Below are 51,774 nucleotides of genomic sequence, written 5' to 3'. Positions count from 1 at the left end.
CCCGCCCGGCGGGCGGGGCCCGCCGGGGGGGGGGCGCGCGGGGGGCCCCGGCAGCCGTCGTCGTCAGCTGGTAGGACGGACCTTGCCGGCCTGCGGCCCCTTCTGTCCCTGCTCGACGTCGAACTCGACGCGCTGTCCCTCGTCGAGGGATCTGAAGCCGTCGGTCTCGATCGACGAGTAGTGGACGAAGACGTCCGGGCCACCACCGTCCACCGCGATGAACCCGAAGCCCTTTTCGGAGTTGAACCACTTCACGGTGCCCGAAGCCATGTCGACCTCCATGCCGATATTCGTGGGTGGGCTGCGCACCACCCCGCTCGACGACGCCGGCGTAGCCCGCCACGGGCAGCCGGCGACGGTTCCCCCAGCCTGTCGCGCTGTCCCCGTCCACACCCGGCGGCGCGACAACGGCCAGTTCGGGGGGGCGGTGACGTCGTCACTCTATCCGCACCGACCGACAACTGGATCATTGACCGCGCTCCGGCGGCGGAGAGCCCGCGCCAGCTCCGAGTGGGCACCGTCGTCACTAATGGCGGTACCTTCACTACCAACGGTTATCGCGTGGACGGCGATCAGCAACTCGCCACCCCGGCCGAGGCCACCGGCGGTGTGGCCCGGTCGCGACGGGGGAGGACGTCGGCCACACGACCACGCACGATCAGGCAGGCGGGTGGCGGCGATGCGGATCCAGGACGACTCCGGCGGCGTCGGCGTCCCCGGTGACGGCCGCGTGCCCGGTGACGACCGCCGCGGCAGGGTCGTCGACCGGGTGACCGACCTGATCGGGAACACCCCGCTCGTCCGGCTCACCGAGGCCGTCACGGCCGCCGCGCGCCTCTGGCCCGCCGACGGCGCACCGGGAGCGGGCCCCCGCGGCGAGGCCCCGCTGCTCGGCAAGCTGGAGTACGTCAACCCGGGCGGCTCGGTGAAGGACCGGATCGCGGTGGCGATGGTGGACGCGGCCGAGCGGGACGGCCGGCTGCGCCCCGGCGGGACGATCGTGGAGCCGACGAGCGGCAACACCGGCGTGGGTCTCGCCATGGTCGCGGCACTGCGCGGCTACCACTGCGTGTTCACCATGCCCGACAAGATCAGCGAAGAGAAGCGCGCGGTGCTGCGTGCCTACGGCGCCGAGGTTCTCGTGTGCCCCACAGCGGTCGACCCGGACGACCCGCGCTCCTATTACTCTGTCGCCCGCGACGTCACGCGCCGGACCCCCGGAGCCTGGAGCCCCGACCAGTACTCCAACCCGGACAACCCGGCCGCGCACCGGGCCAGCACCGGGCCGGAGATCTGGCGGGACACCGACGGGCGGGTGACGCATTTCGTCGCCGGCATCGGCACCGGCGGGACGATCAGCGGGGCCGGGCAGTACCTCAAGGAGGTCAGCGGCGGCCGGGTGCAGGTGATCGGCGCCGACCCGGAGGGCTCGGTCTACTCCGGTGGCAGCGGCCGGCCTTACCTGGTCGAGGGTGTCGGCGAGGACATCTGGCCGACCACGTTCGACAAGACGGTCGTCGACCGCGTCGAGGCGGTCAGCGACCGGGACTCGTTCCTGATGACGCGGCTGCTGGCCCGGGAGGCCGGGCTGCTGGTCGGCGGCTCGTGCGGCCTCGCCGTGGTCGCCGCGACCAGGGTCGCCCGCGCGCTCGGGCCGGAGGACCTGGTCGTCGTGCTGCTGCCCGACTCCGGGCGCGGCTACCTTTCGAAGATCTTCAACGACGAGTGGATGTACGACTACGGCTTCCTGGACCCACCGTCCGACGAACCGGTCGTCGGGGCGGTCCTGGCCAGCAAGCACGCGGCGCAGGAGCTGGTGCACGTTCATCCCGACGAGACCGTCGGCGCGGCCATCTCCTACCTGCGTGAGTACAACGTCTCCCAGATGCCGGTGGTCCGGCACGAGCCACCGCTGCGGGCCGCCGAGGTAGCCGGCGCGGTGCTCGAACGCGAGCTGCTCGCGGCCGTCTTCGCCGATCGGGCCGTGATCGACGCGCCGGTCGCCGCGCACATGTCGGCGCCACTGCCGACGATCGGCGCGGGCGAGCCGCTCTCGACCCTCGTCGAGGCGCTCGGCGGCGACGATCCGGCCGTTCTCGTGCTCGACAGCGGCAACCCGGTCGGCATCCTCACCCGCGCCGATCTCCTCAGCTTCCTGGCCGCCCGGTGACCACCGACCACGACTACACCGACCACGAGCACACCGGGCGGGGCTTCGAGACGGTCGCGGTGCACGCCGGCCAGGAGCCGGACCCGGCGACCGGTGCCGTCGTCGTGCCGATCCATCTGGCCTCGACCTTCGCGCAGGACGGGATCGGCGGCCTGCGAGCCGGCTTCGAGTACGCCCGCTCCGGCAATCCGACGCGTGCCGCGCTCGAGACGTCGCTCGCCGCGCTCGAAGGCGGCCGGGTCGGGCTCGCGTTCTCGTCCGGCCTGGCCGCGGAGGACGCGGTGCTGCGCGCGGTCTGCCGCCCGGGCGACCACGCGCTCATCCCGGCCGACGCGTACGGCGGCACCTACCGGCTGTTCCACCGCGTCTACGCCGACTGGGGCCTGGAGTACACGCCCGTCGACCTGGCCGACCCGGCCGCCGTGCGCGCGGCGCTGCGCACCGGGCGGACGCGGCTGATCTGGTGCGAGACCCCGACGAACCCGCTGCTGTCGATCGCGGACATCGCGGTGCTCGCCGAGCTGGCGCACGAGGCCGGTGCGCTGCTCGTCGTCGACAACACGTTCGCCTCGCCCTACCTGCAGCGCCCGCTCGCGCTCGGCGCGGACGCCGTCGTGCACTCGACCACCAAGTACCTCGGTGGGCACAGCGATGTCGTCGGCGGGGCCGTCGTCGTCGCGGACCCCGAGCTGGGCGGGCGGATCGCGTTCATCCAGAACGCCGCCGGCGCGGTGCCCGGACCGTTCGACGCCTGGCTGGTGCTCCGGGGGATCAAGACGCTGCCCGTCCGGATGGACCGGCACTGCGCGAACGCCACCCGCGTCGCCGCGCTGCTGGACGGCCATCCCGGCGTCGCGGAGGTCCGCTACCCGGGCCTGCCGACGCACCCGGGGCACGCGGTCGCGGCGCGGCAGATGTCCGGGTTCGGCGGCATGGTGTCGTTCCGGGTCCGGGCCGGGGCCGACGCGGCGGCCGAGGTCTGCCGCCAGGCCAGGCTGTTCACGCTCGCCGAGTCGCTGGGCGGGGTGGAGTCGCTGATCGAGCATCCGGGCCGGATGACGCACGCCTCCGCGGCCGGCTCGCCGCTGGCGGTGCCCGACGACCTGGTTCGACTCTCGGTCGGGATCGAGTCAGCCGACGACCTTCTCGCCGATCTGCGCCAGGCCCTGGACGCGGCCTGCGCCTGACAGAACAGACAGGGATCGTCAAAACGCAAACCGTCGGCCGACGGTGCGGGGCGGGCCGGCCTGCAACCTGCACGGGCACCACCGAGCGACGGTGTTCGAAAATCGGTGACTCTCTGCTACGAATACGCGAAATGTTGTGCGGCGTTGCGATGCCGGAGTCGCAATTTACAGTAACCATCCATCGGTGCCGAGACTCAAATCGCTAACCGAAGGTAAGCGGAGAGGCCGTTCCGATCCAGCCCGCGGCCCGCGGCCCGACCGAAGAAACACTTGACCGACTGCGAGCAAAGGCGATAGGCCCGCCCGCCAGCAAAGATTGGCCTCCGCAGCGCCTCCGACCCGCTGTGGCACGTAGACGGCTCAAGTATGTCTCGGATACGACGTTCCGTCGCCGACTGGGCCCAATTCCGTCCACGATGGCCATGCCGACGAAGCCGCAGATCGCGGGGGCATTACTGTCCTCTGAGGTTGTCTTAGCGGCGGTGCCCGCCACGGCCCGTAAGGATGGCTCGTTACGCAGAGCCACCAACGCCGGGCCGCGTCGGTTCGCCTCACCGGTGGACGACCGGACCATGACCACGCAGCGCTATCGGGAGGGGTGGGGCGTGGCAAGAGGAAACCCGACGTTGGCGGGCGGCGCGGCCTGGCCGGCGGCGCCGCCGGAACAGCACAGCGATGACATCCCGGGCCTGTATCTGGCCTCGGACAACACCGGCCCGCACGTGGCCTCAAACGACACAGGCCCGCACGTGGCCTCAAACGACACAGGCCCGCACCAGGCCTCACATGACGCAGGCCCGCACCAGGCCTCAAACGACACAGGCCTGTATGTGGCCTCAGACAGCACAGGCACAGATATGAACATCGACGGCCCGGCTGGTCGGTCCGACCAGTCCCTGACCGGTCCTGCCGGCACCGGGGAAAGCCCGCCCACTGGCGACGACGCGCTCTCCACCGGGGAACGCGCCGGACGGCTACTTCGTGAGCTGCTCACGGGGACGCCGGAGTATCGCCGGATGTGGGAGTCGCGGGTCCGCCGGGCGAGCGCCCAGGAACCGAGCTTCGCGGCGGTGGCTCGCGTCATTGCCGAATACCTCTGGAACGCCGGCATCGTCGCCGAGGAGGACCAGGAGCTCGACCGAGCCCTCAAGGACCGGGTCAGCCGGGCGCTCGGCGGCGGGCGAATCTCGGCCCAGACGATGGAATGGTTCATCGAGGCGTTCGGGATGCGCGAACACGAGGCCGGGCTGTGGGCGGCGTTCGCCGGCCTCACCGACCCCGGCGTCGAGGCGAGCCCTGGAACCAGGCGTGGCGCGCCGGCGCTGATCCTGCCGCAACGCCACCGCACTCTCGCGTTGTTCGAGCGGTACCGGTTCGACCACACCGGGTCGCTCGTCGAGCAGCACACCCATCAGGTGATCTCCGCTCAGGAGGACGGGGTCGCCGTGTACCCGTGGGTGCTGCGCTCGGACGCGACCGAGAGCACGGTGCTGGTCGGTGGGCAGCCGGGCTCCCAGCACGCCTACAGCTCCCGGCTGACGCTCACCGAGGTCGGGCTCGACCGAACCCTCGGCCGGGGCGCCCGGCACGCGCTGGAGCTGCGGGCCCGGTTCCCGTCGGGCCAGCCGGTCCAGGAGATCCGGCGGGCGGTGCGGGCCAAGACGGAAAGCGTCGACCTCGCGATCGCCTTCGACCCGGACCACCTGCCGCGCGACCCGCGGTGGACGGTGTGGAGCACCCACGAGGGCGGCCTGATCGTCGACGACGAGCCGGTGGACCTGTCGGAGAACAACACCCTGCACCGGTTCCTGCCAGCGATCCATCACGCCGTCGTCGGCTTCCGCTGGTCCTGGTAACCGCCTCCCGGGAGAGGCCGCCGGCCGAGGCTGGCGCCTTCGACCCGCGGTCTCTCCCGGCCGAGAACGGTCAGTGTTACCGCAACATGACAGCCTCGACTCAACCGCCCCTGGGACGCTTGGTGCCGCGGCAGGCCGGCGCATAGCGTGCAACCGTCCGAGATCGCGGCCTCAGGTGCCGCCCAGGAGGTTGGCGATGGCTGGTTGGCGTGTGCTGAGCGTCGTGGGCAACCCGAAGCCTCAGTCGAGGACCCGGCAGGTGGCCGAGGCGGTCGCCGAGCGGGTCGTCCGCGGGCTGACGGCTGGTGGCGAGCCGGGAGACGGCTCGGCCGGGAACGGCGCGGCCGCCACGGCCGAGGTGATCGAGGTGTCCGAGCTGGGCGCCGGGCTGCTCGGCTGGGGTGATCCGGCCGTCAAGGCCGCGACCACGGCGATGGCCGCGGCCGACGTCCTCATCGTCGCGACGCCGACCTACAAGGCCACCTACACGGGCCTGCTCAAACTGCTGCTCGACCAGATCGGCGCCGGCGAGCTCGGCGGCGTGCCGACGATCCCGGTCCAGGTCGCCGCGGCGCCGCAGCACGCGCTCGCCGTCGAGGTCCATCTGCGTCCGGTGCTGGTCGAGATCGGCGCTTCGCTGCCGACGACGGGGCTGTTCGTCCTCGACAGCACCCTCGACACCCTGGATCAGACGCTCGACCAGTGGTCGACGCCCAACCTCGATGCGGTGATCGCGCTCGCCACGGCACGCGCGGCGCGCGTCCGGGCCTGAACCGGCGGGCGCGTCAGCCGCGGGTCACCGGAGGGACGCGGGCGAGGATGGCGGCGACGTCGGTGCCACGCGGCAGCGTGCCGTAGGCCCGGCCGCCGCCGCCGGCCAGCCGGGTGGCGCAGAAGGCGTCGGCGACAGCGGGCGGCGCGTGCCGGACCAGCAGCGCGCCCTGCAACACCAGCGCCATCCGTTCCACCAGGGCCCGGGCGCCGAACTCCAGCTCGCCCGGGTCCGCCGTCGGCAGCCCGGCGAGATCCGCGCGCAGCGCGGCGACGGCCGCGTCGAGCCGCTCGTCACCGCCGGCGGACCGAGCGACCTCCGCGTCGAACGCCGCGACGGCGGCCGGCTCCCGGCCGAGCGCGCGCAGCACATCCAGGGCGTTCACGTTGCCCGCGCCCTCCCAGATGCTGTTCAGCGGCGCCTCGCGGTAGAGCCGCGGCATCCCAGACTCCTCGGCGTAGCCGTTGCCGCCCAGGCACTCCAGCGCCTCGGCGACGAACCCGGGCTGCCGCTTGCAGATCCAGAACTTCGCCAGCGCGGTCGCCAGCCGCAGGAAGGCGCGCTCACCCGCGTCGCCACGCACGCCCCGGTCGATCGCGCCGGCCAGCCGGAGCACGAGCGTCGTCGCCGCCTCCGACTCGACAGCGAGATCCGCCAGGACGTTGCGCATCAGCGGCTTGTCGACGAGCAGGGCGCCGAACGCCGACCGGTGCCGCGTGTGGTGCAGCGCCTGGACGAGCGCGGCCCTAGTTCCGGCCGCCGAGCCGAGCGCCGAGTCGAACCGCGTCATCGCGACCATCTCGATGATGGTCCGGACGCCGCGCCCCTCCGGGCCGACCAGCCAGCCGACGGTGTCGTCGAACTCCGGCTCGGCCGAGGCGTTGGAGCGGTTACCGAGCTTGTCCTTCAGCCGCTGGATGCGGAACGTGTTGCGTGACCCGTCCGGGAGGATTCGCGGCACCAGGAAGCAGGACAGCCCGCTCGGCGCCTGCGCGAGCACGAGGAAGAGGTCGCTCATCGGTGCCGAGGTGAACCATTTGTGCCCATGAAGCCGGTAGCCACCGTCTGGGTGGGCGACCGCGACCGTGGTGTTGGCGCGGACGTCCGAGCCGCCCTGCTTCTCGGTCATCCCCATGCCGGCGATCAGGCCGAGCTTGCCGGTCGGTGGGCACATCGCGCGGTCATAGACCCGGCTGGTCAGCAGCTTCTCGTAGACGGCGGCGAGCTCTGGTTCGGCGCGTAGCGCCGGGATGACGGCGTAGGTCATCGAGACCGGGCAGGTATGGCCCTGTTCGACCGTGCTCCAGACGTGCAGTCCGGCGGCCCTGGCGACGTGCGCACCCGGGCGGCGGCTGCCCCACGCGGCGCCGGCCAGGCCCTCCCGCACGGCGACGTCCATCAGCGCGTGCCAGGACGGGTGGAAGTCGACCTCGTCGATCCGGTTGCCGTAGCGGTCGTGGGTGCGTAACTCGGGGACGTGCCGGTTCGCCAGGTCCCCCCAGCGGGCGGCCTGTTCGCTGCCGGCCAGCCAGCCCAGGCGGTGCAGGTCGTCGACGTAGAAGGCTGCGCCCTCGCGCCGCAGACCCTCTTCCAGCACCGGGTCGTCTGCCACGTCGTAGTCGACCAGCGGCGGCGGCTGGTTCGTCACCACGTGTGTCACGGTCGGCCGCGACCGCACAGGCTCGCTGCCGACACGCTTCGGCCCCCTGGACGATCGTTGCGTCGACCCAGCTGTCGTCGACCCAGCTGTCGTCAATCCAGCTGTCGTCGAACCGGCTGTCATCGAGCCAGGTGCCACCGTCATGGCGCCGCACCTCCTCAGCCGGACGTCACCGGCCGTCGCGGTCATCCTGCTCCCGTATCCGCTTCGCATCCAGTACCCAGCCGCAATCCGGCCCGCACCCGCGCACGGGTCTGGCCCGCGCGGGCGGATCGGTGCGCGGGTGCGGCGGGCGGGGAACGCGGGCCGTCAGCGGTAGCTGAGCAGCTCGCGGCCCGCGGCGTCGATGTGGCTGTGCTCGTTGACCGAGATGAGGCTGGTGCCGGAGCGGCCGGACACGATCTTGGTGATGCCGCCATTGATCATGGTCCGGTTCAGCGAGACGAGACCCTCGACGCCGACGCCGAGCAGCCGGCCGCACAGCGCGGCGATCGGGCCGGCCGACGAGAAGACCACCGCGGTGCCACCGGAGCCGAGCCGGCCGGACAGCTCGTCGAGCGCGCCGGCGACGCCGTCGCTGAACGCTCGGAAGCTGCCCGGCCCGGTGTCACCACGGCCCATCCAGTCGGCCAGCGCGTTGTCCAGCAGGCCCTGGAACGACCGCGACGAGATGCCGCTGGAGGTCGAGACCCGCTGCGCGGGCGGGCGGCCGTCGCTGACCATCGTGTCCTGGTCGTACTCGTTCCACCGGGCGTCGGCCTCGGTCTCGCCGGCCCAGCCGCCGTGGCCGAAGGCGACCGTCAGGCCAGCGTCGCCGAGGGCGACCGCGGAGCCCGCGCCGGTGACGGGCTGGCTCGCCGGGGCGCCGGCGTAGACGGCGAGCGCGGCGGCGGCGGTCTCGCGCTGGCGGCGCAGGGTGCCGCTGGCCGCGAGATCGATCCGCACGCCCCGGGCCCGCAGCTCGGCCCCGGCCAGCGCCGCCTGCCGGTGGCCGAGCTCGGACAGGACGTCGTAGTCGGCGGCGCCGAACGACGCCTGGCCATGCCGCACCAGGTAGATGACGCTCACGCCGGCCTCCGATCTGCCCGCCCGCTGTCCGGGCACCGAGTTCGAAGCTATCCAGAACCGGCGCGCGAGGCGGGGGTCAGGGCGCGGGAACCAGCTCGGCCACCAGCTCGCCGACGGCGTACTGCTGGCGCAGCCGCCGCTTGTCGAACTTGCCGACGGAGGTCTTGGGCACCTCCGCGATCACCTGCCAGCGCTCCGGCACCTGCCAGCGCGCGACCTTGCCGGAGAGGAACTCCCGCAGCTCGGGGAACGTCGCCTCGACGCCCGGCCGCAGCACGACCAGCGCGAACGGCCGCTCGCCCCACCGGTCGTCCGGCACGCCGATGACGCTGGCCTCGGCGACCGCCGGGTGCGCCATCAGCAGGTTCTCCAGCTCGACGGACGAGATCCACTCGCCGCCGGACTTGATCACGTCCTTGGCCCGGTCGGTCAGCGTCAGGTAGCCGTTCGGGCTGATGTGCCCGACGTCTCCGGTCCGCAACCAGCCGTCGTGGAACTTCTCCGGGTCGCCGCCCCCGGCCCCGTCGCCGGTCAGCACGCCGCCGGAGTAGTAGGAGCCGGCGATCCAGGGGCCGCGCAGCTCCAGCTCGCCGGCACTCGCGTCGTCCCACGGCAGGATCTCGCCGCCGGCACCGACCAGCCGGGCCGCGACGTTGGCGACGAAACGCCCCTGGGTAAGCCGGTACGGCCAGGCCTCCTCGGGGGTCAGACCGGCCGGCGCACGGGCGACGGTGACCAGCGGAGAGGTCTCCGTCATGCCGTACGCGTGGATCAGGGTGATCCCGAGCCGGTCGTAGGCCTCCATCAGCGACGGCGGGCAGGCCGAACCGCCGACGACGGCCTCCTTCAGCGACGAGACGTCGGCTGCGCCCGGGTTCGCCTCCAGATAGGCGAGCAGGCCCTGCCAGATCGTCGGCACACCGGCGGCCTTGTTCACCCGGGTCTTCTCGATCATCTTCGCCAGCGGCTGGGCCTGCAGGAACGGCCCGGGCAGCACCAGCTCGGTACCGCCGAGGAACGCGATGTACGGCAGCCCCCAGGACAGCACGTGGAACTGCGGCACGATCGCGAGCACCCGGTCGGCCGAAGAGATGCCCATCATCGACGGCAGGGCGGAGCCCATCGCGTTGAGGAAGATCGACCGGTGGCTGTAGACGACGCCCTTGGGGTCGCCGGTCGTGCCGGACGTGTAGCACATCGCGGCCGCCGTCGTCTCCGGCACCTCCGGCCAGTCGAACGTGTCCGGGCGCCCGGCGATCAGGCCGGCGTAGTCGTGCACCTCGACCGGGCGGCCCGCGGCGGTCGCGATCGCGGCCAGGTCCGTGCCGACCGCGGCGGCGTCGAGGGCGCCGTGATTGACGACGACGTGCTCGACCGTCTTCATCGCCGGCAGCAGCGCGACCAGGGCCGGGACCAGCGTGTGGTCGACGAGGAGCACCCGGTCCTCGGCGTGGTTGGCGATGAAGGCGATCTGCTCGCCGGGCAGCCGCAGGTTCAGCGGGTGCAGGACCGCGCCCATCGCGGGGACGGCGAAGTACGCCTCGATGTGCTCCTCGTTGTTCCACATCAGGGTGGCCACCCGGTCGCCGGCCGTGACGCCCAGCTCGGTGAGCCCGTGCGCGAGCCGGGCCGCGTTGGCGCCGGCCTCGGCGAACGTGGCGACCGTCAGGCTGCCGTCCCCCTGCGCGGTGAACAGCTTCTGGTCGGGATACACCGTGACGGCATGCTCCAGCAGCCGCCTGATGCCCAGCGGCACGTCCTGCATCGTGCTGATCATGATTGCTGCCACCGTGTCCTCTCGGCGCCGAGAGCCAGGACCGCGCGCGGCCGGGCCGGTCAGTGCGCGAAACCGTAAGGCCCGGCCATCGGGCGCGCAACCCACCAGATCTCCGCGTGGCTCGCGACCGGCACCGTCGATCCGGCCCGTTCGAGCCAGCATGGATGTGATACAGGTCACCGACAGTTTGCCGCATCCGGGACACCGCGGCCAGATTCACGGGCACAGATGGACCGAATGTCTCTATTGACGTGACCCCCAAATGTCCCCTCCGGGGGATGTCCGCGACGGGGCGCCTGCCGTATGGTGTAGCCGGCTCGTTACCCCCGTCGACCGAGGTCCTGGTCAGACGGGTGACGGGTCACCGGCCGTCAGCTACTCGGGCCGACCGGTCGCTCGGACCGGGCGGCCGGACGCGACCGGGCTTGGCGGAGTGCTCCTGGCTGGGTGGCGCTGGCGCCGGGCGGACGACGTCCGCGCGGAACGAGTGGTCCGGGCCCGGAACGCGGCGCGAAGATGACGGAGATGCGTTCGAGCGGAACCCCCCACGCTCGAGCGAGGCCACGGCGAGCGAGGTGTTCCTGTGCGAGCCATCGGGACGCGGCCCTACAGCCCAGGGCGCGCGCTGATCGTCGACGACAACGACATGATCCGGACGCTGGTCAGCCGGCTGCTTAGCCACGATGGGCACGAGGTCGACGCGGCGGCGTCGGTCGAGGACGCGCTCGCCTTCCCCGTGGCCGACTACCACACGCTGATCATCGACGTGCGCCTCGGCGCCGAACGCGGGACCGACCTGATCGAGCGGCTGCGCTCCCAGGACCCGTCGATGCCGGCCCGCTGCCTGCTGCTGACCGGCGGCATCGACGACGACCTGCCGCCGGACGTCGCCGTGCTGTACAAGCCGTTCACCGCCGACGACCTGTCGGCCGCCGTACGTGCGTTGGGTGACATTCAGCCCAGCGGTGCGTCACCGAGGTGACCCTTCACACCGCCACCGGCACCGGTCGGGCCACCGCCGTGGGCCCAGTGGGCCGCCCGGCGGTCGCCGTCGCCCCGGTCCAGGCACAGGCACAGGCCCACGATCCGGTCAGCGACACCACCCGGCTGCTGCTGCGGCTGATCGCCGCCGGTCAGGAGCGCGAGCGCCAGCACCTGTGCGACGCCTTCCACGACGGCCCGATCCAGGACCTCACCGCCGTCCTGCTGACCTGCGCCGCGGTGCGCCGGACGCTTGACGGGGCCGCGGCTGAGAAGCTCGCCGCCGTCGAGACCCAGCTGCGCGACGCGATCACCACCCTGCAGCTGCCGGCGCCGGCGTTCCGCGCCGGCAGTGACGCATCCAAGATCCTCACGACGGCCCTCACGAACCGGGTGCGCGGGACGCTCGCCCGCGAGCTGGAGACCGTCCTCGACGTCGACGACGCGCCGCCGAGCCGGGCCGAGGTCGCCGAGGTCCTGTCCGCGGTGCAGTTGCTGCTGCTGGAGAGCGACCCGTGGCGGCCGGCCCGGCGCGCCAGCGTGACCGTCCGGTCCGGCCCTGACGGCGTCACCCTGACGCTCTGGGCCGCCCCGGATCCGTGCTCGGCGACCAGCCTCGACGCGGCTCACGACGCCGTCGCCCGCACCGGCCGGCTGCGCCGGGTCGCGGCGATCGTCGGCGCCCGGATCACCGAGGAGCAGCCCGGCGGCCCCTGGCGGGCGTCGCTCAGCTGGCCACGGCGGACCCCGTCGCCGGTTGCCCAGGGCCGCCTGGACGCCCCGCGCCGGATTTAGGGCGTCCGTTCTCGAGCGGCCCGGCCACCGCCGGCCGAGATCAGGGCGCCGCGGGCGGATGCACGAGCCCCGGGACCTGCAGCGTGCTGAACAGGTCAAGGAAGGCGGCCGCGGCCGGCGGGAAGGCCGTGCGCGCGTAACCCACGACGGCGACGACCGGCGCGTCCGCCAGCCGCACCCGATGGGCCGCGAGATCCGCGCGCACCGCGGCGTCGGGCACCAGCGCCACGCCGAGCCCGGCGGCCGCGAGCCGCGCGGCGGCGTCGACCGTGCGGGTCTCGACGGCGGTCCGCGGGGTGAAACCGGCGGCCCCGCAGGCTTCCAGTACCAGCGTCCGTAGGCCATGCCCTGGCGCGTACAGCACCCAGTCGACGGCGGCGAACGCGCGAAGCGGCACCCCGGCCGTCCCGGCCCGCGGGTCGCTCGCGGGCACGACCAGCGCGTAGCGCTCGTCCCCGAGAAAGCGCACCGGCCCGGCCCAGTCCGGCGGTCGGGCGCCGATCGCGAGGTCGGCCCGGCCCTCGGCCATGAACTCCTCCAGGCCGAGCCGGTCCGGGAACTCGGTCAGCCGCGGCGGCACGTCCGGGAAGCGATCCCGGAAGCGCGCGATCGCGTCCGGCAGCACCCAGGTCGCGAGCGAGGTCAGCGTGGCGATGTGCAGCGTGCCGCCGTCCAGGCCGGCGGCCGCGCGCGCTCGGATGACCGCGGTGCCGGCGTCGGCGAGCAGGCCGCGGGCGGCGTCGAGGAAGGCCCGGCCGGCCGGCGTGAGCCGCGCGCCCCGGCTGGAGCGCTCCAGCAGCTCGGCGCCGAGCTGCCGTTCCAGGGCCCGGATCTGCTGGGACAGCGACGGTTGGGCGACCAGCAGCCGGGCCGCCGCCGCGGTGAAGGACCGCTCCTCGGCGACGGCGACGAAGTAGGCCACCTGCCGTAGATCCAGCCACGGCTGCCGGGGCCCCGGGCCGGTCGGCTTCGGGGCCGCGGCCGGACCGGTGGGCCCAGGACCGCCCGCCTTTGAGTCCCGTGGGGCATCCATAGGAGTTTTCTATAGCTCCAGGTGGGTTTGCGTCTTGGACCTCGGGTCAGGAAGAAGAGACGATGACCGTGGTGACTCGCGACGAAGCGAGCGCCCACGATCACCGGTCTGACAGCTCACCGGTCTGGCAACTCACCGGCCTGACAGATCACCCGCCTGGCAACGACGCCGTGGCTCGCCACACAACCGGTGTTCCCGCCAGCCTCCGCCTGTCCCGGTCGGCCATGGGCACCAGCACCTCGTTCGCAGTCCAGGGCTGTCCGGCCGTGCCGAGACCCGGCCAGGCCAGCCCCGCGGGTTTGATCGGAGACAGATGCGCGACCCGAACCTCCCGGCCGGATCCCCTCAGTCCGCCCCCGGCGACGCGACGGGCGTCACCGTCCTCGCCGGCGGCCGAGTGATCGACCCGGCGAGCCGCTTCGACGGGATCGCGGACGTGGTCTGCGCGAACGGCAGGATCGTCGCGGTCGGACCGGGCGCGGGAGCCGCCTATGCGGCGCCGGGCGCCACGGCCGCCCCCGGTGTCATGGCCGCACCCGCCACCACAGCGGCCTCGGCGGTGTCCCGACCCCCCGCGGGGCCCGTCGAGGTCATCGACTGCACCGGCCTGGTCGTCACCCCGGGCCTCATCGACCTCCATGTGCACGTGTACCCCGGCCTCGGCGACTTCTGCGTCCACCCGGACCGGGCCGGCGTCGAGGTCGGCGTCCCGGTCGTCGTCGACGGCGGCACCTCGGGCGTGCGGACGCTGGGCATCTCCCGGGCGTTCGCGCAGGGCCCGGGGGTGCGGACCAGGGTGCTCGCCTTCATGGACCCGTGCCTGCTCTACCTGGCGACGAAGGACTTCATCGCGCACCGCCTGGAGATCGCCAACGACCCGCGCAACCTCGACCTGGACGCCGCAGCGGCGGCCGTCGAGGAGAACCGGGACTACGTCATCGGCTTCAAGGTCCGCGCGACGACCACCGAGGACGACCGGGTCTCGCCGTTCCTGGAAGGCGCCAAGTCCATCGCGGGCGACCTGCCGATCATGATCCATCTTGGCAAGTATCCGTACACGAAGAGCCTGACGAACCTGGACGCGCTGGCGGCGCTGCGCCCCGGCGACATCGTCACGCACGCCTTCCGCGGCCACTCGGGCGCGCTGGTGAACGGCGCGCCCGGCGGCGACTCCGGCGGGGCCGGGCGTCCCGCGGCCGACCAGGTCGCCGTGCACCCGGTGTTCGCCGACGCGGTCGCCCGGGGGGTCCGGCTCGACCTGGGCCACTCCGGCTCGGACTTCCGGTTCGCCGCCGCCCGGGCACTGCTGGACCTCGGCTACGCACCGGACACGATCAGCACCGACCTGAACCTCTTCAACGAGGACGGCCCGGTCTACTCGCTGCCGGAGACACTGTCGAAGATCTGGGCCCTCGGCGTCCCACTCGCCGACGTGATCGCGATGGCGACGGTCAACTCCGCCGCGTCGATCCGCCGCTCGGACGTGCTGGGGACCCTCGGCGTCGGCCGGGCCGCCGAGGTGAGCGTGCTGCGGGTCGACGAGGGGCCGGCCGCGTTCTCCGACGGCTTCGAGACGGTGGCCGGCAATCGCCGGCTTGCCCCCGTCGGCTGCGTGCGCGGTGGCACCTGGATCGAGGCGACCGGACCGTTCAGCCGGGCGGCGGTAGCGGCCGCCGAGGCGCGCGCCGGGGCCGAGGCGGACGCGGCGGGGCTGCCCCGCCGCCGGGCCGGCAGCGCCGCGGCCGAGGCCGCCGCCGAGTCCGCCCGCTTCGGGATGCCCGCCGGAGCCGGCCCGGCGCTGACCTCCCAGGCCCGGTAGGCGCGCCGGTTATGGCCTACGTGATCGGGGCCGCGTGCGTCGACATCATGGACCAGTCCTGCGTGGAGGACTGTCCGATCGACTGCATCTACACCGGCGCGCGCAAGCTCTACATCCACCCGGAGGAGTGCATCGACTGCGGTGCCTGCGCCCGCAGCTGCCCGGTCGACGCGATCAGCTGGGACCGCGACCTCGACCCGGCCGACCCGGACACCGCCCACATCCAGGACGCGGCGTCGTTCTTCTACCAGCCGCTGCCCGGGCAGCCGGCGCCGCTGCGGGAGCCGGGCGGCGCGGCCGGCCTCGGCCCGGTCGGCGTCGACACGGCGCTCATCATGGCCATTCCGGCGCAGGGCGAGCGATGAGGCGCCCCGCCACGAGGTTGGCCCCTGACCTTCCCCACGGTTCCGCCGTCGCGGCGACCGTGGGAACGGACCCGACGGCAGCGAGGACGCAACGGTGAGCGCGGTACGGACGAGCGGCGAGAACGGACGGCCGCCGGGCTCGACGGCGCCGAACAGGTTCTACGACGCCCTGGTGACCACCATCGAGCAGGCCCGCGCGGCACTGCCCGACGAGGAGGCCACGTTCTTCAACCGCCCGATGAGCGAGCCCGAGCTGATCGAGTGGCTGTGCTTCCAGGCCTACTACGAGAAGCGCGCGGCCGAGTTCATCGGGCGATGGCTGGCCGACACCCCGGAACTCGACGCGTTCACACTGCTCGCCCGGCAGGTGCGCGACGAGGCGCGGCACTACCAGCTGCTGATGCGGGCGCTCGACCGGCGCGGCGTCTCCTCCCTGGACCGGTGGAAGCCGGAGCCCGAGTGGGAGGAGTGGATCGACGGCTGGTACCCGTCCGGGGCGGACACGATCGAACGGGTCGCGGCGCACAATGTCACCGGCGAGATCGGCGCGGCGAACGCCATGCTCGCGGTGAAGCCCCGGCTGCCGGCCGATGTCGCCGCGGCGATCGACAAGATCCTTCCGGACGAGCAGTTCCACATGAGGCTCGGCCGGACGGTGCTCGCCCGGTACTGCGTCAGCGACGAGGCCCGGGAACGCGTCCGCCACCGCGCGCGGCGCACCTTCGAGCTGGAGCAGGCCGGTCGCGCGGCCTACAACCGGCGGATGTCCACCCTCGGCCTGGCCGACCTCGACGCCGCCACCCCACCCCTGGCCTGACCCGGCCCAGCCCCGCCCGGCCCGCCGGGATCCGGCCTGGCCTCGTCCCGAGACGGCCCAGCCTCGTCCCGAGATCAGCAAGATCGCTGTTTTAGCCCTCGTGTGGCTGTAACAGCAGCGGTTTTGCGACCATGGGAGGGCCGAAACAGCGATCAAGCCACCGGGCAGGCGTCGCCGGGCCCCGCGCTAGGAGCGGGTCGTCCGCGAGATCGCGGGCGGTGGCAGACCGTGCGGCCGGCGGACCGCGGACGGCCTCGTGGTGGCACCACCGTCAGGACAGAGCGCTTCCGGACGAAGCCCGTCCGAACGCAGCCCTTCCGTACGCGAGCCGTCCGAACGGTGGTGGTAGGCCCACGGGCCGTCCGGGCCGGAGATCTCGGGACTGGCAGCCGGAGCCGGGGTGGGCTGGTCGACGGCGGGCAGCAGCAGGCTGACGGTGGTGCCGACGCCGACGGTCGAGCAGAGCTGGACCTCACCGCCGGCCTCGGTGACGACCTCCCGCACGACCGCGAGGCCGAGGCCGGTGCCGCGGTCCGCGGGCTTGGTGGTGAAGAACGGCTCGAAGGCGCGGGCTCTGGTCGCCGGGGTCATCCCGTCACCGGTGTCGGAGATCCAGACGCCGACGTGGCGCCGACCGGGCCGCTCCACCTCGGCGGGTGGGCCTCCGGCGGGGTGGCGATGCGGGTGGGGGTACCAGACGGGCGCGCCGGCGCCGAACCCGGCCGCCGCGGCAGGGATGGCGGGGGCCGGGAAGCCTGCGGGGGCCGGGAAGCCTGCGGGGGTCGGGCTGTGCTCGTCGCACAGCATGACGTTGCCCGTGGTCACGGTCAGCGTGCCACCGCGCGGCATCGCGTCCCGGGCGTTCATCGCCAGGTTGACGATCGCCTGCTCCAGCCGCGCCGGATCGGCACGCACCCGCCAGAGGGTGTCGTCGAGCTCGATCCGCAGTTCGATCCGCGCGCCGAGCGGGCGGCGCAACATCGCCACGGTCTCGCGCAGGACCGTGTTCACGTCGATCGGCCCGACCAGGAGGGGCTGGCGCCGTACCGCGGCCAGCAACTCCGCCGCGAGCTCGGCGGCCCGCTCGCCGGCGCGCTGGATCTGGGCCACGTCCCGCCGCACCGCGTCCCAGCCACCGGGGACCCCGCGGGCGTCCACCCGTGGCGACGCGGCCCCACCCCCATCGGCCGACCCGCCGGCACCGTCTGAACCGACGACACCGTCTGAACCGACGACACCGACCGAACCGCCGACACCGACCGAACCGCCGACACCTGCCGAGCCGATGCCGTTACCGCCACCGGCCGAGCCGACGCCGTCACCGGCACCCGCCGGACCGGCCGGGTCGACGCCGTGCCCCCGTCCGTCGTCGAGCGCGTCGGCGACGAAGTCGGCGTAGTTCCTGATGACCGAGAGCAGGTTGTTGATGTCGTGCGCGACGGTGCCGGTCAGCTGCCGCAGGCTCTCGAACCGCTCGAGCGCACTCAGCTCGCCGGCCCGGGCCGCCACCGCGGCGGCTGGCGCCACGCCGCGCTGCCGAGGGCCCGTGGACGGTGCCCCGCCGGCCCGCGGGACGGTCCCCAGCTGGACGGTCGCCGCCTGGACCGTCGCGGACCGGGCGACGGTCCCCGGCACGGCCGAGGTCGTCATGACCGCGGCCGGCGGCGCCACCGGCGGCCAGACGTTCGACGGGTCCGGATAGGACGGATGGTCGACGGGAAGGCCGAGATGCCACTCGGCGGCCGGGCGGCCCTCGGGTGGGTGCATGGCCCGCGGCCGCGGGGCCGTCGGAAGGGACGCGGCGGTGGCGTCCGGCTCGCTGCTCATGTCACCCCCCATGCGGTGTCGGTCCGCGCGAGCCAACCGGCAACGCTCAACTCGCGGTCCAAGCCCTGGACGATCTCCCGATGCGCGTGCCTCCGCTGCCTGGACAAAGCCCCCGCGTCGGAGAGGATCACGCCCCCGGCACCGCGATGCGTGCCGGAGCGTACCGCGCTCGCTACGCCGAAGCGTGGCCACGCGAACAGCTACCCAGCCGATCCCGAGCCACCATGGCGACCAGCGGCCGCCTGGCCACGCGGCGCACGGCGCACCCGTCCACCCGACCGCACGGCCGAGCGGGGCCGCACCCAATAAACCCGAACCGACTCACCTCGTCCAGATCATCCGAGCGGTGGTGGCGGGCCATCGGCGGCCAACCAGGAGCGTCACCGAATGCCCGGTCTCGCCCGATTCGCCGGAACAGCAAGGCCTCCGGGGCTACGCGGCGACCAAAAACGGGCGCCACGCCGATGGTCCTATGGACGCAAAGCCCGAGAAGGTGGTACTGGCACCACCGTGCCTGTGGGACCAGCCCCCTGTGCAGAGGGTCACCTCCCAGGCTGAACTAGCACCATGGAGCAGATCGGGGTTCTGCTGGCGGACGACAACCTGATCGTTCGTGCCGGGGTGCGGGCCTTGCTCGCCCGGGTGCCCGGGGTGTCCGTGGTCGGCGTCGCCGCCGACCGCGACGAGCTCGTCCGTCTTGCCCGCGAGCACCGACCACAGGTCGTGGTCACCGACATCCGGATGCCGCCGACCTTTTCCGACGAGGGCATCGAGGCCGCGCGGGAGATCCGGCGGCGCGCGCCTGGGACCGGCGTCGTGCTGCTGTCCCAGTACGACGAGCCGGAGTACGGGATCAGCCTGCTGGCCGGCGCCGACGCGGGTGGCTGCGCCTACCTGCTCAAGGAGCGGCTGGCCGACCCGGAGATCCTCGTTCGGGCGATCCGGGAGGTCGCGGCCGGCGCGGCGATGCTCGACCCGCGGATCGTGGCCGCGGTGCTCAGCCCGGTCCGGGACGCCGCCGACCTGACCGACGACCAGGAGCGACTGCTGCGCGAGGTCGCCGAGGGCCGTTCGATCCGGGCGATCGCCGACGGCCAGGGCGACACCCCGGCCGCCGTGAACGCCGCCATCGACGCTCTGCTGCTGCGGCTCGCCCATGGCGCCAGTGCCGGCCGGGCCGGCGCGCTGCGCCAGCTGCGGATGCTGCACGCCGCGATCGTGCGCCGCGACGAGCAGGGCGAGGCGCTGTCCCGGCTGCTGCCCGGGGGCCTGGCCGAGAAGCTGCGGGAGGACGCCAGCGCCGGGCAGGCCGCCGAACGGCTGACGGTCACCGTCCTGATGTCGGACATCCGGGGCTACACGACCATCGCCGAGCGCACCGACCCGATCGTGCTGGCGGGCCTGCTCGACGCGCACCGCCGCGAGATGAACGCGGCGATCCTCGCAGAGGAGGGAACGGTCCTGCAGTACGCCGGTGACGCCGTCATCGCCGTCTTCGGAGCGCCCTACCCGCAGGACGACCATCAGACCCGGGCGACGCGGGCCGCGACCGCGATGCAGGCCCGCCAGCGCGCGCTGAACGCCCACTGGCGGCAGGAGGGCCTGACGCCTTTCGGGCTCGGGATCGGCATCAGCACTGGCGAGGTGGCCGCCGCGCTGCTCGGCTCGGAGGCCCGCCGCGAGTACACGCTCGTCGGCGACACGATGAACCTCGCTGCCCGGCTGCAGGCCTTTGCCCATGCGGGTCAGATCGTGCTCTCCGAGCCGACGGTCACCGCGCTGCGCGGCCCGCTGGCCGCCATGCTCGCGCCGCTGCCCCCGATGACCGTGAAGGGCCGCGCCGGGTCCGTCCACGCGTACCTGCTGGACGCGCCGGCCGTGGTTCCCGTCGCGTCGGCCGGGATACGGGGTGTGACGGCACCGGTGGGTCAGCGGCCGCCGCTGAGGTCGAGAAGGGCCGCGGTGGCGTAGGAAGAGGACTCGGGCAGGCAGAACCAGAGGATCGCCGCGGCGACCTCGGCGGGGGTGCCGGCCCGGCCGAGCGGGGCGTTCGGGCCGACCAGGGCGGCGCGATCGGGCTGGCCGCCGCTGGCGTGGATCTCGGTGTCGATGATCCCGGGCCGGACCGCGTTGACCCGGATGCCCTCGGCGGCGACCTCCTTGGCCAGACCGATCGTCATCGTGTCGACGGCCCCCTTGGACGCGGCGTAGTCGACGTACTCGCCGGGGCTGCCGAGCCGGGCGGCCACGGAGGACACGTTGACGATCGCGCCACCCGTCCCGCCGTAGCGCGTCGACATCCGGCGCACGGCGGCGCCCGCGCACAGGAAGGCGCCGACGACGTTGACCGCCAGCATCCGTTCCAGCCGCTCGGGCGACATCTCGTCGACGCGGGCGCGCCGGTCGACGATGCCGGCGTTGTTGACCAGGACCGAGACCGGGCCAAGCCGGTCGGCCGCGGCGAACAGGGCGGTGACGTCGGCGCTGGACGACACGTCGGCCCGCACGGCGACCGCCCGGGCACTCGCGGCCTCGCAGCGAGCCAGCACGCCGGCCGCGGCCTCGTCGTCGGTCCGGTAGCTCAGGCACAGGTCCCAGCCGTTCCTGGCCAGCTCGACCGCGATCGCCGCGCCGATCCCCCGGCTTCCGCCGGTCACCACCGCCACACCCCGCTGCGCCGGCATCGACTCGGCTCCGACCGTCACGCCGGCCTCCGTTCCGTCCGTCACGTCCCCGTCTGGCTCCCACGGCGGCGCGGGTCCGCCAGCAGCCTCCCATCTTTGGTGGCCGTCGCCGGGATGGTCCGGCCAGCGGCTTCACGATCGGGCCACGCGCCGTGCTCCGAGGCCGCCGGACGGGGCCTTCCGGCCCGGCGGGCATGAGACTTTCTGCCGTCGTATCAGTGGAAGCCGCGCGTCTGACGCCTTTCGGTGCGGGTATGGACCCACGAGGGATGCGGAACTACCTCCCCCGGGCCCCGCTAGGAGGCACGGAAGCAGGTTCTTTCACGCTTCCTTCGACATAGGGCTTCCCCTTACCTATGAGGCACGTCACAATCGGCCAAAGCAGGTCGGACGGCGCAACCCGAGGAGGAGGCCGTGGAGCAGGCCCAGGACCGGTCCGTCGCGACCACGGTCGCGACCGGCAGCAGTGTGATTGTGGGTCTGCGTGTGGGCGACCCAGGCGAGCTCGCCGATGTCCTGCTCGCCGCCGAGCTCGCGGTGAGCACGGGCGCCAGGCTCGTGGTGGTCGCCGAGCGCGACCGCTGGGCGCGGTTCGCCCGCTGGACGTCCGGCATGTACTGCGCGTTCGGGATGGACGGGGTCGCCCAGGCGTCGCAGACCGCGGAACGGGCCGTCCAGGACGACCTCTACGAGCGGGTGGCCGGCGTGGTCGGGCTGGTGCCGGTGGACTGGACGCTGGTGTGGGCGTCGGGCTCCGCCACCCGGGCGGCGGTCCGCTATGCCCGACGCAACCCCACCGTCCTGGTCATGTTCCGGCCGCCCTGCCGGTAGCCGCCGAACCACGTCCGACGGCCCGGCCCGGCGGTCTCAGACCTGTGGCAGGACCTCGGCGGCGAGCAGCGCGATCTGGTCCAGGTCGTCCATGTCCAGGAGCTGCAGGTACAGGCGGTTGGCGCCGATCTTGGCGTACTCGCCGATGCGGGCGGTGATCTCCGCCGGCGTGCCGGCGAGGGCGTTCTCCTTCAGTTCCGGCACCTCGCGGCCGATCGTCGCGGCCCGCCGGGCGACCTCGGCGTCGTCCCGGCCGCAGCAGACCGTCAGCGCGACCGAGCGGGTGAGGCTGCCCGGGTCGCGGCCGATCTCCTCGCAGGACCGGCGTGTCCCGTCGAACAGCCGGGCCGCCTCCGCGACCGGCTGGAACGCTGCGTTGTACTCGTCGGCGAAGCGGGCGGCCAGTCGCGGCGTACGCACCGGGCCGAACCCGCCGACGATCACCGGCGGGCGTGGGGACTGGACCGGCTTCGGCAGCGCGGGGCTGTCGGTCACCGTGTAGTACCGGCCCTCGAAGCTGAACGTCTCCGTCGCGGTCCACAGGCCGGTGATGATCTCAAGCTGCTCGGCGAGCCGGTCGAACCGCTCGGCCAGCGGCGGGAACGGGATCGCGTAGGCCTTGTGCTCCGCCTCGTACCAGCCGGCGCCGAGGCCGAGCTCCACGCGTCCGCCGCTCATCTCGTCGACCTGAGCGACGGAGATCGCCAGCGGGCCCGGATAGCGGAACGTCGCGCTGGTCAGCATCGTGCCCAGCCGGATCCGGCTGGTCTCCCGGGCGAGGCCGGCGAGTGTCACCCAGGAGTCGGTCGGCCCGACGCCCGGGTCGCCGCCACCGATCCGCGCGTAGTGGTCGGAGCGGAAGAACGCGTCGAATCCGCCCTCCTCGGCGGCACGAGCGACGCCCAGCTGCTGGGCGTAGGTGTTGCCCTGCTGCGGCTCGACAAAGATCCGAAGGTCCATACTCCCTGCCTACCAGCAACCCGGCGGTTCGCGAAGCGGGCACATCCACCAGGTCTGCCCGCCAACAGCTTGCTCACACTAGGTTGGCAATCTGTCACTACAGGTTCGCGGCGGCGCCGCGGAGGGCAGGAAGCCTCCGCGCCGAGCGGGCCGCGCTCGGATGGCCAGACGGCGCCACTCCGGCGAAGGACCACGGCGAGCACCGGACCCCGGCGCGCCATGGCCAGACCTGCCCTGAGAGGCTCCCCGGCAAGAATCACGGCACTGGCGCTGCACGGAGGATGTGTTCCGCGTGAGATCCACGAGCTCAGCCCGCCTCGGCGGGCATCGCCGCGCGGCGGCCGCCGGCCCCGCGCCGACGCGCGCTGGGCGGCCCGGCCGTCGGATCCGGCCCGTCCCGGTGGCCGCGCTGCTGGCTGCCGTGCTGCTCGCGGCCGGATGCTCCAGCACCAGCGCGAACGCCGGCGGGGCCGCGACGTCCGACCCGATGGCCGGCATGAACATGACGACGACGATGCCGGCGCAGCTTCCGCCGGCCGCGACGCCGACCAGCGTCAACGTCTACTCCCACGACGGCGCGAACGCCCTGAGCCCGAACGTCGCCGGGCAGCGGCAGCTGGTGTACGTGCCGAACAGCGACCAGAACTCGGTGGACGTCATCGACCCGACGACGTTCAAGGTCATCGACCACTACGTCACCGGGAAGAACCCGCAGCACGTCGTGCCGGCCTGGGATCTGAAGACGCTGTACGTGACGAACGACCTGGCCAACAGCCTGACCCCGGTCGACCCGACGACCGGCAAGCCCAAGGGCCCGAACATCCCGGTCGACGACCCGTACAACATGTACTTCACCCCGGACGGAAAGTACGCGATCGTCGTCGCCGAGGCCCGCGAGCGGCTCGACTTCTACGACGCGCAGACCTGGCAGCTCGTCCACCAGGTGCACGTGGACTGCCCCGGGGTCGACCACATCGACTACTCAGCCGACGAGAGCTTCCTGGTCGCCACCTGCGAGTTCTCCGGGAAACTCGTCAAGATCGACTGGAAGACCTTCCAGGTGCTCGGCTACCTGACCATCGGCGGGATGCCGCAGGACATCAAGCTCGACCCGCAGGGTGAGGTCTTCTACGTCGCCGACATGCAGTCGAACGGCGTTCACCTGATCGACGCGAAGACCTTCACCAAGATCGGCTTCATGCCGACCGGCAAGGGGGCCCACGGCCTCTACCCGAGCCGGGACGCGAAGGTCCTCTACGTCTCCAACCGGGGCGAGGGCTCGATCTCACTGATCGACTTCGCGACCCGCAGGATCGTCGGTCGCTGGCAGATCCCCGGCGGCGGCAGCCCCGACATGGGCGGCGTCTCGGCCGACGGCAGCGTGCTGTGGCTGTCCGGCCGCTACAACCGCGAGGTCTACGCCATCTCGACGGCGGACGGGCATCTGCTCGCGCGCATCCCGGTCGGCGCCGGCCCGCACGGCATGTCTGTCTGGCCACAGCCCGGCCGCTACTCCCTCGGCCACACCGGCATCCTGCGCTGATCCAGGTTCGTCCAGCTGACCCGGGTTCGTCCACCCGAGCGCGGGGCCGGCCGTCGGCACTAGCCTGATGTCCGGCCCCGCGTCCGTTGTGTGCTGAGGGAGAACCTGTGTCCGTGCTCGACCGTTTCCGCCTGGACGGCAAGGTGGCCGTCGTGACCGGCGCGTCCGCCGGGCTGGGTGTCGCGTTCGCGAAGGCGCTGGCCGAGGCGGGCGCCGACGTGGCCCTGGGCGCCCGCCGGGTGGAGCGGCTCGAGGACACGAAGGCGGTCGTCGAGGCCGCCGGGCGCAAGGCGGTGGCCGTCCGAGCGGACGTCGCGGAGCCGGCCGACTGCCAGGCGCTCGTCGACGCGGCCCTCGCGGCCTTCGGCCGGGTCGACGTGCTGGTCAACAACGCCGGCGTCGGCACCGCCTACCCGGCGACCAGGGAGACCCCCGAGCAGTTCCGTCAGGTGATCGACGTCAACCTGAACGGCTGCTACTGGATGGCCCAGGCCTGCGGTCGGGTGATGAAGCCCGGCAGCAGCATCATCAACATCTCCAGCGTCCTGGGCCTGACCACCGCGGGCCTGCCGCAGGCGGCGTACTCGGCCAGCAAGGCGGGCCTGATCGGCCTGACCCGGGACCTGGCGCAGCAGTGGGGGGCGCGCCGCGGCATCCGGGTGAACGCCCTGGCCCCCGGCTTCTTCGCCTCGGAGATGACCGACCAGTACAAGCCCGGCTATCTGGAGGCCCAGATCCCGCGCGTCCTGCTGGGCCGCTCCGGCGACCCCGAGGAGCTCGCCGCCGCTCTGATCTTCCTGGCCAGCGACGCCGGCTCCTACACCACCGGCCAGGTCCTGACCGTCGACGGCGGCTTCACCGCCACCTAGCCCGACCCGCCCCGACGGGGCCTCAGGTCTCCAGTGGCTTGAGCTCGGTGGTGAAGGCGTCGAGGAAGGGCGGGAGGTCCTCGGGGCGGACGGCCGGGTAGAGGACGAACTTGCTGAACCCGACGGCGACGAACTCCTCGACCTTCGCCCGGATGGCGGCCCACCCGACCGGGAGGTACTCGGCCGGGTCGACCTCCGGCCGGCGCGCCCGCAGGGCCTTCAGGTCCGGCGCTGGCCCGTCGAGGGCGACCCGGATGCTGACGCCGAAATGCTCCGGGTCGACCGTGCGGCCCGCCTCGGCGGCCGCGGCGTTGACGGCGGCCAGCCCCGCGGCCGCCTCGGCCGGGGTGATGAAGCTCGGCAGCCAGCCGTCGCCGAGCCGGCCGACCCGGCGCAGCGCCTTCGGGCCGGAACCGCCGAGCCAGAGATCCAGCGGACGTTCCGGACGGTCGCCGAGCGCGAAGCCGTCCAGGTGGAAGAACTCGCCGTGGTGGGTGACGGAGGGCTCGGACAGCAGGCGGCGCACGACGACGAGCGACTCGTCGAAGACGTCGCCCCGCCGGCCGGCCGGGACCGGGAACGCCTCCCGCTCGGCCGGGCGGGCCGGGCCGAGGCCGACGACGGGTAGCACCCGCCGCGGGGCGAGCGCCGCCAGCGACGCGAGCTGCTTGGCGTAGACGACCGGATTGCGGCCCGGCAGCACGTTGACGGCGGTGCCAACCTTGAGCCGGTTCGTCCGGGCCAGCGCCCAGGCCATCCCCATCATCGGGTCGACCGCCCGGCTGGACAGCTGCTCGGACAGCCACAGCGAGTCCACGTCGACCTGGGCGATCTTCTTCACCAGCGCCGACAGCTCCGTGCCGGAGACCCCACCCAGTCCGATCCCGATCCTGACCTTCACAGCGCCCACCCTCCCGGTCGACCTCGACAGTGGTCAACCCGGCCCGGCCCCAGTCCATGCCGGCCCGGCCCGGTTCGATCGGCTCAACCCGGCTCGATCGGGTCGCTCGGCCCGGCTCGATCGGGTCGGCTCGAGCGGCGGGCGCTCGACGGTTTCCGTCGACCGGTTCATCGATCCGGGTTGACCACTACGGCCGCGCCACGGACCCTGGACGCATGGGTGACATCGGCAAGCCCGAGCGCATCGTCGAGGACGAGCCCATCTCGTGGCCGGACGAGGAGCCGTTGACGGTGCCGGCGTTGCCCGAGCGTGAGCCCGAGCCGGCGGTGGCGCCCGGGCGATGAGCCTGCTCGGGTGGCGGCAGTGGGCGGTGGACCGGGATGGTCTGCTGCGGCCCGCCTGGACGCCCTGGACGCCGTTCCCGGCCGGCCTGCTGCTGTGGCGCCCGGACGGGCTGACCCGGGCGTACTGCCTGCGTGACGCACATGCCCCCGGCGAGCCACCCGGCGCCGCCGTCGGTCCCATCACCGCGGTCTCGCGGCCGGACGACGGCACGCGCCAGCCGGACGACGGCGCACAGGGCGTGATCCCGGCCGACGGCTGCGTCTGCGGCCTCTACGCCTGGCGCGACCCGGAGACCCTCGCCGCGGCCCCGGTCCCGCGCTGGACCAGGCGTCCGATCGTCACGGGCGCGGTTCGACTGGGCGGGCGGGTCATCGTCGGCGAGCGCGGTTACCGCGCCGAGGTCGGGTACCCCGTCGCGATCCACGACCCGAACGGCGTCATCGCGCCCGCCTACCAGGTGGCCCGCTACCGCGACTGGCGCGCGCTGGTCGCCGAATGGCGACCGGAAGCACCGCCCACGGCGGCCTGACGCCCCTCCTGCGCGACACCGGGCGCAACAACAACCACGGATCTCCGGCCAGCGGCGCGTCCGCTCGGTTCCCACGCCTACCTGGCGAAACTCCGCCCATGCCGACAGTGGACCGATCTATGGCAGTGTGGGTGTTCGCATACCCAAAGCGACGATTACTCCAATACGGGTAAAGTGCCGGGCGGCGCGTCGACTTGACGACGCAGGGTGAAGCCGGATCTTCCGGCCGGCTCCGCCGGCGGCCCGGCTCCGTCAGGAGGACTCGTGTCGGCCACCGAGCAAGGCTCCGGCGTCGTCGCCCCCTTCCGGCTCGGCCGCGTCGGCTCGGACGATGCGCTGGGCGCTCCGGAGACCGGCGAGACCAGGCTCGGACGGGGTACCGACGGCGGGCTCCCGATAAGTGCCCGACACCGCCGGCACGCGCGGCGCCGGCTGCCACGCTGGCCACTCGTCTTCGCCGGCTACCTCGTGCTCGCCGCGGTGCTGCTGCGCTCCCTGTGGGCCGACCCGGGCGCCCGTGGCTACGGAGTGTCCGACGCGACGCTGTTCACCTGGTTCATCGGCTGGGTTCCGCACGCCGTGCTGCACGGGTCCAACCCCTTCGTCACGCACCTGCTGAACGCGCCGGACGGCGTCAACATCATGTGGAGCACCCCCGTGGTGCTGCTCGCCTTGTTGATCACGCCGGTGACGATGCTCGCCGGGCCCGTCGTCGCCCTCAACACGCTGCTGACGCTCGCGCCGGCCGTCTCGGCCATCGCGGCGTACGGCGCGGCCCGCCGGTGGGCCTCGACCTGGCCGGCGGCCGTCGCCGGGCTGCTCTACGGGTTCAGCCCGTACATGATCGGCGCGACCCGCGGCCACCTGCACCTGACGTTCGCACCGTTCCCGCCGCTGTTGCTGATGCTGCTCCACGACCTGTTCACCGGCCGCCGGTCGCCGCGGCGCACCGGGCTGTGGCTCGGGCTGCTGGTGGCCGCGCAGGCCCTCGTCAGTGAGGAGCTGCTGGCGACCGGGGCACTGATCGGCGGGCTGGGCGTGCTGATCGCCGCGGCGCGGAACCGGACCGCGGTTCGGGCCCAGGTCGGCCCGCTCGCGCGATCACTCGGCTGGTGCGCACTCGTCGCGGCGGTGCTGCTGGCCTGGCCGCTGTGGATCCAGTTCCGCGGGCCATACCGCGTCAGCGGCTCGATCCAGCCTCATGATGTGGCGGTCTCCGACCTGCTGACGTTCGCCGTCCCCACCTGGGCTCAGTGGCTGGCACCGAACCAGGCGCTGGCCCGCAGCCACCGGTTCACCGGCAACCCGGTGGAGGTCAGCGCGTACTTCGGCGTGCCGCTTCTCCTGCTGCTGGCCGCCCTGTCAGTGCGGCTGCGACGGGATCCGGTGGTGCGGGTGCTCACCCCGCTGTTCGCGATCGTCGTGGTGCTCTCGCTCGGCGGCCATCTGCACGTCGACGGCCGGATCACCAGGATCGTGCTGCCCTGGCTGCTCGCCGAGAAGCTACCGGTGATCGGCAACGCGTTGCCGTCCCGGCTGGCGCTCTACCTGACGCTGTTCGCCGGGCTGGCGCTGGCGATCTGGCTGGAGCAGGTCCGCCAGCGACCCGCGCCGCGGCGCGCGGGCGCCGCGGTACTCATCGCCGCCGTGCTGGTACCGCTGTTCCCCGCCCCGCTGCACGCCCACGAGATGCGCGCACCGACCTTCTTCACGACGGCCGCCGTACGCGTCATCCCGAACGGCGCGCGGGTGCTCGTCGCGCCCTACCCACGCCCGGACATCCCGGACGCGATGCTGTGGCAGGCCCAGGCGGGCTACCGGTTCGCCGTGGCGGGCTGCTACTGCACGGTGCCGGGCCCGGACGGGCGCTCCCAGTTCCACGGCAACGCCAGCCCGCTGACCACCGCGCTGCTGACGGTGGAGGCCGGCACGATGACGCCACGAGCCGCGCTCGCGCTGCCCGGGCTGCGCGAGGCCTACCGGAGGCTGCACCCGGACGCGGTGATCGTCGGTCCGGCCGACCACCACGCCGAGCTCATCGAGCTGGTCACAGGCCTGACCGGGCGTAGCCCGGTGGACGAGCCGGGTGGCGTCGCGCTGTGGCCGGAGTCCTTCCGGGTCTGATCGGTGCGTCGAGACCCGTTCAGGCCGACGACCGATCACGGGTCCGGCGACGCTGGGTAGCGACTCTGATTCACAAGGTATCGACGGTCCGGTCCGGTCGGCCGGTACACCGGGTGCTGACGACCCGGCGAGGCGCACACGAGAAGCTGTTCGGGGTGCCACTCCGGATTGCCGTCCGGGATGATGGAATGGCCGCGGGAAACTCCCGCCGAAGCCGGGGAAGAGCCGAAATGCTCAACCGTCCGGACGTCGGCGGCGCGCGTCCCGCATGTTGGGTGGGGGTGACGTGACAGCCGGGCCAAACCGAGTGGTGGCGGGTCGCTACCGGCTGCTCGCGCCGTTGGGCGCGGGCGCGATGGGCACCGTCTGGCGCGCCTTCGATCAGCTGCTCGATGCCGAGGTCGCGCTCAAGGAGATCGAGTTCGCCGGCGGCGTTCCCGACGAGGAGCGCGCCGACCGGGTCGAGCGCGCGCTGCGCGAGGCCCGGCACGCGACCAAGCTGCGCGCCCACCCGAACGTGGTGACGATTCTTGACGTCGTCCTCGAGAGCGGGCTGCCCTGGATCGTGATGGAACTGGTGCCCTCACGGTCGCTGTTCGACGTCGTGCGCCAGGACGGCCCGCTACCACCGGTCGAGGTGGCCAGGATCGGGCTGGCGATGGTCGACGCACTGGCCGCCGCGGCCGAGTTCGGCATCATCCACCGGGACGTCAAACCATCCAACGTGCTGATGGCGAACGACGGCCGGATCGTGCTCACCGACTTCGGCATCGCGACCGGCGACGGAGATCCGACGCTGACCGTGACCGGCGTTATCGGAACTCCGCTTTACATGGCCCCGGAACGGCTGAACAGCCTGCCGGCCACGCTGGAGTCGGATCTCTTCAGTCTCGGTGGCACTCTTTATTTCGCGGTAGAAGGACAGGCGCCGTTCGCGCGGGACAGTTTCAGCGCGATGCTGGCGGCGATCGTGCTCGCCCCGGTCGCCTACCCACGGCAGGCCGGACCGATCGCCGACGCGCTGATCGGCCTGCTGGAGAAGGACCCGGCGGTCCGGATGCGGGTCGCCGTCGCGCGCCGGATCTTCATCGACAGCATCCGCGCGGTCGACGTCGCGTTCCTCGACCCGGAGGCGACCGCGTCCGCCCCGCGCCGGACCCGCGCCCAGCCCGCCGGAACGACCCAGCCACAGGACGCCCCGGTCGCCGTCCCGGTCACGACCGCGCCTCCGGTGCTGGCCGCCGCTCGGCCGGCGCCGCGGGCCGAGCCCGCGGGCGGACGGCCGGCGCCGCCGAGCGAGCTGACCGCGACCGAGGAGGACGGCGCGATCGCGCTGAGCTGGGAGCCCTCGCCGACCCCCGGCGTCGTCTACCGGGTGTTCCGGCTGGTCGCGGACCCGGCGGCGCCGAACGGCTGGCGCGCCCGGGGTCTCGGCACGACCGGCGTCACCGGGCTGGTCGACGCCGGAGTCCCCAAGGGTGTGCCGTTCCGGCACGAGGTCGTCGCAGTGCTGCGCGACCCGTCTGGCCACACGATGACCGTCGGGCCGGACTCGCCGTCCGCGTCAGCGCCGGTCGGCACCGCGCCCCGAACCATGTCGCCCCGGATCCACGGGCTGCGCGCCGACCTGCTCGGCGACGCGATCGCGCTGTCCTGGCGGCCGATGCCCGGCCAGAACGAGGTCGTCATCGAGCGGGTCTTCGACCCGTCCTCGTCGTTCCAGGGCGCGATGCGCCGGTTCCGCGGCACCGGCGGGCAGTACCTCGACCACGACGTCCAGCCGGGGGCGACCTACCGCTACCGGGTCTGGGTGGCTCCGGCCGTCCACGGCACCCTCGCGCTCGACCTGGCGGAGGGCGCCGAGGTGGCCGCCACCGCGGTCCCCCGCCCGCGCGCCGTCACCGACCTGGAGAGCCAGCGGACCCCGGGCGGCACCGTGCTGCGCTGGACGAGCGTGCCCGGTGCCGTCGTCCGGGTCTACGCGACCCCGGTCGCGACCGGGTCAGGGCTGTCCGGGACGGGGCCGTTCGGGCCGGCGGGGCACGAGGTGCGGGTCGGGTCGCTGGAAGGCAGGGCCCGGCTGGTCGGCGAGAGCCGCCGTGGCCGCCTGCTCGACCCCGAGGGGGGCGCCGACGTCGTCTACTCCCCGGTCAGCGTGGCCGGCGACCGCGCCATCATCGGTGCCGCCGTCATGCCAGGATGACCGCTGCGCCGCGGCGCCTGGGCGCCGTTCGGGGGCGGAGAACCGATCCCCTTCTGTAGAGGATGCACGATGAGCGAGGCGGGGTCCGTCCGGTACGAGGACGTCGACGAGACGACGGCCAGGACCGCGAGCCGGCGGTACTGGGAGGACGAGGCGGCCGCCTACCAGAAGGAGCACGGGGCGTTCCTCGGCGACGTCGACTTCTGCTGGTGCCCGGAGGGGCTGCGCGAGTCCGAGGCCCGGCTGCTCGGTGACGTCTACGGCAAGCGGGTACTGGAGGTCGGCTGCGGCGCGGCGCAGTGCGCCCGCTGGCTGACCGCGCGCGGCGCGCGGGTCGTCGGCGTGGACCTGTCCGCGGGCCAGCTCGCACACGGCGCCGCGCTCGGGCGCCGGACCGGGATCGAGGTCGGGCTCGCGCAGGCGGACGCGACCGCGCTGCCGATCGCGTCGGAGTCGGTGGACCTGGCCTGCTCGGCGTTCGGGGCGGTGCCGTTCGTCGCGGACAGCGGCGCGGTGATGCGCGAGGTCGCCCGCGTGCTGCGCCCGGGCGGGCGGTGGGTGTTCTCGACGAACCATCCGATGATCTGGTGCCTGCCGGACGAGCCGGACGAGACCGGGCTGCGCGTCATCCAGAGCTACTTCGACCGGCGCGCCTACCTGGAGCGCGACGGTGGAGGTCGGCCGGCGTACGTCGAGACGCACCGCACGATGGGCGACCGGGTCCGCGAGATCGTGGCCGCCGGCCTGGTGCTGCTCGATGTCGTGGAGCCCGAGTGGCCCGAGGAGAACACCGAGATCTGGGGCCAGTGGGGGCCGGTGCGCGGCTACTACGTGCCTTCCACCGCGATCTTCGTGACCGCCCGACCGGAGTGATCCGACCCGGCCGGGACCGGCCGGAGGCAACGAGAGGCGCACCGTCTCGGTAACGATGCGTTATCGAGACCTCAACAATCTACGGACAAGTCCCACTTGAGACACAACGACCTGGCCTGGTCGCAGTCCACCCGGCTTGCCCCGTTATGTTTGGCCCCGCATTCGCCGTTAGGGGCTGTCTGTGTATCACGCCAACCACCCCACCGGGGATGTATCGCCCGAGAGGCGACACATCCCCGTGGTTCGCACGCGCGCTGGAGCTGTCCTCGCGGCCTGCGCGCTCGCCGTCGTGGCGGCTGGGTGTACCTCTACCAGCAGCGATACAAAGTTCACCCCGGCCGCACCCGGCAGCAGAACGCTGCCGAGCGTCGCGCCGTTCGAGCTGCCGGACCTGAACAGCTTCATCAGGCTGCCCGACGGGAGCCTGATGTCGTCGGTCAACTCGGACTACCTGTTCGACGTCGGCAGCGACAAGCTGGTGCCCGACGCGACCGCCGAGATCGAGAAGATCGTCCCGGCGATCCAGACCCACGACGGTCCGGTCCAGATCCTCGGTTTCACTGACGGTGTCGGAACGGACTCCTACAACCAGGACCTGTCGCAGCGCCGCGCTGACGCGGTGAAGGCCATCCTCGTGGGGGCCGGCGTCAAGGCGTCGCTCCTGCAGGCCATCGGGAAGGGCTCGGACGGCGCGCCCGCTGGCGTGCCCGACTCGACCCGTCGCAAGGTGGAGATCGTCCTCAAGTGAGCACCCTGACCGCCGCGCGCCCGATCCGCCGCCTCGCGCTCGCCCTGGCCGGCGTGCTGATCCTCGTCCCCGTGCTGGCCGGCTGCGACCTGAACAGCGTCCTGGGCAAGAAGGCCGACTGTTCCCTCTACCAGGCCAAGACGAAGAGCAAGAACGCCACGCCGCTGCTGCTCGTACTCCTCGACCTGTCGAACAACTCGGCCGACACGGGGCAGCAGGTCGCGACCGCGCTGAAGCCCTACCTCGACGACGCCCTGTCCGACGGCGCCTACGTCAAGCTCGTCGCCAGCGGCGGGTCGGCCGCCGGGCTCAAGACGTTCTCCTGCTTCTCCGGCTCGACGCCCTACCTCGTCAAGCGGAACAACTCCAACCGCCAGAACAAGGACCGGGCCGCCGGCTCCGTGCAGCTCCAGACGCAGATCACGAACGACGTCCAGGAGACGCCGATCAGCCAGACCGGCAGCGTCACCAGCCTGCTCGGCGGCGTTCCGGACGACATCCAGGCAGTCAAGGCGGTCCCCGGTGTGAAGATCGGCACCGTCACCGTGCTGGTGTGGAGCGACCTGCTCGGCAACGGCGGAGACCAGGACTGCATGAACGTCGAGAACAAGCAGGCCTCCGTACAGGTGGCCGAGGCCGTGGTGTCCCGCTGCTTCGCCGCCCAGCAGATCAGCCCCGTGAAGGACGCGAAGATCCGCTTCATCGACGTCAGCCAGGGGAACCTGACACCTCCCCAGCAGAACCTCTCCCGGTATCTGCGCGGCGAGCTATGCCGGCGGCTGAGCAGTGACTGCAGCTAGCCGCGCCGCGGCCACCGTGCGCCGCGTGGAGTCGCCCACCCGGGTGGCACCACGCGGCCTTGCCGTCAACGGGATCAACCCGGTCACCACCGGAAGCGCACCAATCAGGGCCACCCAGCCAGAAGTCGGCGCGACGCCACGCCACCTTCGCGCCACCGGCGGCCTCATCACCGAGGGTCATCGACCGGAGGCAGCGGCATGAGCATCTACGATCAGAACTCCCGACCTACGGAAGTGACGACGGCTCCGCAGGAGTCCTTCGTCGCGTCCACGCAGTCGATGGCGCGGGCGAAGAAGCGTCCGGGCGGCTCCTTCAGCGAGCACCGGGACCAGCACTATGCGCCGGCGCTGATGCGCTCCGGAGCCGTGATCTCCGTCTGCGTCCTCGCGATGCTGGTCGTCGTCGGCTTCCTGTGGCTCACGCTGCCACCCAAGTCGTCCGTGCGGGTCTCCGTGAGCGGCTCGATCTTCGTCACGGCGATCGGCTTCTTCCTGTCCGGCAACACGTTCCGGCTGCGCGACGTGCGGCGCCGGGTCGGGAACCGGGCCAGGGCCGGGCTGATCGCGCCGATCGACGCCCTCTCCGAGCTGCCGCCGCGGGACACCATCCACCGCCGGTTCATCATCGGCGCGGTGTCGGCTGGCGTCGGCCTGACCGCGCTCGTCATCGTCGCGGTGCTCGCCCGCGGCGAGGACGACAACAACGCGACGATCATCGCCCCGATCATCGGCGCGATCTTCGCGATGCTCTGCTTCCTCGCCGGCAGCTACTCCCGCCCGATCGACTGACGGCGACCGATCTGATGGCGTCACCCAGGCCGATGCCCCCCGCCGGCCCAGCACACCGGCCACGAATCATCGCCGTGGCCCTGAACACCACCGAAACAGGCACGAAGAGATACGGAAAGCGAGACCCAGGTGCTGCGCAGGGGTAACCAGCCAGGGAAACTGGCCAAGCAGCTGATTCGCCGGGTCGGGGACGCCGACGTGGCCTTGGCGGGCGCCGAAACCCGTCCCAAGGTGCTCAAGACCCTCGAGGACGCCGAGGTGCAGGAGGTCCGGGCTGCCACCCGGGCCGACGCACGCTCCCTCGAGGAGCAGATCGCCGAGCTTCGCACGGAGATCGACGCCCGGGCGGAGCGGCGCGAGCGGCAGACCGAGCTGATGCGGCACAAGGTCGAGCAGGCCCGGCTGTGGCGCAGCGTCGGCGTGCAGGAGCGCATTCCCCAACTGCACCTGGGGAAGGCCGCGCGCAGCGCCGTGCTCATCGTGCTGGCCGCGCTGGACTTCTATGTCTTCGCGAGCGCGTACGCCAGCGTGGACGACGTCGGCCAGTTCACCGTGAGCTGGTGGCTGGGCGGTCTGCTGGGTATCGCGGTCTTCTTCGCGGGCTTCGCGCTGTCGCACGCCATCAAGGGCTCGATCCTCGCCCGCGCCCAGCGGCAGTTCCTGCACGCGGCCGACAACGGCCGGCTCAACATCGACCAGGACGTCCGTCCGCAGCTGGTCGACTCGAAGTCCTCGCCGCTCGCCCTGTGGCTCACCGCGGTCATCTTCTTCATCCTGATGATCGCCGGCGTCCTGGTCCGGGTCCAGGGCAGCGCGGCCAACGCGTCCCTCGCGCTGATCCTCTTCCAGGGCCTGATCCCGCTGGTCGCCGTCGTCGTCGAGCTCTACCTGCACGACCCGATGGAGCGCGACGACCCCCTGCCGACGTGGCGGGACCGGCGCCTGGAGCGCAAGCTGGCCCGGGCCGAGCGGCGGCTGCGGGTCGTCGCGGCACAGGTCGAGGCCCGAGTCGCCAAGATCGAGAAGCTGTACCGGGTCGAGGAGGCCATCCTCGACGTCGAGCAGAAGGACATGGGCCTGCGGCACACCACGGACCTGGTCCTCAACGGCGGCCACATCCCGACCGTCTCGTCCAACGGACGGGTGGCCGAGGTCGACCGCGACCAGCTCGAGAAGACCATCAAGATGGCTCGCAGCAGCCGTTCGTAACGGCACCTGATCCCAGCGAGGGCTGGGGTGGCCGCCTGACTCCTGGGCCGGCCGCCCCAGCCCTCGTCGTTTGCCGCGACCGGCCACCAACTGGTCAGCCGCCTGTGGGGAGCCGGTTACGGCGGGCACCGGAGCGGTCGCAAGAATGGGGCATGCTCACCGAGGACGACGTTGACGACATCGTGATCAAGGCGGCCGGGGACGGGCGGCACGATGCCGCTGCGACCCGGTTCGAAGAGCTGGCCGGGCGGCCTGAGCTGCACGGCGAGGAGATCAACCGAGCATCGCTGCTGGTCGACGCCGGTGGGCAGCACGGGCTCGCCGGCGACTGGGACGCGGCGATCCGCTGCTACCGGGAGGCTGTCGCCGACGGCGGCGCCCAGACGATCGACCCCCGGGTCTGGCTGCACGACGCGCTGCTGCGCCGCGGCCAGCTGGAGGAGGCGGCGACCCTGCTCAAGCAGCTGAGGGCCACCCGCAGCCAGGACCCGGACTTCTACGCCGCGGTCGCCGAGTCGCTGGAGGCGCAGGGCCTGCTGGCCGACGCGCACACCTGGTTCACCATGGGCTACCACCGCTGCGAGAACGCCGACGTGCCGGAGTTCCTGCTGGACCTGCTGCTGGTCGGCCGCCGCCGGGTCCGCGCCAGCCTCGGCTATCCCGTCGACGACCTCGACGAGCTCGCCGAGGACTACCTCGCCGCCGCCGGCGACTAGTGCCACACCTGGCCTGCTCCGGCCCCGCCGAGGCACGGGCTTGATCGCCAGTCTGGCCGCCCGCCCACTGGCCGCGTCAGTCGCCGGGCCCCGCGAGGTCCACCCGCTGGCTTGATCGTCGTTTTGGCCCTCCCATGGTCACAGAACCGGTGCGGTTACAGCCACGCGAGGGCCAAAACAGCGATCTTGCTGGTCTCGGGACGAGGCCGGGCTCGATGGACCGCCGTGACCTGGCGGACTCCCAGCGAAGCCACGTTTGCGGCCCGGCTGAAATGGGAGCATGCGGGCATGAGGTCGGGGGAAGCGCCGGAGCGGGGGCCCGCGCCGCACGCCGCCGACGGCGACGATGCGGCCAGAGGCGACGCGGCACGAGGCGACGCGGCCAGAGCTGACGCAGCCAGAGGCGGCGCGGCCCGGAACAAGGCGCCCGCCGACGGCGGGGACGGGTACGACGAGATCAGCGACCGCGAGGGCGGCGCCCGCGCAAGGGCCCAGTTTCCCGAGCGGCTGCCGAGCCTGGAGGAGCGGCGGCGCGCGGCGGGCGGCGGGCCGAGCCGACGCCGGGTACTCGTGGCCGGCGCCGGGGTGGTGGTCGGAGCGGGCCTCGTAGCGGCCGCAGGCGGCGCGGTGTACGAGGGCTGGCTCCCGGGTCGGCCGCGGCTGATCAGGGCGGTCGAGGGCTGCGGAACCCCCGGCACCCCGCCGGCCGGCGTCACCGCCGGCCCGGTCACCACCACGACCTTCCGGAGCGCCGCCCGCCGCCGCGACGTGAGCCTGGTCGTCGCCTATCCACCGGGCTACGCCCCGCGGCCGGCCTCCGGCGGCGGGACCACCGGGGCCCCCGGCAACCGCACCACGACCGGCACCGGAGGGCTGCCCGCGCTGCCGCTGTGCCTGGTGCTGCACGGCCGCGGCGACGACGCCCACGCCCTCGTCTCCGGGCTGGCGGGGCCTTCCTACCTGGCAGCGGCGACGGCCTCCGGGGTGGCACCGTTCGCGCTGGCCGCGGTCGACGGCGGCGAGACGTACTGGCATCGGCGGGCGAACGGCGACGACCCCGAGAAGATGCTGCTCGAAGAGGTCCTGCCCCGGCTCGCCGCGCAGGGGATCGGGGTCGACCGGTTCGGGGTGCTCGGCTGGTCGATGGGCGGCTACGGCGGGCTGCTGCTGGCCCGTCGGCAGCCGGCCCGGGTGGTCGCCGTCGCCGCGAGCAGCCCAGCGGTCTGGGGCAGCTATCCGGACGCGGCGGCCGGCGCGTTCGACTCGGCCGCCGACTTCGCGGCCAACCGGGTCCTCGGCGTCGGCCCCGCCGGTGAGGTCAGCTACCGGATCGACTGCGGCAACGCGGATCCGTTCAGCCCGCGCGCCCACGAGCTCGCCACCGAGCTGGGCGCGGCCGAACGCGACTTCACGGTCGGCTGCCACGACTTCGGCTTCTGGCGCCGTCAGCTTCCCGCCCAGCTGGCCTTCCTCGGCGGCGCCCTGTCCGGCTGACGGCGAGACAGGGGCCCGGGACGGGAAGACGGCGGGGGCGGTCCGGAGTTGTGCCAGGACGTGACGTCGCAGCCTGGCGGGCTCGCACCCGTGCCGTTTCCCCTGCCGTTGTCGGTGCTCGATCTCGTGCCGGTCGGGACCGGGGTGACGCCAGGGGACGCCATCCGCAACTCGCTCGACCTGGCTCGACGGACCGAGCAACTCGGCTTCACCCGTTACTGGCTGGCCGAACATCACGGCATGCCGGGCATCGCGAGCGCGGCGACGGCCCTGCTGATCGGCCAGGTCGCGGCCGCGACCGAGACGATCCGGGTCGGTTCCGGCGGCGTCATGCTGCCCAACCACGCGCCCCTGGTCGTGGCCGAGCAGTTCGGCACGCTCGGCGCGATGTTCCCCGGCCGGATCGACCTCGGCCTCGGCCGTGCCCCCGGCACCGACCAGGCGACGGCACGGGCACTGCGCCGCATCACGGGCCGGGTCCTCACCGAGGACGAGTTCCCCGACCAGCTGGCCGAGCTGACGACCTTCCTGGCCGGTGCCGAGTTCCCCCAGGGCCACCGGCTGCACGGCGTGACGGCCTTCCCGCGCGCCGAGATGCCGCCGATCTGGCTGCTCGGGTCCAGCGGCTACAGCGCCCAGGTGGCCGGAATCCTGTCGCTGCCGTTCGCCTTCGCGCACCACTTCAGCGCGCAGAACACGCTGCCCGCCCTGGAGCTGTACCGCTCCTCGTTCCGGCCATCGGCTGGCCGCGAGCGGCCGTACGCGATGGTCGCCGCCGCCGTGCTGGTGGCCGACACCGATGAGCGCGCGGAGTGGCTCGCCGGCCCGATCCGGCTGACCATGATGCGCCTGCGCACCGGCCGGCCCGGGACGTACCCGACGCCGGAGGAAGCCGAGGCCTACCCCTGGACCGACCAGGAACGCCAGGTCGCGCGCCAGGCGACCGCCTCGCATGTCGTCGGCTCGCCTGAGACGGTCCGCCGCGGGCTGCGTGACCTGCTCGACGCGACCGGCGCCGACGAGCTGATGGTCACCACGAACGTGCACGGCCACGCCGACCGCGTCCACTCCTACGATCTGCTGGCCGAGCTCGGCAGGGACCTCGGGTCGGCCCGGACGCCGGCCGGCGCGGTCGGCGAGGCCGCGCGCCCGACCAGCTGACCTCCAGCGCGGACCCGGGTGGCCACGCCGCGGTCAGGCGCCGGCCGGGCGGCCCCGGACGTCGGACCGCGGCGTCTCAGGCGCCGTCAGGCAGTCGGCGCCGTCAGGCGGCCGGGCGGGCGGCATCGGCCGCGCTGGCGAGGTCGCGGGCGGGCTTCGCGGGCCGCGTCATCTTCGACGGGTGCAGCACCTTCTCGGTGATGCGGGCGACCAGGCCCCGCGGCAGGAAACGCGGCGCGTTCGCCGTCAGGCGGTAGAGCCAGCCGTCGATGGCGTACGGCGCGCCGCGCTTGAGGCCGCGGAAGGCGGTGGCGACGACCTCGTCGGGGGTCCGCAGCCGGCCTCCGGTCGCGACCTCGTAGCCGAGGCCCTCGAAGAAGTCGGTGTCGGTCTGGGCCGGGCAGAGCGCCATGATCTGCACGCCCCGGTCGCGGTACTCGGCCCACAGCGCAGTGGTGAACGACAGGACGAACGCCTTCGCCGCGCCGTAGACGGCCATGTGCGGCACGGCCTGGAACGCCTGCACCGAGCTGAGGTTGATCAGCGTGCCGTGGTCCCGTTCAAGCATGCCGGGCAGGAACAACCGGGTCATCCGCTCGACCGCGGCGCACAGCAGCATCACCTCGCGGTGGTGCAGGTCCTGATCGAGATCGTGGTAGTAGCCGTGCTGGCCGAAGCCGGCGTTGTTGACCAGGATGTCGATCGTGAGCCCCAGCTCGGCCACCCGCGCGGCGAGCCGGTCCGGGCCCTCCTCGAGGGCGAGGTCGACGCCGATCTCGTGCACCGTCACCGGATGGCGCCGGCGCAGCCAGGCCGCCGCCGCCGGAAGCTTCTCGTTCGGCAGCGCGGCGATCACCACGTCCGCGCCGCGGCTCGCGAACCCGTCCGCCAGAGCCAGGCCGATGCCTGACGAGGCGCCCGTGACCAGGGCGGTCTGCCCGCTGTAGTCGCTCACCTTGATCACGCTCTCCCCGCCGCGGACACATGCCGCCGCTCGCCGGCAACCCGGTACATCTTCCGGATTGTGGCGAAGCGGCCAGAGCCATCTTCGGCCATGGGCAGGGGTAGATCTTCACGTGGTGGTTACATCCGTACCCTTACGGGAGTGTCGGGTGCCCATCTGAACACGTATGGGCGCTACCAGTCGTCGACCGTGACCGTCAGCCCGACCGGACATACCAGTAAATAACTGAAAGTTTCCGATCGGTGACGGAGCGGATCGGCGAAGTCAGAAAGGCGACATGACCCGCGACGTCAGCGGTCCAGCAACGCGCGCAGCGCCTTGCGGTCGGTCTTCAGCACGCTGGTGATCGGGATCGTGTCGACGACCAGCACCTCGCGCGGGTACTTCACCGCCGAGATCCGCTCCCGGGAGAAGGCGACGAGCTCCGCCGGCGTCACCGTCGCCCCCGGCGCGAGCTGGACGAAGGCGACGATCTCCTCCCCACGCGTCGCGTCCGGCCGGCCGACCACACCGCAGGCGACCACCTTGGGGTGCGTGAGCAGCACGTCCTCGACGTCGCGTGGGTAGACGTTGAAGCCGTTGCGGATGATGACGTCCTTGATCCGGTCGACGACGTAGAGGTAGCCGTCCTCGTCGCACTTCCCGACGTCGCCGGTGTGCAGCCAACCGCCGCGCAGCACATTGGCCGTCTCCTCGGGCGCGTTCCAGTAGCCGCGCATCAGCGACGGCCCGCGCAGGCAGATCTCGCCGTCCTCGCCGACGACCGCCTCGGTACCGTCGCGCCGCTCGATGCGCACCTCCACACCCCCGACGGGCTTGCCGACGCTGCCGATCCGGATGGCGCCCCGCGGCGCGGACGAGACGATCGCGGCCGCCTCGGTGCAGCCGTAGCCCTCGGCCAGGGCGATGTGCGGCAGCCGGCGCTGCCACTCCAGAGCGGTCTCCCGCGGCAGCGCGGCGCTGCCGCTGACGACCCTGCGCAGGCTGGACGTGTCGTGACTCTCGACCGGCGTGTCCAGCAGCATCCGGATCATCATCGGGACGAGGGCGCTGATCCGCACCCGGTGGCGGGCGACCAGCGTCAGGAACTCGCCTGGGTCGAACCAGCGCATCAGCACGGACGTGCCGGGACGCGTCGAGTGCAGGCCCATCACGTTGATGGCGAGCCCGTAGACGTGGGACAGCGGCAGCGGGGACAGGCCAGCCAGCCGGCTGCCGTCCTCGGGCGTCTCCTCCTCGTGGGAGACGTTGGCCGCCCAGGCGGCGGACGACAGCGCGTCGTGGGTGAGCACGACGCCCTTGGAGCGGCCGGTCGTGCCGCCGGTGTAGAGGAGCGCGGCCATCTCGGTGGACGAGGTGTCGACCAGCCCGGCCGCCTCGGCGGCCTCCAGCTCGGCGAAGTCGACCACCGGTGGCACCGGGCCGCTCCCGGCCCCCGCGAGGTCGGCACCCCCGGAGAGGCCCGGGGCATCGCCGGCGACCACGACGGCGGCGACCGTAGGCACGCCGGTCGCGGCGCCCAGCACCTTGGGCAGGAAGTCCGGGGTGGTGACGACGAACCGGGCGCCGCTGTCGGTGAGCACGTGCCGCAGCTCCGGCTCGCTGAGCAGGAACAGCACCGGCGTGACGACCGCGCCGGCCCGCCAGACCGCCGTGTAGGTGATCCCGACCTCGGGGCAGTTGGCCATGCAGACGACGACCCGGTCACCCGGCAGCAGGCCGGCGGCCCGCAGCCCTCCGGAAAGCCGGGCACCCCGTTCGATCAGCTGGGTGCCGGTCCAGCGCTGGTCCTCGAAGTAGAGCAGCGTCTCGTCGCCCACTCGTTCCTTCGCCAGCTCGGCCAGCAGGCCGAGGCTGCTGCCGGTCGCCATCGTCCCGGTCACCGTCATCGCGTCACGTTCCCTTCGCGCCCGGACGGCCGCCAGTCGGGCCGGCGGGGCCAGGTCGGATACTCGTGAGGTACGACACACGTCCGCGATTGGCATGCTGCACCCATCGCGGCGCGGACACCAGAGATCCATTCCGGCGCGCCGGACCGGCCGGTCAGAAGGCCTGGCCCTCGCCGCGGTAGGTCGGGACCGGGCGGACCGAGCCGTCGGCGTCGACGAGGTGCAGCAGGTTGACGTGCTCGCACAGCTCGCCCGCCTTGGCGTGCCGGAACCAGACCCGGTCGCCGATCCGGAGCCGGTCCGCCGCCGGGCCCCGCAGCGGGGTCTGCACCTCACCGGCCCCCTCGGTGCCGACGAACCGCAGGCCGGAGGGGTGCACGGGCCGGGGCACCCGGTCCGGCCCTGGCGGCCCGGAGGCGATCCAGCCGCCGCCGGCCACCGTCACGATCCCGGGCGTCGGGCGGCGCACGACCGCCAGCGCGAACAGGGCGGCCGGCGCGGGCGTGAAGGCCTGGTACCGGTCGAACAGCGTCGGCGCGTAGAGCCCGGAGCCGGCGGCGATCTCGGTGACGGCCGGCTCCGCCGTGGTCCAGTGCACGCTGCCGGTGCCGCCGCCGTTGACGAACTCCAGCCCGCCTCCCGCCGCGGTGGCGACCTCGCCCACGGCGGCCACCACGGCGGCGCGGCGCTCTGCGAGCTCAGCCATCGAACGGGCCTGCATCCGGCGCACGACCTCGGCCCGCGCCCGCGCGCCGGCCCGCGCCGTCCGGCCGAGTGGGGCGGCGCCGTCGCCCAGGTCCGCGGGAACGTCGCCGAGGCCGGCGACCTGGGCCTCGTACGCCATCACACCGACGAGCGTGAACCCCGGCCGCGCGACGACCGCCCGGGCGAGCTCGCCGGCCTGCGTGACCGAGTGCACCGGCGAGCGACGCACGCCGACGTGTACCCGGCCCCCGGCCAGCCGCAACGAGGCGTCCAGGTCGAGACAGACCCGCAGCGCCGGGCGGTCCGGGCCGACGACCTCGTCGATCAGGTCGAGGTGGCCGACAGAGTCCACCATGAGCGTCACCCGGGCCGCGGCCAGCGGGCTGGCGGCCAGGGCGCGCAGCGCGACCCGGTCCGTCGTGGGATAGCCGACGACGACGTCCGGGAACTCCTCGGCGAGCCAGACCGCCTCGGCGAGGGTGTAGGCGAGGATTCCGGCGAACCCCTCGGTCGCGAGCACCTCACGCAGCAAGGCCCGGCAGCGCACCGACTTGCTGGCCACCCGGATCGGCTTCCCGGCCGCCCGACGGACCAGGTCGGCGGCGTTGGCCCAGAACGCCGGCAGGTCGACCACCGCGAACGGCGAGCTCAGCGCCGAGGTGGCCGACTCCAGCCGGTCCCAGTCCGGCTCGGGAGCGACCGGCGGCGTGCCAGACCTGCCAGACCCGCCAGGGGCCGTCGAGCTGGAGGCCGTCGGCCCCGTTGGCATCTCCGCGCGCATCTTGGCCACCACCTGCCCATCGTGTCGGTTACGGTCACGCCTGGCCAGCGTTCTTTGATCGATTCCAGGCTCGACCGCCGGTTCGGATCCACCCCGTTCGTTCCCGCGAGACCGCCACAAGATCACAGCCGGGTTCGCGCGCATAGGGCAAGATGAGACGGCGAACGCCAGTCATCTCACCGGTGCCCCGTCCTGGCTGCGCGGGGACGCTAGGCGCGGACGCTCGGAGGTAATCAGTGGGCTCTTCCGCCGGCTGGCGGCAAAGGCGGTCGGAGACCCCGACGGCGTGGACGAACTGGGCGGGCAACCAGACGGCGACGCCGGCCGAGGTCGCGCACCCGGCCGGCCCCGACGAGGTCTCGACCCTGGTACGCAAGGCCGTCGACGGTGGTTCGCGGCTGCGCCCGATCGGGACCGGCCACTCGTTCACCGCGATCGGGCGGCCTGACGGTCCGGACACGACCCAACTGGTGCTGGACCGATGCGCCGACCTGCTCGCGCTGGACGCCGCCAGCGGGCTGGTGACCGTCGGCGCCGGGATGACGCTGAGCCGGCTCAACCGGCTCCTCGCCGAGGCGGGGCTCGCGTTGACCAACCTCGGCGACATCGAGCGGCAGACGATCGCCGGGGCGCTGGCGACCGGCACCCACGGCACCGGCGCCCGGTTCGGCGGCCTCGCGACCCAGGTACGGGCCTTCGAGCTCGTCCGGGGCGACGGGGAGATCGTGCTGTGCTCGGCGCACGACCAGGCCGACCTGTTCGCCGCCGCCAGGGTGGGGCTCGGCGCTGTCGGGGTCGTCACCTCGGTGACGCTGCAGGCGGTGCCGCTGTTCGCGCTGCGGGCCGACGAGGGCTCGGCCCGGCTGCCGGAGCTGCTGGACGGTTTCGACGAGTTCGCCGACGGCGTCGACCACGCCGAGTTCTACTGGTTCCCGCACACCGACCGCACGCTGACGAAGCGCAACACCCGGATTTCCCTGTCCGCCGGGCAGAGTGAGCTCGAACCACTGGGCCGGATGCGGGGATGGTTCTCCGACGAGTTCCTGTCCAACCGGGTCTTCGGCATGGTCGTCGCCACCGGCCGGCACGCACCGCGCACCATTTCGCCGGCGGCCAGGGTCAGCTCCCGGGCACTCGGCGCCCGCACCTTCACCGACCTTTCCTACAAGGTGTTCACCTCGGAGCGGCGGGTGCGTTTCAAGGAGATGGAGTACGCGCTCCCGAGGGCCGCGCTGGTCGACGCGATCCGCGAGCTGACGGCCGCGGTGGAACGCTCCGACCTGCGGATCTCCTTCCCGGTCGAGGTCCGGGTCTCGGCGCCGGACGAGATCTGGCTGTCGACGGCGCACGGCCGGGAGACCGGCTACGTCGCGGTGCACGTCGACCACGGCACCCCGCACGAGGAGTATTTCGGGATGGTCGAGGCCATCATGACCGCGGCAGGCGGCCGGCCGCATTGGGGAAAGCTGCACACCCAGACCGCGGAGACCCTTCGGCCGCGTTACCCGAAGTTCGACGACTTCCGAGCCGTCCGTGCCCAGAGCGACCCAGCGGGGGTCTTCACCAACGACTACCTCGACCAGGTCCTCGGGCCTGTGGCCGGATAGTGACTCCGGCATTCCCGACTGGCGGTTACTCGGGTAGCGCCGTGTCGGCTGGGTCCCAGGAGTCGGCGGCCCAGTCGTCCAACTGCCAGGGCGCGGACGGGTCGATGCGTTCCAGCTCGACGTGCAGGGTGTAGCTGGACTCGCTCAGCCAGCCGCGGGGGTAGCCGATTCGCTCCTGCGCATAAGCCACGCCTTCGCCTCCTTCACCCGTGCCGCCGTCGCGCCCGGTCCCTCGACCGGCCCCGTCACGGCTACCAGAACGGGCGGAAGCGTACCGTCGCCAACTGGTTGCATCGACCCGCTGTCGAGTGCGAGACAAACGGCTCGAAACGGCACCGGCCGACGTTCCCGCGACCAGGAGCACACCGGCCCGATCCTCTGGTGAACCTGCTGGCTATCCCGTCGCCTTGATCGCTGTTTTCGCCCTCCGGTGGCTACGAAACAGCGCCGGATACGACCACCGGAGGGTCGAAACAGCGATCATGGGGGCCGAAGCCGGCCGAACCTCGCCGGAGGTGGTTCTAGAACTCGTGGCGGACGTCGGCCCATTCGCCTTGGGTGATGGCGTGAAGCTCGTCGGGATTGGTCGGGAAGACCGCGTTGGGGGTTCCGGCCGCGGCCCACAGCTCGGCGTGGGCGAGCAGGTCGCGGTCGAGGAGAATGCGCATCTCGGTGGCGTGCGCGACCGGGGGAACGCCGCCGATGTTGTAGCCGGTCGCCTCGCGGACGGTCTTGGCGCCCGCGCGGCCCACCGGGCTGCCGAGCAGCGCCGAGACCTTGTCGGTGTCGACCTGGTTCAGACCCGACGCGAGCACCATTATGGGCTGGTCGCCAGCCAGGAAGACCAGGCTCTTCACGATCTGCCCGACCGAGGTGCCGAGCGCCTCGGCGGCCTCGTTCGCGGTGTGTGAGCTGTTCGGCAGCTCGCGGGCTTCGCCAGCGGCGCCCAGCTCACGCAGGCGCTCCTGAAAACGCTCCACCGTCGGATGCATGACGTTCCCTGCTTCTTGATCGAATGTTCAGTACATGTGCTGTGCTGGTCTATCAGGACCCGGCTGCCCGCGCACACGCATCGACGCCGGACACTCCGTTCGCTGAGCGTCCGTCAGCCATCCGTTGGCCCACGACGTCGTGCGGCGGGAGACGCGCCCCGTGCGATAACCCGCTGGTCCGCGATGGCGGACGCGCGGTAACCACCCCGATTCCAGCCCCGTATTCGCGCGCCCTCCAGGACCGCACGCTCGCCGGGGAGGACAAAGATTAGCCGGCCGCTCCAGGCACCCGGACGCCGGCCGTCACCAGCCCGAACACGGCACCGGTCAGGCCAGCGCGGCCGGCTGGGCACCGACCGGCCGGACGGCGACCGGCGGGCAGATACCCGGCAGCAGCGGGGCCGCGGCTTCGGCTAGCCGCGCCGCGTCGACGAGCGCCCGCACCACGGCCGCCAGGTGCGGCGCGCCGCCGGAACCGCGCCTCAGCGCCACCGCGAGCCGGCGCACCGGCGGGTCGACGAGCGGGCGCAGCACCACCCGGTCCGTCGAGCAAAGCCCGGCCAGGCGAGGGATGAGCGCGATCCCGCAGCCGGCGGCGATCAGGCTGAGCACCGCGGGGAAGTCGTCGCTGCGGTGGCGAATCCGCGGCGCGAACCCCGCCACCGCGCAGCCCGCCAGCATGATCTGCAGGCAGGCGGTGCCCGCCCGGCTCGCGATGTAGTCCTCGTCGGCGAGCTGCGCGAGCGAGACCCGGTCGAGGCAGGCAAGCGGGTGGTCGCGCGGCAGCGCCACGTCGAACAGGTCGTCCAGCAGCCCGATCGTCTCGAACCGGCCGTCGTCGGGGTGGGTCGAGACGAAGTCACACGCGAGGTCGAGCTCGCCGCCGATCAGCATGTCGTAGCAGTCGGGCGGCATCACGTCGACGATCGTGATGTCGATGCCCGGATGGGTCTCGCGCAGCCGCTCTATCGCGGGGGCGACAATTCCGACGATCGCCGTCGGGAAGGCGGAGATCGTCACCGGCCCGATCCGGCCAGCGTCGAACGCAGCGAGGTCGGCCTCCGCCCGCTCCAGCTGGGCGAAGATCTCGTCAGCGTGCCGCAACAACACGCGGGCCGCCGGAGTCAGCCGGACGTTGCGTCCGACCTGGTCAAGCAGGGGAACGCCGGACTCCCGGGCGAGCGCGGCGAGCTGCTGGCTGACCGCGGACGGGGTGAGATGCAGCGCGGCGGCGGTCGCGGCCACGGTGCCCCGGCAGTCCAGCTCGCGCAGCAGGCGGAGGCGTCGAACGTCGATCACGTAGAAGAGCTTAACGGTGTCGGCAAGAAAAATTAGATGGACCGGAGGATCGAACACACGTCACTCTCAACGCATGGTCATCGTTGCACTCATCACCCTGGCGGTCCTGCTGATCGTGGCGGGCGTCCGGCGCTTCGGCACCGACTCCCGCGACGGCCGGGACTGGCGCCGGCCCCCATCCTCCGACCTCGACGAAAGCCATCCCTGGACCGCCGGCTACCGCGACGGCCCCCGACTCCATGACGTCCAGGCCCGCCAGGAGACGCTGGCCGGCTCGCGCCAGCGCGGCCTGTTCGGATGACCCCGGCCACCGGCCCGGCCACCGGCAATCTGGCAGCCAGCGCATGACGCTGCCGGTGATCCGAAAACGGCGGCACCCGTCATCGGCGGGTGCCGCCGTCCAGGTCGGTCAGGAGCTCGCGGCTGCCTCGGCGCCGGTCGGAGTCCCGACATCCTCGCCGAGGTAGGCCTGCCGGACGCGGTCGTCGGCGAGCAGCACGTCGGCCGGGCCGTCGAGCACGACCCGACCGGTCTCCAGCACGTAGCCCCGGTTGGCGATCCGCAGCGCCTGGGCGGCGTTCTGCTCGACCAGCAGCACGGCGACGCCGGTGGCGTTGATCTGCGCGATGACCTCGAAGATGGTCTGGACGATCAGCGGCGCGAGGCCCATCGACGGCTCGTCGAGCAGCAGCAGCCGCGGCCTGCTCATCAGGGCGCGACCGATCGCCAGCATCTGCTGCTCACCGCCGGACAGCGTGCCGCCGGCCTGGCCGATGCGCTCCTTGAGCCGCGGGAACATCCCGAAGACCATCTCCAGGTCTGTCGAGACGTGCTTGCGGTCGTGGAACGCGCCCATCAGCAGGTTCTCGCGGACGGACATGGACGGGAAGATCCGCCGGCCCTCCGGTGAGTGCGCGACCCCGCGCCGGATCAGCTGGTGCGCCGGAATCCTCGACAGCGGCTCGCCGTCGAGGAGCACCTGCCCGGCCCGTGGCCGCAGCAGGCCGGAGATGGTGCGCAGCGTCGTCGTCTTGCCGGCGCCGTTCGCGCCGAGCAGCGTGACGATCTCCCCGGCGTCGACCGTGAGCCGCACCCCGCGCAGGGCGGTGACGGCGCCGTACGCGACCTCGACGTCGACGAGCTCCAGCAGCATCAGGACCGGTCCTTCCCCGTGGTGTTCCCGGAGGCGGGCTCGTCGCTCTGGGCTCCCAGATACGCCTCGATGACCGCCGGGTCGCGCTGCACCTCGGCTGGGGTGCCATGCGCGATGACCTGTCCGAAGTTCAGCACGACCACGCTCGCCGCGACCGACATGACCAGCCGCATGTCGTGCTCGATGAGCAGAACCGAGACACCGGTGTCGGCGATGGCGCGGATCAGGTTGGCCAGTTCCAGCTTCTCGGACGGGTTCGTGCCGGCCGCCGGTTCGTCGAGCAACAGCAGCTTCGGCTCGGTCGCCAGCGCCCGGGCGATCTCCAGCCGGCGCTGCTCGCCGTACGGCAGCGACGACGAAAGCTCGTGCAGCCGGTGTTCCAGCCCCACCAACCGCATCAGCTCGACCGACCGCGCTATCCCGTCGCGGTCCTCCCGCCGGGCCCGCGGCGTCCCGAAGATCGCGCCGAGCGCGCCGTGGCGCTGGCGCATCTCGGCGCCGATCTGCACGTTCTCCAGCGCGGACAGCGCGGGGAACAGCCGGATGTTCTGGAACGTGCGGGCGACACCGAGCTTGGTGATGGAGTGCGGCGTCCTGCCGACGATCGAGTACGCCTTCTGGGGCGTCGGCGCGAAACGCACCGAGCCTTCCTGCGGCTTGTACGCCCCGGTCAGGCAGTTGAACAGCGACGTCTTGCCTGCGCCGTTCGGGCCGATGACGGCGAGGATCTCGCCACGCCGGTGCCGCAGCGAGACGCCGTTGAGGCTGGTCACACCGCCGAACCGCAGGGTGAGAGCCTGCGCGTCGACGACCACGTCGCCGGTCGGGTCGCCTGCGCTCGGAGTACCGGTCGCGGCGGTCGACGTCGCCACGGCCGCGGCCCCGGCCGGGCCGGATGCGCGGTGCTTGCTCATGAGGCCAGGTCCTCCGAGATCGGCGCGGAACCGAGCGAGTCCGCGTGGCCGACGCCCTGCTCGGCCAGCTTGATCTCCCGCCCGCGCCGCCGCGACGGGACGACACCCTGCGGCCGGAAGATCATCATGATGATGACCACCGCGCCGAACCAGATATAGCGGTCCGTCGCCGGCACCTTGTCTCGCAGGTAGAACGCCAGTCCCTGCAGGACGACCGACCCGACGACGACGCCCAGCCGGTTGCCCATGCCGCCGAAGATGACGATCGTCACGACGAGGAACGACGCCTGCAGGCTGAAGACCCCGGGGTTGAAGAACTGCTTGCTCGCGAACAGCACCCCGGCGAAGCCGGAGACCGACGCGCCGATCGCGAAGGCCAGCAGTTTCATCCGCAGCGTCGGGACGCCGGTCGCCTCGGCGGCGATCTCGTCCTCCCGGATCGCAGCCCAGGCCCGGCCGATTCTCGACCGTTCCAGCCGGCCGAGCGCGAGCATGACGATGACGATGATGACGAGCAGCAGGTAGTAGTACGGCCTCGGATCCAGCTTCCAGGCGTAGTTGAAGCCGCCGATGTGAATCGAGAGGTGCGGCACGCCGAACGCGCCCCGCGGCCCGTTCGTCCACGACGAGTTGTTCGCGATCAGCTGGATGATCTCGCCGAACCCGAGCGTAACGATCGCCAGGTAGTCACCGCGCAGCCGCAGCGTCGGCGCGCCCAGGATGATGCCGGCCAGCGCCGCGAGCACGAACGCGATCGGGAACACGAAGAACGGGTTCAGGCTGAACGGCGCGTGCACCGGGAGCGGCGGCGACGTGTGCTTGTACGAGAAGTAGGCCGTCGCGTAGGCGCCGATCGCGAAGAAGGCGATGTAGCCGAGGTCGAGCATGCCGGCGTAGCCGATGACGACGTTGAGGCCGAGCGCGAGCAGCGCGTAGATGCCGATGTCGTTGACCATCGACTGCTGCGCGGCCGTCGAGAAGAACATCGGCGCGAGGATCGCGAGCACCAGCAGCACCAGGTTGGCGCCGATCGGGGCGAACCTGTTCTGCGTCACGATGTTGGCCGGCCCGCGCGCCTGGTCGACCGTCCCCTGCAGCAGCGACCGCAGCAGCGGCCAGAGCGCGACCACCACCCACATCACCACCGCGATGAGCAGGAAGGTGACGATCCGGGGGTGGAAGATGTCCTGCGCCACAGCGTGAAACGGCTTGTCCGGCGAGCCGTCCTTGCCGGTCATCAAGGCGAGCACGAGGCTCAGCAGCACCCAGGTGCCGAGCAACCGCAGCCCCTTGGCGCCGAAAAGCGCCGTGGTGACCAGGGCGCCCGCCCCGGAGCCGCCGGCCGGTCTGGGCGGCGACGCGGGGGCCGGCGTCGGATCCGACACGGTCGGCGCGGCGCTCATGCGGCCCTCCCCAGTCGCTCGCCGAGCAGGCCGGTCGGCCTGACCATCAGGATCAGCACGAGCACGAGGAACGCGATGACGTCCTTGTAGGACGCCTGGAAGATGAAGCCGCCGTAGCTCTCGATCAGCCCGAGGGTCAGGCCGCCGAGGACCGCGCCACGGACGTTGCCGATACCGCCGAGAACCGCGGCGGTGAACGCCTTGACCCCGGGCAGGAAGCCCATGTTGTTCGCGGCGCTGAACGTCATCGCCTGCAGGAAGCCGCCGGCGCCCGCCAGCGCCCCGCCGATGACGAAGGTCAGCACGATGACCCGCTCGACGTTGACGCCCATCATGATCGCGGTGTCGGCGTCCTGCGCGACCGCGCGGATGCTCTGGCCGAGGCGGGTGCGGGCGACCAGCGTGTCGAGAACGATGAGCATGAACGCGGCGACCGCGAGGATGACCAGCGTCTGGGTGTTCACCTTGCCGGTGAAGACGTGGAACACGACGCCGTTCGTGAATGCCGGCGGCAGCGGCACGTTCTGGTGCCCCCACAGCTTGCCGGCCATGTTCACCGCGAACCCGGACGCGCCGATGGCGCTGATCAGATATGCCAGCCGGGGCGCGCTCCGCTTCCGCAGCGGGCGGTAGGCCACCCGCTCCAGGACGAAGGCGGCGAGCGCGCCGGACGCCGCACCGGCGATGAGGCCGACCAGCACGATCCCGACCGAGGCCATGCCGGACGGGGTGTGGTCGAACCCGTGGATGATCGGTCGGGCCGCGAACAGGCCACCGAACGCGCCCAGCATGAAGACCTCGCTGTGCGCAAAGTTGATCAGCTGCAGGACGCCATACACCAGGGTGTAGCCGAGCGCGATGACGGCATACAACGAGCCCGACATCAGCCCGTCGATGGTTAGCTGCCAGAACTGGTGGACGAAGCCCATGCATCCGCCTTGTCGAAGGTCTTCCGCTACCGCGGGCGCGACGGAACAGGGTCGCCAACTCCCGCAGCCCCCGGAGAATCGGAACGGGCGGCGGACAAAGCGCGCCCGCCGCCCGATCGATGAAGTTCCGTGCCGAGCCGCGATGCGAGGCACCACGGCCCGGCTCCCGGGGCGGGGGGGGGGGGGGGCGGCCCCGGCCGGGGGCCGGGGGGGGGGGGGGCCCCCCCGGCCC

Annotated in this window: 46 protein-coding genes; 27 read left to right on the top strand and 19 right to left on the bottom strand. The window is 72.6% G+C overall.

Going from position 1 to position 51,774, the window contains the following annotated elements; all coding sequences use genetic code 11:
• Nucleotides 1–63: 63 nt before the first annotated feature.
• A complete protein-coding gene (locus tag I6A60_RS23980; protein WP_203015909.1) occupies nt 64–270 on the bottom strand; it encodes a cold-shock protein in 207 nt (68 codons plus the stop codon).
• 409 nt (nt 271–679) lie between these two features.
• Between I6A60_RS23980 and I6A60_RS23975 the strand changes: the two genes are divergently transcribed.
• The 4 genes from I6A60_RS23975 (at nt 680) to I6A60_RS23960 (ending at nt 5,985) form a co-directional block, all read left to right on the top strand.
• On the top strand, nt 680–2,170 hold the full coding sequence (locus I6A60_RS23975; protein ID WP_238436093.1) for a cystathionine beta-synthase: 1,491 nt from the start codon (nt 680–682) through the stop codon (nt 2,168–2,170).
• The gene (locus tag I6A60_RS23970; RefSeq protein WP_203015907.1) at nt 2,167–3,357 is read left to right on the top strand and encodes a cystathionine gamma-synthase; all 1,191 of its coding nucleotides are present in this window, start codon (nt 2,167–2,169) and stop codon (nt 3,355–3,357) included. Before I6A60_RS23975 ends, I6A60_RS23970 begins: the two co-directional genes overlap by 4 nt.
• A gap of 857 nt (nt 3,358–4,214) precedes the next feature.
• Nucleotides 4,215–5,213 (top strand): hypothetical protein, encoded by a 999-nt coding sequence (locus tag I6A60_RS23965; RefSeq protein WP_238436092.1) that lies wholly within the window; start codon nt 4,215–4,217, stop codon nt 5,211–5,213.
• A 196-nt stretch (nt 5,214–5,409) separates the two neighbouring features.
• Nucleotides 5,410–5,985, top strand: a complete 576-nt coding sequence (locus I6A60_RS23960) for an NADPH-dependent FMN reductase (protein WP_203015906.1) — start codon at nt 5,410–5,412, stop codon at nt 5,983–5,985.
• Nucleotides 5,986–5,998: 13 nt separating this feature from the next.
• Here the strand turns inward: I6A60_RS23960 and I6A60_RS23955 are convergent, their stop codons facing one another.
• The 3 genes from I6A60_RS23955 to I6A60_RS23945 form a co-directional block, all read right to left on the bottom strand.
• The gene (locus I6A60_RS23955) at nt 5,999–7,768 is read right to left on the bottom strand and encodes an acyl-CoA dehydrogenase family protein (protein ID WP_374113394.1); all 1,770 of its coding nucleotides are present in this window, start codon (nt 7,766–7,768) and stop codon (nt 5,999–6,001) included.
• A 186-nt stretch (nt 7,769–7,954) separates the two neighbouring features.
• On the bottom strand, nt 7,955–8,713 hold the full coding sequence (locus I6A60_RS23950) for a histidine phosphatase family protein (RefSeq protein WP_203015903.1): 759 nt from the start codon (nt 8,711–8,713) through the stop codon (nt 7,955–7,957).
• Between the two features lie 76 nt (nt 8,714–8,789).
• Entirely contained in the window at nt 8,790–10,490 is a 1,701-nt protein-coding gene (locus I6A60_RS23945; protein WP_203015901.1) for a long-chain fatty acid--CoA ligase, read from the bottom strand.
• A gap of 583 nt (nt 10,491–11,073) precedes the next feature.
• Between I6A60_RS23945 and I6A60_RS23940 the strand changes: the two genes are divergently transcribed.
• Entirely contained in the window at nt 11,074–11,472 is a 399-nt protein-coding gene (locus I6A60_RS23940) for a response regulator (RefSeq protein WP_203021510.1), read from the top strand.
• Nucleotides 11,469–12,266: a histidine kinase gene (locus I6A60_RS23935; protein ID WP_203021509.1), complete on the top strand. Its 798-nt coding sequence runs from the start codon at nt 11,469–11,471 to the stop codon at nt 12,264–12,266. The genes I6A60_RS23940 and I6A60_RS23935 overlap by 4 nt, the downstream gene beginning before the upstream one ends.
• Before the next feature lie 40 nt (nt 12,267–12,306).
• On the opposite strand, the gene I6A60_RS23930 is transcribed toward I6A60_RS23935, so the two are convergent.
• On the bottom strand, nt 12,307–13,188 hold the full coding sequence (locus tag I6A60_RS23930) for a LysR family transcriptional regulator (protein ID WP_307873835.1): 882 nt from the start codon (nt 13,186–13,188) through the stop codon (nt 12,307–12,309).
• 424 nt (nt 13,189–13,612) lie between these two features.
• On the opposite strand from I6A60_RS23930, the gene I6A60_RS23925 reads away from it, so the two are divergent.
• The 3 genes from I6A60_RS23925 (at nt 13,613) to I6A60_RS23915 (ending at nt 16,300) form a co-directional block, all read left to right on the top strand.
• Nucleotides 13,613–15,118, top strand: coding sequence for an amidohydrolase/deacetylase family metallohydrolase (locus I6A60_RS23925; RefSeq protein WP_203021507.1), 1,506 nt, complete (start codon nt 13,613–13,615; stop codon nt 15,116–15,118).
• 11 nt (nt 15,119–15,129) lie between these two features.
• The gene (gene fdxA / locus I6A60_RS23920; protein WP_203021506.1) at nt 15,130–15,483 is read left to right on the top strand and encodes a ferredoxin; all 354 of its coding nucleotides are present in this window, start codon (nt 15,130–15,132) and stop codon (nt 15,481–15,483) included.
• Between the two features lie 94 nt (nt 15,484–15,577).
• A complete protein-coding gene (locus tag I6A60_RS23915) occupies nt 15,578–16,300 on the top strand; it encodes a hypothetical protein (protein WP_203021505.1) in 723 nt (240 codons plus the stop codon).
• 186 nt (nt 16,301–16,486) lie between these two features.
• On the opposite strand, the gene I6A60_RS23910 is transcribed toward I6A60_RS23915, so the two are convergent.
• Nucleotides 16,487–18,127, bottom strand: coding sequence for an ATP-binding protein (locus I6A60_RS23910; protein WP_203042418.1), 1,641 nt, complete (start codon nt 18,125–18,127; stop codon nt 16,487–16,489).
• 567 nt (nt 18,128–18,694) lie between these two features.
• Between I6A60_RS23910 and I6A60_RS23905 the strand changes: the two genes are divergently transcribed.
• A complete protein-coding gene (locus I6A60_RS23905) occupies nt 18,695–20,098 on the top strand; it encodes an adenylate/guanylate cyclase domain-containing protein (protein WP_203021503.1) in 1,404 nt (467 codons plus the stop codon).
• Here the strand turns inward: I6A60_RS23905 and I6A60_RS23900 are convergent.
• Nucleotides 20,056–20,811 (bottom strand): SDR family NAD(P)-dependent oxidoreductase, encoded by a 756-nt coding sequence (locus tag I6A60_RS23900; protein ID WP_203021513.1) that lies wholly within the window; start codon nt 20,809–20,811, stop codon nt 20,056–20,058. The two genes, I6A60_RS23905 and I6A60_RS23900, sit on opposite strands and share 43 nt — an antisense overlap.
• Before the next feature lie 414 nt (nt 20,812–21,225).
• On the opposite strand from I6A60_RS23900, the gene I6A60_RS23895 reads away from it, so the two are divergent.
• Entirely contained in the window at nt 21,226–21,642 is a 417-nt protein-coding gene (locus I6A60_RS23895) for a hypothetical protein (RefSeq protein WP_203021502.1), read from the top strand.
• Nucleotides 21,643–21,678: 36 nt separating this feature from the next.
• Here the strand turns inward: I6A60_RS23895 and I6A60_RS23890 are convergent, their stop codons facing one another.
• The gene (locus I6A60_RS23890; RefSeq protein WP_203021501.1) at nt 21,679–22,602 is read right to left on the bottom strand and encodes an LLM class F420-dependent oxidoreductase; all 924 of its coding nucleotides are present in this window, start codon (nt 22,600–22,602) and stop codon (nt 21,679–21,681) included.
• 292 nt (nt 22,603–22,894) lie between these two features.
• Between I6A60_RS23890 and I6A60_RS23885 the strand changes: the two genes are divergently transcribed.
• Both I6A60_RS23885 and I6A60_RS23880 read left to right on the top strand, forming a co-directional pair.
• Complete coding sequence (locus I6A60_RS23885) at nt 22,895–24,145, top strand: YncE family protein (protein ID WP_203021500.1); 1,251 nt, start codon at nt 22,895–22,897, stop codon at nt 24,143–24,145.
• 107 nt (nt 24,146–24,252) lie between these two features.
• Nucleotides 24,253–25,014, top strand: a complete 762-nt coding sequence (locus tag I6A60_RS23880) for an SDR family NAD(P)-dependent oxidoreductase (RefSeq protein ID WP_013427822.1) — start codon at nt 24,253–24,255, stop codon at nt 25,012–25,014.
• Nucleotides 25,015–25,036: 22 nt separating this feature from the next.
• Here the strand turns inward: I6A60_RS23880 and I6A60_RS23875 are convergent, their stop codons facing one another.
• A complete protein-coding gene (locus I6A60_RS23875) occupies nt 25,037–25,915 on the bottom strand; it encodes a TIGR03854 family LLM class F420-dependent oxidoreductase (RefSeq protein WP_203042575.1) in 879 nt (292 codons plus the stop codon).
• Between the two features lie 215 nt (nt 25,916–26,130).
• On the opposite strand from I6A60_RS23875, the gene I6A60_RS42920 reads away from it, so the two are divergent.
• From I6A60_RS42920 to I6A60_RS23820, 12 genes are all read left to right on the top strand, one after another.
• Nucleotides 26,131–26,259 carry a hypothetical protein gene (locus I6A60_RS42920; protein WP_255545252.1) on the top strand — a complete coding sequence of 43 codons (129 nt, stop codon included), beginning with the start codon at nt 26,131–26,133 and terminating at the stop codon, nt 26,257–26,259.
• Nucleotides 26,256–26,789 (top strand): hypothetical protein, encoded by a 534-nt coding sequence (locus I6A60_RS23870; protein WP_203021499.1) that lies wholly within the window; start codon nt 26,256–26,258, stop codon nt 26,787–26,789. The genes I6A60_RS42920 and I6A60_RS23870 overlap by 4 nt, the downstream gene beginning before the upstream one ends.
• Before the next feature lie 264 nt (nt 26,790–27,053).
• Nucleotides 27,054–28,913 (top strand): hypothetical protein, encoded by a 1,860-nt coding sequence (locus tag I6A60_RS23865; protein ID WP_203021498.1) that lies wholly within the window; start codon nt 27,054–27,056, stop codon nt 28,911–28,913.
• A gap of 268 nt (nt 28,914–29,181) precedes the next feature.
• The gene (locus tag I6A60_RS23860; protein WP_203021497.1) at nt 29,182–31,116 is read left to right on the top strand and encodes a serine/threonine-protein kinase; all 1,935 of its coding nucleotides are present in this window, start codon (nt 29,182–29,184) and stop codon (nt 31,114–31,116) included.
• Between the two features lie 69 nt (nt 31,117–31,185).
• Entirely contained in the window at nt 31,186–31,989 is an 804-nt protein-coding gene (locus tag I6A60_RS23855; RefSeq protein WP_203021496.1) for a class I SAM-dependent methyltransferase, read from the top strand.
• Between the two features lie 238 nt (nt 31,990–32,227).
• The gene (locus I6A60_RS23850; protein WP_307873833.1) at nt 32,228–32,737 is read left to right on the top strand and encodes an OmpA family protein; all 510 of its coding nucleotides are present in this window, start codon (nt 32,228–32,230) and stop codon (nt 32,735–32,737) included.
• Nucleotides 32,734–33,537 (top strand): hypothetical protein, encoded by an 804-nt coding sequence (locus I6A60_RS23845; RefSeq protein WP_203021494.1) that lies wholly within the window; start codon nt 32,734–32,736, stop codon nt 33,535–33,537. The genes I6A60_RS23850 and I6A60_RS23845 overlap by 4 nt, the downstream gene beginning before the upstream one ends.
• 198 nt (nt 33,538–33,735) lie before the next feature.
• On the top strand, nt 33,736–34,326 hold the full coding sequence (locus tag I6A60_RS23840; RefSeq protein WP_203021493.1) for a hypothetical protein: 591 nt from the start codon (nt 33,736–33,738) through the stop codon (nt 34,324–34,326).
• 129 nt (nt 34,327–34,455) lie between these two features.
• Nucleotides 34,456–35,535, top strand: a complete 1,080-nt coding sequence (locus tag I6A60_RS23835; RefSeq protein WP_203021492.1) for a hypothetical protein — start codon at nt 34,456–34,458, stop codon at nt 35,533–35,535.
• Between the two features lie 152 nt (nt 35,536–35,687).
• Nucleotides 35,688–36,251, top strand: a complete 564-nt coding sequence (locus tag I6A60_RS23830) for a tetratricopeptide repeat protein (RefSeq protein WP_203021491.1) — start codon at nt 35,688–35,690, stop codon at nt 36,249–36,251.
• A 288-nt stretch (nt 36,252–36,539) separates the two neighbouring features.
• Complete coding sequence (locus tag I6A60_RS23825) at nt 36,540–37,745, top strand: esterase family protein (RefSeq protein WP_203021490.1); 1,206 nt, start codon at nt 36,540–36,542, stop codon at nt 37,743–37,745.
• 60 nt (nt 37,746–37,805) lie between these two features.
• Nucleotides 37,806–38,906, top strand: a complete 1,101-nt coding sequence (locus tag I6A60_RS23820) for an LLM class flavin-dependent oxidoreductase (RefSeq protein WP_307873832.1) — start codon at nt 37,806–37,808, stop codon at nt 38,904–38,906.
• A 103-nt stretch (nt 38,907–39,009) separates the two neighbouring features.
• Here the strand turns inward: I6A60_RS23820 and I6A60_RS23815 are convergent, their stop codons facing one another.
• The 3 genes from I6A60_RS23815 to I6A60_RS23805 all read right to left on the bottom strand — a co-directional run bounded on the left by I6A60_RS23815 (nt 39,010) and on the right by I6A60_RS23805 (nt 43,245).
• A complete protein-coding gene (locus I6A60_RS23815; protein ID WP_203021489.1) occupies nt 39,010–39,861 on the bottom strand; it encodes an SDR family oxidoreductase in 852 nt (283 codons plus the stop codon).
• Between the two features lie 299 nt (nt 39,862–40,160).
• Complete coding sequence (locus tag I6A60_RS23810; protein WP_203021488.1) at nt 40,161–41,759, bottom strand: class I adenylate-forming enzyme family protein; 1,599 nt, start codon at nt 41,757–41,759, stop codon at nt 40,161–40,163.
• A 154-nt stretch (nt 41,760–41,913) separates the two neighbouring features.
• Nucleotides 41,914–43,245 (bottom strand): alanine racemase, encoded by a 1,332-nt coding sequence (locus tag I6A60_RS23805; RefSeq protein ID WP_203021511.1) that lies wholly within the window; start codon nt 43,243–43,245, stop codon nt 41,914–41,916.
• Nucleotides 43,246–43,481: 236 nt separating this feature from the next.
• Here I6A60_RS23805 and I6A60_RS23800 point away from each other — a divergent pair, with 236 nt between their 5' ends.
• The gene (locus tag I6A60_RS23800; protein ID WP_203021487.1) at nt 43,482–44,852 is read left to right on the top strand and encodes a D-arabinono-1,4-lactone oxidase; all 1,371 of its coding nucleotides are present in this window, start codon (nt 43,482–43,484) and stop codon (nt 44,850–44,852) included.
• Nucleotides 44,853–44,877: 25 nt separating this feature from the next.
• Here the strand turns inward: I6A60_RS23800 and I6A60_RS23795 are convergent, their stop codons facing one another.
• The 3 genes from I6A60_RS23795 to I6A60_RS23785 all read right to left on the bottom strand — a co-directional run bounded on the left by I6A60_RS23795 (nt 44,878) and on the right by I6A60_RS23785 (nt 47,143).
• The gene (locus I6A60_RS23795; protein WP_203021486.1) at nt 44,878–45,042 is read right to left on the bottom strand and encodes a hypothetical protein; all 165 of its coding nucleotides are present in this window, start codon (nt 45,040–45,042) and stop codon (nt 44,878–44,880) included.
• 331 nt (nt 45,043–45,373) lie between these two features.
• Nucleotides 45,374–45,844 (bottom strand): YbaK/EbsC family protein, encoded by a 471-nt coding sequence (locus tag I6A60_RS23790; protein WP_203021485.1) that lies wholly within the window; start codon nt 45,842–45,844, stop codon nt 45,374–45,376.
• Nucleotides 45,845–46,171: 327 nt separating this feature from the next.
• Complete coding sequence (locus I6A60_RS23785) at nt 46,172–47,143, bottom strand: LysR family transcriptional regulator (RefSeq protein ID WP_203042576.1); 972 nt, start codon at nt 47,141–47,143, stop codon at nt 46,172–46,174.
• A 73-nt stretch (nt 47,144–47,216) separates the two neighbouring features.
• Between I6A60_RS23785 and I6A60_RS23780 the strand changes: the two genes are divergently transcribed.
• On the top strand, nt 47,217–47,444 hold the full coding sequence (locus tag I6A60_RS23780; protein WP_203021483.1) for a hypothetical protein: 228 nt from the start codon (nt 47,217–47,219) through the stop codon (nt 47,442–47,444).
• Between the two features lie 108 nt (nt 47,445–47,552).
• Here I6A60_RS23780 and I6A60_RS23775 read toward each other — a convergent pair whose 3' ends face one another.
• The 4 genes from I6A60_RS23775 to I6A60_RS23760 are packed head-to-tail and all read right to left on the bottom strand — an operon-like array spanning nt 47,553 to nt 51,542.
• Entirely contained in the window at nt 47,553–48,296 is a 744-nt protein-coding gene (locus I6A60_RS23775) for an ABC transporter ATP-binding protein (RefSeq protein ID WP_203012076.1), read from the bottom strand.
• Nucleotides 48,296–49,210: an ABC transporter ATP-binding protein gene (locus tag I6A60_RS23770; protein WP_203012075.1), complete on the bottom strand. Its 915-nt coding sequence runs from the start codon at nt 49,208–49,210 to the stop codon at nt 48,296–48,298. The genes I6A60_RS23775 and I6A60_RS23770 overlap by 1 nt, the downstream gene beginning before the upstream one ends.
• Entirely contained in the window at nt 49,207–50,613 is a 1,407-nt protein-coding gene (locus I6A60_RS23765; protein WP_203012074.1) for a branched-chain amino acid ABC transporter permease, read from the bottom strand. The genes I6A60_RS23770 and I6A60_RS23765 overlap by 4 nt, the downstream gene beginning before the upstream one ends.
• Complete coding sequence (locus I6A60_RS23760; RefSeq protein ID WP_203012073.1) at nt 50,610–51,542, bottom strand: branched-chain amino acid ABC transporter permease; 933 nt, start codon at nt 51,540–51,542, stop codon at nt 50,610–50,612. The genes I6A60_RS23765 and I6A60_RS23760 overlap by 4 nt, the downstream gene beginning before the upstream one ends.
• Nucleotides 51,543–51,774: the final 232 nt, after the last annotated feature.

This window comes from Frankia sp. AgB1.9 (assembly GCF_016786355.1).
In the GTDB taxonomy this organism is placed as follows: domain Bacteria; phylum Actinomycetota; class Actinomycetes; order Frankiales; family Frankiaceae; genus Pseudofrankia.
The sequence above is the reverse complement of the archived record's forward strand: the minus strand, read 5'-3'. Positions and strand labels throughout refer to the sequence as shown.

Bases quoted from the DNA above. Each gene is read 5' to 3' on its own strand.
- I6A60_RS42920 (WP_255545252.1), top strand. From the start codon at position 26,131: ATGGGTGACATCGGCAAGCCCGAGCGCATCGTCGAGGACGAGCCCATC.
- I6A60_RS23830 (WP_203021491.1), top strand. From the start codon at position 35,688: ATGCTCACCGAGGACGACGTTGACGACATCGTGATCAAGGCGGCCGGG.
- I6A60_RS23980 (WP_203015909.1), bottom strand. From the start codon at position 270: ATGGCTTCGGGCACCGTGAAGTGGTTCAACTCCGAAAAGGGCTTCGGG.
- I6A60_RS23900 (WP_203021513.1), bottom strand. From the start codon at position 20,811: ATGCCGGCGCAGCGGGGTGTGGCGGTGGTGACCGGCGGAAGCCGGGGG.
- I6A60_RS23805 (WP_203021511.1), bottom strand. From the start codon at position 43,245: ATGCGCGCGGAGATGCCAACGGGGCCGACGGCCTCCAGCTCGACGGCC.
- I6A60_RS23825 (WP_203021490.1), top strand. From the start codon at position 36,540: ATGAGGTCGGGGGAAGCGCCGGAGCGGGGGCCCGCGCCGCACGCCGCC.
- fdxA (WP_203021506.1), top strand. From the start codon at position 15,130: ATGGCCTACGTGATCGGGGCCGCGTGCGTCGACATCATGGACCAGTCC.
- I6A60_RS23870 (WP_203021499.1), top strand. From the start codon at position 26,256: ATGAGCCTGCTCGGGTGGCGGCAGTGGGCGGTGGACCGGGATGGTCTG.
- I6A60_RS23955 (WP_374113394.1), bottom strand. From the start codon at position 7,768: ATGACAGCCGGTTCGACGACAGCTGGATTGACGACAGCTGGGTCGACG.
- I6A60_RS23960 (WP_203015906.1), top strand. From the start codon at position 5,410: ATGGCTGGTTGGCGTGTGCTGAGCGTCGTGGGCAACCCGAAGCCTCAG.
- I6A60_RS23860 (WP_203021497.1), top strand. From the start codon at position 29,182: ATGTTGGGTGGGGGTGACGTGACAGCCGGGCCAAACCGAGTGGTGGCG.
- I6A60_RS23840 (WP_203021493.1), top strand. From the start codon at position 33,736: ATGAGCATCTACGATCAGAACTCCCGACCTACGGAAGTGACGACGGCT.
- I6A60_RS23945 (WP_203015901.1), bottom strand. From the start codon at position 10,490: ATGATCAGCACGATGCAGGACGTGCCGCTGGGCATCAGGCGGCTGCTG.
- I6A60_RS23890 (WP_203021501.1), bottom strand. From the start codon at position 22,602: ATGGACCTTCGGATCTTTGTCGAGCCGCAGCAGGGCAACACCTACGCC.
- I6A60_RS23910 (WP_203042418.1), bottom strand. From the start codon at position 18,127: ATGAGCAGCGAGCCGGACGCCACCGCCGCGTCCCTTCCGACGGCCCCG.
- I6A60_RS23790 (WP_203021485.1), bottom strand. From the start codon at position 45,844: ATGCATCCGACGGTGGAGCGTTTTCAGGAGCGCCTGCGTGAGCTGGGC.
- I6A60_RS23780 (WP_203021483.1), top strand. From the start codon at position 47,217: ATGGTCATCGTTGCACTCATCACCCTGGCGGTCCTGCTGATCGTGGCG.
- I6A60_RS23765 (WP_203012074.1), bottom strand. From the start codon at position 50,613: ATGAGCGCCGCGCCGACCGTGTCGGATCCGACGCCGGCCCCCGCGTCG.
- I6A60_RS23855 (WP_203021496.1), top strand. From the start codon at position 31,186: ATGAGCGAGGCGGGGTCCGTCCGGTACGAGGACGTCGACGAGACGACG.
- I6A60_RS23770 (WP_203012075.1), bottom strand. From the start codon at position 49,210: ATGAGCAAGCACCGCGCATCCGGCCCGGCCGGGGCCGCGGCCGTGGCG.
- I6A60_RS23965 (WP_238436092.1), top strand. From the start codon at position 4,215: ATGAACATCGACGGCCCGGCTGGTCGGTCCGACCAGTCCCTGACCGGT.
- I6A60_RS23810 (WP_203021488.1), bottom strand. From the start codon at position 41,759: ATGACGGTGACCGGGACGATGGCGACCGGCAGCAGCCTCGGCCTGCTG.
- I6A60_RS23975 (WP_238436093.1), top strand. From the start codon at position 680: ATGCGGATCCAGGACGACTCCGGCGGCGTCGGCGTCCCCGGTGACGGC.
- I6A60_RS23905 (WP_203021503.1), top strand. From the start codon at position 18,695: ATGGAGCAGATCGGGGTTCTGCTGGCGGACGACAACCTGATCGTTCGT.
- I6A60_RS23925 (WP_203021507.1), top strand. From the start codon at position 13,613: ATGCGCGACCCGAACCTCCCGGCCGGATCCCCTCAGTCCGCCCCCGGC.
- I6A60_RS23775 (WP_203012076.1), bottom strand. From the start codon at position 48,296: ATGCTGCTGGAGCTCGTCGACGTCGAGGTCGCGTACGGCGCCGTCACC.
- I6A60_RS23760 (WP_203012073.1), bottom strand. From the start codon at position 51,542: ATGGGCTTCGTCCACCAGTTCTGGCAGCTAACCATCGACGGGCTGATG.